Source organism: Ruegeria sp. YKSD179, assembly GCF_059612885.1.
In genome coordinates this window covers 1-45,613 of sequence record NZ_JBXWRL010000048.1, presented here as the reverse complement: position 1 = coordinate 45,613, position 45,613 = coordinate 1, and the positions used below count along the sequence as shown (strand labels likewise).

43 protein-coding genes are annotated in these 45,613 nt (G+C 53.8%); 18 read left to right on the top strand and 25 right to left on the bottom strand.

Annotated elements, in window-relative coordinates:
- Positions 1–81: 81 nt before the first annotated feature.
- Positions 82–471 carry a hypothetical protein gene (locus AC2FNE_RS19290; RefSeq protein ID WP_496806071.1) on the top strand — a complete coding sequence of 130 codons (390 nt, stop codon included), beginning with the start codon at positions 82–84 and terminating at the stop codon, positions 469–471.
- Between the two features lie 47 nt (positions 472–518).
- A complete protein-coding gene (locus AC2FNE_RS19285; RefSeq protein WP_496806070.1) occupies positions 519–1,310 on the top strand; it encodes a sulfatase-like hydrolase/transferase in 792 nt (263 codons plus the stop codon).
- A 3-nt stretch (positions 1,311–1,313) separates the two neighbouring features.
- On the opposite strand, the gene smpB is transcribed toward AC2FNE_RS19285, so the two are convergent.
- The 10 genes from smpB to AC2FNE_RS19235 form a co-directional block, all read right to left on the bottom strand.
- Entirely contained in the window at positions 1,314–1,790 is a 477-nt protein-coding gene (gene smpB / locus AC2FNE_RS19280) for an SsrA-binding protein SmpB (protein ID WP_170479598.1), read from the bottom strand.
- A gap of 59 nt (positions 1,791–1,849) precedes the next feature.
- Positions 1,850–2,392 carry an isopentenyl-diphosphate Delta-isomerase gene (idi, locus tag AC2FNE_RS19275; protein ID WP_170479600.1) on the bottom strand — a complete coding sequence of 181 codons (543 nt, stop codon included), beginning with the start codon at positions 2,390–2,392 and terminating at the stop codon, positions 1,850–1,852.
- Between the two features lie 215 nt (positions 2,393–2,607).
- Positions 2,608–3,021, bottom strand: coding sequence for a c-type cytochrome (locus tag AC2FNE_RS19270; RefSeq protein WP_170602971.1), 414 nt, complete (start codon positions 3,019–3,021; stop codon positions 2,608–2,610).
- Positions 3,022–3,131: 110 nt separating this feature from the next.
- Positions 3,132–4,148: a P1 family peptidase gene (locus AC2FNE_RS19265; RefSeq protein WP_170602970.1), complete on the bottom strand. Its 1,017-nt coding sequence runs from the start codon at positions 4,146–4,148 to the stop codon at positions 3,132–3,134.
- A gap of 13 nt (positions 4,149–4,161) precedes the next feature.
- The gene (locus tag AC2FNE_RS19260; RefSeq protein ID WP_170602969.1) at positions 4,162–4,908 is read right to left on the bottom strand and encodes an SDR family oxidoreductase; all 747 of its coding nucleotides are present in this window, start codon (positions 4,906–4,908) and stop codon (positions 4,162–4,164) included.
- Positions 4,909–4,962: 54 nt separating this feature from the next.
- Positions 4,963–5,382, bottom strand: coding sequence for an alternative ribosome rescue aminoacyl-tRNA hydrolase ArfB (gene arfB, locus AC2FNE_RS19255; RefSeq protein WP_170479608.1), 420 nt, complete (start codon positions 5,380–5,382; stop codon positions 4,963–4,965).
- A gap of 263 nt (positions 5,383–5,645) precedes the next feature.
- Positions 5,646–6,290: a queuosine precursor transporter gene (locus tag AC2FNE_RS19250; protein WP_170602967.1), complete on the bottom strand. Its 645-nt coding sequence runs from the start codon at positions 6,288–6,290 to the stop codon at positions 5,646–5,648.
- A gap of 91 nt (positions 6,291–6,381) precedes the next feature.
- Positions 6,382–7,266 (bottom strand): esterase-like activity of phytase family protein, encoded by an 885-nt coding sequence (locus AC2FNE_RS19245; RefSeq protein WP_496806069.1) that lies wholly within the window; start codon positions 7,264–7,266, stop codon positions 6,382–6,384.
- A complete protein-coding gene (mepA, locus tag AC2FNE_RS19240; RefSeq protein ID WP_170602963.1) occupies positions 7,239–8,102 on the bottom strand; it encodes a penicillin-insensitive murein endopeptidase in 864 nt (287 codons plus the stop codon). The genes AC2FNE_RS19245 and mepA overlap by 28 nt, the downstream gene beginning before the upstream one ends.
- Complete coding sequence (locus AC2FNE_RS19235; RefSeq protein WP_170602961.1) at positions 8,099–9,466, bottom strand: MFS transporter; 1,368 nt, start codon at positions 9,464–9,466, stop codon at positions 8,099–8,101. Before AC2FNE_RS19235 ends, mepA begins: the two co-directional genes overlap by 4 nt.
- 127 nt (positions 9,467–9,593) lie before the next feature.
- On the opposite strand from AC2FNE_RS19235, the gene AC2FNE_RS19230 reads away from it, so the two are divergent.
- The 3 genes from AC2FNE_RS19230 (at position 9,594) to yaaA (ending at position 12,802) form a co-directional block, all read left to right on the top strand.
- Positions 9,594–9,881 (top strand): YggT family protein, encoded by a 288-nt coding sequence (locus tag AC2FNE_RS19230; RefSeq protein WP_170479616.1) that lies wholly within the window; start codon positions 9,594–9,596, stop codon positions 9,879–9,881.
- Between the two features lie 78 nt (positions 9,882–9,959).
- Entirely contained in the window at positions 9,960–11,999 is a 2,040-nt protein-coding gene (gene recQ / locus AC2FNE_RS19225; protein ID WP_170602959.1) for a DNA helicase RecQ, read from the top strand.
- A 32-nt stretch (positions 12,000–12,031) separates the two neighbouring features.
- Positions 12,032–12,802 carry a peroxide stress protein YaaA gene (yaaA, locus tag AC2FNE_RS19220; RefSeq protein WP_496806068.1) on the top strand — a complete coding sequence of 257 codons (771 nt, stop codon included), beginning with the start codon at positions 12,032–12,034 and terminating at the stop codon, positions 12,800–12,802.
- On the opposite strand, the gene AC2FNE_RS19215 is transcribed toward yaaA, so the two are convergent.
- From AC2FNE_RS19215 to AC2FNE_RS19190, 6 genes are all read right to left on the bottom strand, one after another.
- On the bottom strand, positions 12,790–13,254 hold the full coding sequence (locus AC2FNE_RS19215) for a VOC family protein (protein WP_170479622.1): 465 nt from the start codon (positions 13,252–13,254) through the stop codon (positions 12,790–12,792). The two genes, yaaA and AC2FNE_RS19215, sit on opposite strands and share 13 nt — an antisense overlap.
- A gap of 3 nt (positions 13,255–13,257) precedes the next feature.
- Positions 13,258–15,477 carry a response regulator gene (locus AC2FNE_RS19210; RefSeq protein ID WP_496806067.1) on the bottom strand — a complete coding sequence of 740 codons (2,220 nt, stop codon included), beginning with the start codon at positions 15,475–15,477 and terminating at the stop codon, positions 13,258–13,260.
- 77 nt (positions 15,478–15,554) lie between these two features.
- Positions 15,555–17,597, bottom strand: coding sequence for a hypothetical protein (locus AC2FNE_RS19205; protein ID WP_496806066.1), 2,043 nt, complete (start codon positions 17,595–17,597; stop codon positions 15,555–15,557).
- Positions 17,594–20,356 carry a DUF4159 domain-containing protein gene (locus tag AC2FNE_RS19200; protein ID WP_496806065.1) on the bottom strand — a complete coding sequence of 921 codons (2,763 nt, stop codon included), beginning with the start codon at positions 20,354–20,356 and terminating at the stop codon, positions 17,594–17,596. Before AC2FNE_RS19200 ends, AC2FNE_RS19205 begins: the two co-directional genes overlap by 4 nt.
- Positions 20,353–21,228 carry a DUF58 domain-containing protein gene (locus tag AC2FNE_RS19195; RefSeq protein WP_170602952.1) on the bottom strand — a complete coding sequence of 292 codons (876 nt, stop codon included), beginning with the start codon at positions 21,226–21,228 and terminating at the stop codon, positions 20,353–20,355. Before AC2FNE_RS19195 ends, AC2FNE_RS19200 begins: the two co-directional genes overlap by 4 nt.
- Entirely contained in the window at positions 21,225–22,232 is a 1,008-nt protein-coding gene (locus AC2FNE_RS19190; protein ID WP_496806064.1) for an AAA family ATPase, read from the bottom strand. The genes AC2FNE_RS19195 and AC2FNE_RS19190 overlap by 4 nt, the downstream gene beginning before the upstream one ends.
- A gap of 64 nt (positions 22,233–22,296) precedes the next feature.
- Between AC2FNE_RS19190 and AC2FNE_RS19185 the strand changes: the two genes are divergently transcribed.
- A complete protein-coding gene (locus tag AC2FNE_RS19185) occupies positions 22,297–22,881 on the top strand; it encodes a DUF1285 domain-containing protein (RefSeq protein WP_254442519.1) in 585 nt (194 codons plus the stop codon).
- A gap of 8 nt (positions 22,882–22,889) precedes the next feature.
- Here AC2FNE_RS19185 and AC2FNE_RS19180 read toward each other — a convergent pair whose 3' ends face one another.
- Positions 22,890–23,822 carry a DMT family transporter gene (locus tag AC2FNE_RS19180; protein WP_496806063.1) on the bottom strand — a complete coding sequence of 311 codons (933 nt, stop codon included), beginning with the start codon at positions 23,820–23,822 and terminating at the stop codon, positions 22,890–22,892.
- Between the two features lie 172 nt (positions 23,823–23,994).
- Between AC2FNE_RS19180 and AC2FNE_RS19175 the strand changes: the two genes are divergently transcribed.
- The gene (locus AC2FNE_RS19175) at positions 23,995–24,753 is read left to right on the top strand and encodes a hydroxypyruvate isomerase family protein (RefSeq protein WP_496806062.1); all 759 of its coding nucleotides are present in this window, start codon (positions 23,995–23,997) and stop codon (positions 24,751–24,753) included.
- 16 nt (positions 24,754–24,769) lie between these two features.
- On the opposite strand, the gene polA is transcribed toward AC2FNE_RS19175, so the two are convergent.
- From polA to AC2FNE_RS19160, 3 genes are all read right to left on the bottom strand, one after another.
- The gene (gene polA / locus AC2FNE_RS19170) at positions 24,770–27,565 is read right to left on the bottom strand and encodes a DNA polymerase I (protein WP_496806061.1); all 2,796 of its coding nucleotides are present in this window, start codon (positions 27,563–27,565) and stop codon (positions 24,770–24,772) included.
- A 70-nt stretch (positions 27,566–27,635) separates the two neighbouring features.
- On the bottom strand, positions 27,636–28,118 hold the full coding sequence (locus tag AC2FNE_RS19165; protein ID WP_170602942.1) for a hypothetical protein: 483 nt from the start codon (positions 28,116–28,118) through the stop codon (positions 27,636–27,638).
- A 195-nt stretch (positions 28,119–28,313) separates the two neighbouring features.
- Positions 28,314–28,490 carry a zinc-finger domain-containing protein gene (locus AC2FNE_RS19160; protein ID WP_170603667.1) on the bottom strand — a complete coding sequence of 59 codons (177 nt, stop codon included), beginning with the start codon at positions 28,488–28,490 and terminating at the stop codon, positions 28,314–28,316.
- A gap of 87 nt (positions 28,491–28,577) precedes the next feature.
- Here AC2FNE_RS19160 and AC2FNE_RS19155 point away from each other — a divergent pair, with 87 nt between their 5' ends.
- The 4 genes from AC2FNE_RS19155 (at position 28,578) to AC2FNE_RS19140 (ending at position 34,318) form a co-directional block, all read left to right on the top strand.
- Positions 28,578–29,570 carry an ABC transporter ATP-binding protein gene (locus AC2FNE_RS19155; protein ID WP_496806072.1) on the top strand — a complete coding sequence of 331 codons (993 nt, stop codon included), beginning with the start codon at positions 28,578–28,580 and terminating at the stop codon, positions 29,568–29,570.
- 275 nt (positions 29,571–29,845) lie between these two features.
- Entirely contained in the window at positions 29,846–32,764 is a 2,919-nt protein-coding gene (locus tag AC2FNE_RS19150) for an error-prone DNA polymerase (RefSeq protein ID WP_170603663.1), read from the top strand.
- A 48-nt stretch (positions 32,765–32,812) separates the two neighbouring features.
- The gene (locus AC2FNE_RS19145; RefSeq protein ID WP_170602941.1) at positions 32,813–33,226 is read left to right on the top strand and encodes a group III truncated hemoglobin; all 414 of its coding nucleotides are present in this window, start codon (positions 32,813–32,815) and stop codon (positions 33,224–33,226) included.
- Positions 33,227–33,379: 153 nt separating this feature from the next.
- On the top strand, positions 33,380–34,318 hold the full coding sequence (locus tag AC2FNE_RS19140) for a DMT family transporter (protein WP_170602940.1): 939 nt from the start codon (positions 33,380–33,382) through the stop codon (positions 34,316–34,318).
- Positions 34,319–34,349: 31 nt separating this feature from the next.
- On the opposite strand, the gene AC2FNE_RS19135 is transcribed toward AC2FNE_RS19140, so the two are convergent.
- Both AC2FNE_RS19135 and AC2FNE_RS19130 read right to left on the bottom strand, forming a co-directional pair.
- Positions 34,350–35,075 (bottom strand): NYN domain-containing protein, encoded by a 726-nt coding sequence (locus AC2FNE_RS19135; protein WP_496806060.1) that lies wholly within the window; start codon positions 35,073–35,075, stop codon positions 34,350–34,352.
- Between the two features lie 93 nt (positions 35,076–35,168).
- Positions 35,169–36,281: an S-(hydroxymethyl)glutathione dehydrogenase/class III alcohol dehydrogenase gene (locus AC2FNE_RS19130; protein ID WP_496806059.1), complete on the bottom strand. Its 1,113-nt coding sequence runs from the start codon at positions 36,279–36,281 to the stop codon at positions 35,169–35,171.
- Positions 36,282–36,409: 128 nt separating this feature from the next.
- On the opposite strand from AC2FNE_RS19130, the gene AC2FNE_RS19125 reads away from it, so the two are divergent.
- Positions 36,410–36,697, top strand: a complete 288-nt coding sequence (locus AC2FNE_RS19125; protein ID WP_170479650.1) for an I78 family peptidase inhibitor — start codon at positions 36,410–36,412, stop codon at positions 36,695–36,697.
- Between the two features lie 60 nt (positions 36,698–36,757).
- Positions 36,758–38,410 (top strand): DUF6504 family protein, encoded by a 1,653-nt coding sequence (locus AC2FNE_RS19120; protein ID WP_170479704.1) that lies wholly within the window; start codon positions 36,758–36,760, stop codon positions 38,408–38,410.
- Positions 38,411–38,413: 3 nt separating this feature from the next.
- Here the strand turns inward: AC2FNE_RS19120 and AC2FNE_RS19115 are convergent, their stop codons facing one another.
- On the bottom strand, positions 38,414–39,139 hold the full coding sequence (locus AC2FNE_RS19115; protein ID WP_170602936.1) for an SDR family NAD(P)-dependent oxidoreductase: 726 nt from the start codon (positions 39,137–39,139) through the stop codon (positions 38,414–38,416).
- A 227-nt stretch (positions 39,140–39,366) separates the two neighbouring features.
- Between AC2FNE_RS19115 and AC2FNE_RS19110 the strand changes: the two genes are divergently transcribed.
- From AC2FNE_RS19110 to AC2FNE_RS19090, 5 genes are read left to right on the top strand one after another with little or no spacing between them, the layout of a single operon-like run.
- Positions 39,367–40,698, top strand: coding sequence for an NAD(P)/FAD-dependent oxidoreductase (locus AC2FNE_RS19110; protein WP_170602934.1), 1,332 nt, complete (start codon positions 39,367–39,369; stop codon positions 40,696–40,698).
- Positions 40,652–41,197: a hypothetical protein gene (locus AC2FNE_RS19105; protein ID WP_496806058.1), complete on the top strand. Its 546-nt coding sequence runs from the start codon at positions 40,652–40,654 to the stop codon at positions 41,195–41,197. Before AC2FNE_RS19110 ends, AC2FNE_RS19105 begins: the two co-directional genes overlap by 47 nt.
- Complete coding sequence (locus AC2FNE_RS19100) at positions 41,197–42,420, top strand: MFS transporter (protein WP_496806057.1); 1,224 nt, start codon at positions 41,197–41,199, stop codon at positions 42,418–42,420. The genes AC2FNE_RS19105 and AC2FNE_RS19100 overlap by 1 nt, the downstream gene beginning before the upstream one ends.
- On the top strand, positions 42,417–43,034 hold the full coding sequence (locus tag AC2FNE_RS19095; RefSeq protein ID WP_170610564.1) for a DUF3833 domain-containing protein: 618 nt from the start codon (positions 42,417–42,419) through the stop codon (positions 43,032–43,034). Before AC2FNE_RS19100 ends, AC2FNE_RS19095 begins: the two co-directional genes overlap by 4 nt.
- Positions 43,031–43,573, top strand: coding sequence for a DUF3833 domain-containing protein (locus AC2FNE_RS19090; RefSeq protein WP_170479663.1), 543 nt, complete (start codon positions 43,031–43,033; stop codon positions 43,571–43,573). The genes AC2FNE_RS19095 and AC2FNE_RS19090 overlap by 4 nt, the downstream gene beginning before the upstream one ends.
- 123 nt (positions 43,574–43,696) lie before the next feature.
- On the opposite strand, the gene AC2FNE_RS19085 is transcribed toward AC2FNE_RS19090, so the two are convergent.
- Both AC2FNE_RS19085 and AC2FNE_RS19080 read right to left on the bottom strand, forming a co-directional pair.
- Complete coding sequence (locus AC2FNE_RS19085) at positions 43,697–45,127, bottom strand: CAP domain-containing protein (RefSeq protein WP_170602926.1); 1,431 nt, start codon at positions 45,125–45,127, stop codon at positions 43,697–43,699.
- Positions 45,128–45,421: 294 nt separating this feature from the next.
- Positions 45,422–45,613 (bottom strand): hypothetical protein (locus tag AC2FNE_RS19080; RefSeq protein ID WP_496806056.1); only part of this gene is annotated, 192 nt, incomplete at its 5' end.

Below are 45,613 nucleotides of genomic sequence, written 5' to 3'. Positions count from 1 at the left end.
CTCCAAATCGCTCATGTCAGATCGCGCCAATTTCCCACTCCCGCCTGTTGTTTTGCGAAAGTGAATCACAAGCCTATGTGAATGAACAGAAATTTATGGGTGTGCTGCCTAAAAGACGCAGGCTACGCGACCAGCCATGTCGGAAAGTGGCATATGGGCGACATTGCCGAAAGCTGGGCGATGAACCAGGGGTTTGATTACGCTCAACATGCCATCCATCAACAAGGTCAGCTCACCATTTTTCACGACGATGCCATCCGTGAACAGGTTTCGGTCGGCATTGCGGATTTCGACCCGGTTTACACTTTGGACGATCTTTTCCGGCCCGACGCTTCGGCCATGATGACGGTAATCGAAGGCGAAAACGGTGGTCCGATAAGAGAAATCAGGATGGAACCGGGCGAACGTTGGAACGCTGAAAAGTATGACGAAATGAATCAGGCGTTTCAGGACAAAACCCGTCCGAGTTGAAGAGGCTGGCCAGCGGTAAAGACCCATTCTTTTTGCAGTATTGGCCCATGATCCCACTGGACAACACACGGGCGGGCCGTGATGGGCCAGACAGCCCTAACGGTGGGCTTTACGTTGACAAAATGCAATTGCTGGACACTTGGCTTGGCGATCTGTTTGCCGAAGTGGATACACTGGGTCTGACTGAGAACACCATAATCGTTGTGATGGGCGATAACGGCCATTTCACAAAGTATTCTCCACAATCGGGATATTCGCCGATGATCTTCAGAGGCGGCAAAGGTGATACGACCGAAGGTGGTGTACGCGTCGATGCGTTTATCCGTTGGCCCGGAATGATCGGAGCTGATTCCATGATCAACAACATCATACATGTGTCGGACCTTTATACGACACTATCTCGGTTCGCTGGCGCCGAAGGCGGCATTCCTACAGACCGCCTGGTTGATGGTGTTGATCAGTCCGCATCGATTCTGTTCGAAGATGAATCCAAAGGGCGACGCGATAGCGTGATCATCTATTCCATCGACTCTCCTAAAGCCATTGTGAAGGACAAGCTGCGCCTGAATCTTCCCGCAGCTGGTGAAAGCGCGATTCTTGCCGAGTTCTACGACATCTATCGGGATACTCACGAAAAATATCCGGTTTCAACCGAGGTCGGCGCTTGGGGAGGGCAGGAATTCGTGCGCATCCTTGGTCGCCATTTGGCCCGCAAGGAAAAGTACCCCGATACACCTCCTGCATATGGACCGCCTTATGAAGGAATCGAAAACATCCGCCCCGAAACCGCAGCAGCTGTCGAAGCCTTCAACATAAAACGCGCATCAGTTCAGAAATAGGGATCAGCTATGATCCTTCATCAGACGTTGCTTTTGGCGTGACCAGTCCCGCTTGGCTTGCGTTTCACGCTTGTCGTGAATCTTCTTACCTTTGGCGATACCGATCTTAATCTTAGCCCGGCCTTTGTGGTTAAAGTACAAAACCAGCGGCACCAAGGTCATGCCTTTACGCTGCGTCGCGTTCCAAAGACTCGCCATCTGTTTTTTTGAAACCAAAAGCTTGCGGCGACGACGCTCCTCGTGTTTGAACACTTTGGCCTGTTCGTACGGGGCAATATAGCTGTTAACCAGCCAAAGCTCTCCGTCGTCCACTGAGGCATAGCTATCTGCAATGTTTGACCCACCTGCGCGCAAGGATTTGACCTCGGAACCCTCTAGCACAATGCCGCATTCCAGATCATCCTCAATTGCATAATCGAAGCGCGCACGCCGGTTCTCAGCAATCACTTTATAATTCGGGTCTGTCTTCTGCTTGGCCATGGGGCGTTGATTTAGGCGGCTTGGGCAAACCATGCAAGGCCGGGATTTTATTCGGTATCCTAAGAATTAGCCGAAATGATCAAGTCAGGCCCAAAAATCGTATCTGCATGGTTGTGCAGATATATCTTCAACCAAGGTGTAAAACGATCCGGGTGACGTTTCACTTCCGCCAACAGATCATGATAATCAACCCAGCGTATGTCCATGACTTCGTCAGCATTAGGATCGATTTTCAACTGACCGCGCACATGGGCCAGAAACACATCAACCACTTCATGTTCCACCATGTCATTACCAACATCCGCATGATACTCCAGACGGTGTCGATATTCTGGGTACAAACCAGTGATCCCTAGCTCCTCAGCCAATCTCCGCACTGCGCAAACCGATGCGCTTTCGTTCCAATCCGGGTGGGTGCAGCAGGTGTTCGCCCAAAGACCGGGAGTATGATATTTTCCCATCGCGCGTCGCTGGATTAGAATTTCAGTACCGCGCACCAAAAAGACCGAAACCGCCTTGTGCTTAAGGCCCTTTTCATGTGCTTCCAGCTTGTCCACGGGAACCAGAACGCCATTTACCCATGCTGGAATCATGATACCCATCTATTCTCTCCTGCTGCCGAAACAATTTCGCGGCGGTAATAACGGGATAGCTACGCCCAAAGCAGCCTGACGTTCTGGATGATCTTTTTTGAAGGTGAGCGGGGGACCATCCGATGATACAAAGGTGCTTTCGATCAGTTCGAGAATCAATCGTGCGAATGGCCGCAGGGATAGCGGCCAAACTTCGGTCTATGTCTTCGAATATTCTTTTGCCACTACTCTCCGGACACACTCACGATATAGGCATAGACGTCTTCTGCACCTTTTTTTAGCTTGAAAGTCATTTTGGATTTTGCCGCCGTCTCACCCAGATAGTCCTTTAGAAAAGCCTTGGGATCCTCTGCATAGGCAACAAATGTTTCTTCATCCCAGACCAGACCGTTTTCACCGGCTTCAACGATGCTGTCGCCATATTTGTACCCTTCAACCGTGCCTGCGGTGCGGCCCGCAACACCGTAAAGGTTAGGTCCAGTCTTGCCGCCTTTAACGATGACTTCACCTGCTGGATCAGCAATCATGTGGCAGGACTTACATTTGTTAAAACCTTTTTTACCTGCCTCAGCATCGCCTTCTGCAAGGGCGGGAAAGGACAGCAGGCAGACAATCACGGTGGCTAGAATTCGTTTCATAGCTGATGCTCCGATGCGTTTTTTCTACACTGAATGGAAGGCTGGTTTTAGGCAGAGTCAACGCGCAGATTGCCGCGTGATGTCACTGTGTCACAGCGGTGTATTGACGGTCACTCGCGGTTATCATGCATCTCGGACCAGCACGGCAGCAGATCGCCTGCGCTGGACGACGCCAAAAAAACAGCACGAGCAATCGCACGGGCCAGACAAAGCGACGCGGAATGCCCAATCAAAGCCAAGGCCCCTTCTTCAACCTCTTGCGATCCGGTACTGATCCCAAAAACCAGATCGCCGTCACCCGGAGTGTGAGAAGGCATAATTGCTCGGGCGATCCCGTCGTGGGCCGCCATAGCCAAACGCTGACATTGCGGTTTGGATAAGGCGGCGTCTGTCGCAACGATGGCAATCGTTGTATTGGCTTTTTCCGGCGATGCGGGGTGCATTGCCTGTGCCTTCAGGCTTTTTGGAATTGGGCCCAGACCTGAACTCGGATCAGGGCCAACACCACCAAATTCAGATCCAATTTCGAAATGTGCGGCCCAGAAGTGGCGATTCCCCGGTGTAGTCACACTACCCAAAGGGTTAGCCGCCACAAGCGCACCAACCGTTACACCGCTTTCCAACTGCAAGGAAGCCGAGCCAAGACCACCTTTGTGCATCGCCGCCAGTGCCCCGGTACCTGCGCCAGCGGTACCAAGGCGAAAGTCCTCTGCAGCGGTCAAATACGCGGCGCGCCCTAACGCTCGATAGGGGTTTTCTGTCCAACTTTTGTCGCCACCGTTTAAAAGATCGAACAAGATCGCGCCGGGCACAATTGGAACAACCGCGTTCCCGACATTGAAGCCGCGGCCTTGGGTGTAAAGTGCATCTGACACACCTGAACAGGCGTCCAGGCCAAATGCTGATCCACCGGACAACGCAATTGCGTCGACGCGTGTCACCGACTTATCCGGAGCGAGCAAGTCTGTTTCCCGAGTCCCCGGTGCACCGCCCATGACATGTACAGAAGCGGTAAACGGCTCTGCGGCAGTTAGAACAGTGGTTCCGGACTTCAGCGCGTGGTCTTCCGCGTTTCCGACTAAAAGGCCGGGAACATCGGTGATCAGGTTTCTGGATCCCGGGGTCATATTGCGCCTATCCTCAGATACATCGACCGCCGTCGACCTCAAGTGCGGTGCCGGTGATCATACTGGCCTCGTCGGAGCAGAGGAAACATGCTGCATTTGCCATGTCTTCGGGCGTCGAAAACCGGCCCAGCGGGATGGTCGACAAAAACTTGGCGCGCATTTCAGGCGTGTCCTCTCCCATGAAGGACTTAAGCAAAGGTGTCTCCCCAGCCACAGGGCAGATTGCATTCACACGCACACCTGACGGGGCCAGTTCTACAGCCATCGTTTTAGTCGCTGTGATCATCCAGCCTTTTGAGGCGTTGTACCAGTTTAGGTTTGGGCGAGGTGACAGGCCTGCTGTCGAGGCCACGTTTAGTATCGCACCTGCCCCCCGCGCTTTCATCGCCGGCACAAAAGCACGAGCAGTCAGATAGACGGATTTCATATTCACGTTGAAGACGCGGTCAAAGTCTTCTTCGTTGACCTCTTCCAGCGGCATCGGCAGGTGAGTTACGCCGGCATTATTCACAAGTATGTCCAGGTGACCGAATCGATCCCGCGCTGTGTCTGCCATAGCATGCACCGAACCTGGGTCCGCTACATCCACCAACTGAGCTATTGCATTCGGTCCAAGTTGCCTTGCCTGAACTTCGGCCGCGTCGCGATTTATATCAGCAATCATTACCTGCGCGCCTTCGGACAGGAACTTCTGCACAATCCCAGCACCGAAACCGGACGCGCCGCCGGTAACAATTGCGGTTTTTCCCTCTAACCTCATGATCTTGCTCTCCCTTGCGCGATCAGACTAGCAAGGCACAGCGAAACTACCAGATCAATCTTCCGAGACCTTACCGCGCAACGCTTTCACATCCGATCGAGCCTTTTTTGCCGCCAGTCGACGTTTAACAGACCCGAAAGTGGGTTTGGTGGCGATGCGTCGCTTTGGTTTCACTAACGCGCGGGTGATCAACTCGGTCAGTCTCGCGCGGGCAATCTCACGGTTACGGGCCTGAGATCGGGTTTCTTCACATTGGATGATAATCGCGCCTTCTTTAGTCCAGCGCCGCCCAGCTAAACGTTTCAGCCGAGTTTTAACCGAGTCCGGCAAAGATGGTGAGCGCGCGGCTTCGAACCGCAATTCGACAGCTGTCGAGACTTTATTGACGTTTTGCCCGCCGGGACCGGATGAGCGCACAAAGCTCTCGGTTATTTCCCAATCTTGTAGTGTGATATTGTCGTTGATGCGCAACATTGGAGCGACTTTACAAGGGCCAGACATAAACAGAAAGGGCCGCCCCAACGGGACGGCCCTTCGAAAGTTCAGGAGGTCGGGTCGGTTAGATCAATCGACCAGCCGGAGCGAGCGCTCCGCCAAGGGCTGCCCTAACAGGCGATCCCCCCGGTTGTTCCGACACCTCTCTCCAATCTCTTTCTCGACACTGGATCACCTCCTTTTCTATCTGTTGCGGTTAATTGTAAGCCTGACACAAGTTGTGCCATTCTCAAAGCGTTTTTTTAAGCAGGCTGAGCCGTGAGCCGCCCAACGATAACTTTGAACGGGATCAGGGCGATCAGAGCCAGCGAGAGTTTGACTAGCCAGTCAGCGAAGGCCAGCGTCACCCACAATGGCGCTATTGGGCCGGACAGCATGAACGGCATAGGTTCCCACGCCCAGTTAATCGCGGCATCAGCGTTTGCGCCGAAGAAGGTGACCGAGGCCGAGAAGGCCAAAGTGAAGAAGATCGCGGTGTCCAGCGCCGATCCGACCAACGTCGAGACAAGCGGCGCGCGCCACCAGCGGCCGCCGCGCAGCGAATTGAACACTGTGACGTCCGTCAGTTGCGCGATCAAGAAAGCCGTACCCGAGGCAACTGCGATCCGCAGAGGTACCGCGGCGTAGGTGAAGCCATCACCCTGAAGCATGATCTGGCTGCCGATCAGCGAGCAGACGATGCCGGTGACAAAACCTGCCAACACAACCTTGCGGGCCGGACCCACGCCGTAAACGCGATTCATGATATCGGTTATCAAAAAGGCCAGCGGATAGGTGAAAGCACCCCAAGTCAAAAGCCCGTCGAAGATCAGGAATTGGACCAGAATGTTTGAGGCCACAACGATAGAGGCCATGGCAATGATGCCGGGAATGTAAGCGCGTTGCATGTTTTGGTGCCCGTTTTGACAAGGTGGCGGCGACTTGGCCCCGGACTCATCCCAAGGCAGGCCGTGCATTTAGACCCTTGTCAGGCGCCTGTCAATCCGGCAGCAGGTATTCTACCAGCTCAGTGCTCTGCAGAGCCAAAAAGTTGTCATCCGAAATCATCGTGGCCCGCAGTTGCCCATTTCTATCCTTCCAAATCGACAATCCTTCTAAATTGTCATGTGTACCATTTCCGGTTTCAAACAAAGTGTCCTCGGCTTCGGCAACATCCTCATTCAACTTCCACCGTCGAAGACGGGATCGAAAACCAAAAGGTGAAAAGCTACGCTCTAAAACATAAAGGCGCCCATCCGGCCCGAAATCAGCCGCGACCGGCTTAAATCTTCCTCGTGGCGGGAGGCCAAATGGAGTATCCCAGTTGTGCCCATCCCATCGAAAAACAAGTATTTCCCCTTGGGCCGAACGACTGGTCTCGGTCACCGCATAGACCCGCCCCAATTTGTCGATTGCCAATCCTTCAAAAGACCCGTTGCCTTCCAGATCTCCAAAAAAATTCGGTCGAGGCAAAACATGTGCCTTTTCCTGTGATGACGGATAGTGGGCAACGCGGTGGACGCCCTCGAATGAGATGAAAAAGCTACCATTTTGGGCAACCGCGATGCCCTCGGAGTCACCAGCTCGGCCCTTGAGCAATCCACCGGTGCTGGACAGCACAGGCCAATGTTCAAGAAGTTCAATGCCACTTATTATCCCCTGATCCCGATGAATTCGAGCCTTAACAAGCATTGCGCGATCGGAAAGAGCGATCAATTCGCTCCCGTCGTCCGAGATGTGCAAGGCAGAAAACCCGCCGAACCAACTCTCGTCATACTGCCAGGCCGAGCTGTTTTGATGGGTTGCTGTTTTGACGTCCACCGCGCCGACCGATCCGGCCAACACCAGAGCGGCGATCAATTGGACTGAAGTACTGAGGCGCATTGCTGTGGCAGGTCGGCCAAACGATATTCACCGCGTTTTTTTGGTGCCGGTGCATTCGGATCAGGGGGCGGGGGGTTGAGAATGTTTTGTACCCACTGCTGTGCCTCTGCGCAGCCATCACCTTTGGGTGGCGGATCTTGATTGATGCAACCGCGTGACCCGCGCGGGCATTTCAGGCGGACATGGAAATGATAGTGATGCCCCCACCAAGGCCTGATTTTGCGCAGGTAGGCACGGTTACCCGTCTCTTCTTTGCACATCTCAACTTTGGCGCCGGGAAACACAAAAATCCGTGCTACGCGTTTGTCTTTTGCTGCCTCGCGCAGAATAGCATGATGCTGTTTGGTCCAGTTCCCGTTTACATAGGCTCCGTTGGATCGTCGCAAAGAGATAGACGAAATATTTTCGCGCGCATTGCGCGACAGTCGTAGATTATCGGCCGGCAACATCCAGATATCGATGTCCAAACCCAACTGGTGACTTCGATGTCCAGATGTCATGGGTCCACCGCGTGGTTGGCTGATATCCCCAATGTAGAGTCCGCTCCACCCCGGCTGACGCGCTGCAAACTTGCTGAGATCTTGCACGTAGTCGATAGTTTGTGGGTGCCCCCAATTGCGGTTGCGTGAAAGACGCATTGCCTGCCACGTCGGACCAGTTTCGGGAAGTTGGACCGACCCGGCCGCACATCCGCGCGAATAACTGCCGAAAGCCGCCGCCTTTTGGTTGGAACCAACTTTCTGGGCACCAAACAACTGCTTTGCTAATGGCTGTGCTACCGTTGGGGCAGCCAGGCAAACCGCCGTCAGTATTACAAAAAAACGTAGTAAAATCATCTGCTCTGATCCCCTTCGGGCTTAACCCAGTGCATCAGGATTAAACCAAGAATAAACAACACAACGATGGGAGACACCCCCAGTCGTGCGCTGCCGGTAACTGTCGTAGCAATTGCGATAAGCATTGGTGCGGCAAAAGACGTGGCGCGACCCGACAAACCATAAAGGCCAAAGCTTTCAACCGGTGCTTCGGGATCTGTGTGGCGAACCATCATTGATCGACTGGCAGATTGCAGAATGCCACCCATGCCACCAATCAATACGCCACAGCCAAAAAATACCAAATCCGGCAGGCCAGAGCCTTCGGGCAGTGCGATCCCAAAAATTTGCGTCCGGTTCATCGAAACAATTGTGGTGCAGACAAGGATTAACACCCAGATGGCCACCAAGATCACCGGTTTTGGGCCATATTTCTTGTCCAACTTTCCGCCCACCCACGAAAAGGCAGCCGCCGCCAAAACGCTCACTATGCCAAACACGCCGATTTTGATCAGGTCCCACTCCAGAACCAATCGGGCATAAACTCCACCAAAGCTATAAAGCCCGTTCAACGCGTCGCGATAGAACATGGACGATCCCAGATAGCTGGCCAGACTGACCCGGTAACGCAGGTTTGACACGGATTTGACAAGCAGGCTCAGCGCCTCACCGACGCTACCTTTTTTTTCGGATTGTGAATCGTCCCGAACCCACATGAAATAAGGCACCATGAACAGAGTGAACCAACCTGCGGTGAACGGTCCGACAAATCGTGTACCCTGCCGTGACGTGGCATCCAGCCCGAACATCGGATCCATCCCGATCAATGTCTTGCCGTTGGCCTGTTCTACAAACAATGTCAGCATGATCGCTAGCGAGATCAGCCCGCCAAAATAACCGAACGCAAACCCCGAACCGGAAATCTCGCCCACTTCGCGGTCGTCGCCAAGATCAGGAAGTTGTGAGTTGATAAAGATCAGTGCGTACTCGGCGCCGACAAACCCAAACCCAAATGCCGAAAGCATCAACCACATGTTAGATCCGTCCGGCATCGTGTACCACAGCGCCGCGGATCCAACTGCGTACATGACAGAAAATGCAAAAATCCAGGGAATTCTGCGACCCGAAACATCGGCCATCGCACCCAGGAGTGGTGCGCCAAAAGCAATAATCAAACCGGTTATTGTTAGACAATTGGCCCAAACAGTTTGCGCGCGCGCGGCCGCAGCCTCAGCGTCAAGACCCGTACCTGAAAAATACCCGGCGGCAACCCCGGCAAAGTATGGACCAAATACAAAGGTCACTAGCAGGGTATGATATGGTTGGCTGGCCCAGTCGAAAAACCACCAGCCCCATATGCGCTTGCGCTTGGAAATCTCTGCCATAACCGCCCCGGGTTTCTGGGTTTCATAAGACGGGTCTTTGATGCAATTCGCAAGCGTTCTGTTGCCTCACACTTGCTCTTTGTGGTTAAGGCGCTTAGGTCTCAGCAAATGTGAAAACGGAGTACCCATGCTGTCGCTGATCCAAATCCTTCTGCTGATACTGGACATTGTCTGGTTCATCATTCTGGCCCATGTGATCATGAGCTGGTTGATCAACTTTCAGGTTCTGAATCTGAATCAACAGTTGGTCGCACAAATCTGGTATGGGCTTAACCGAATACTTGAGCCAATCTATGGCCCGATCAGACGTTTCCTGCCAAACATGGGCGGGCTTGATCTGACACCATTGGTGGTGCTGATCGCAGTCTACGCGCTTCGTATTATTTTGATAAACAACGCAGTCTATTTTTACTGACCCCTTGTTCGAAGATTCCGAGTGTGTGATTGTCCTGTCTTAAGAGCAGATAGAAGATAGAACAGGGCAAACCCGCACATGTTCGACGCCGCGCCTATGCTGCGAGATGTCTTTGGATTCGACGACTTCCGCCCCGGGCAGGAAGAAATTGTCGATGCCGTTGCCGCAGGTGAAAACGTTTTGGCGATCATGCCTACGGGTGGCGGCAAATCGCTGTGTTATCAATTGCCAGCTTTAATGCGAGACGGGGTTACCGTCGTCATCTCTCCGTTGATTGCCCTGATGAGGGATCAGGTTCGCGGTTTGCAAGAAGCAGGGGTCACCGCCGGGGCACTGACCTCTGGAAATACACCGGAGGAGACCGACGCCGTGTGGGAGGCTCTGGACGCCGGACGCCTGAAATTGCTTTATATGGCACCCGAAAGGCTTGCAGCCGGGTCCGCATTGGGAATGCTGCGTCGGATCAATGTAAATCTGATCGCGGTTGACGAAGCCCATTGTGTCAGTCAATGGGGCCACGATTTTCGACCGGATTATCTGCGTATAGGAGACTTGCGGCGGGCGTTAAAAGTTCCGCTGGCTGCTTTTACAGCCACGGCTGACACGGAGACGCAGGAAGAGATTGTTGAAAAGCTATTCGACGGCACAACGCCAAGCAAATTTCTTCGCGGCTTCGATCGACCCAACATCCATTTGGCTTTCGCAGCAAAAGACGGGCCGCGTAAGCAGATATTGGAATTCGCTGGCGCTCGCAAAGGTCAACCCGGCATCATTTATTGCGGAACCCGCAACAAGACCGAAGTTCTGGCCCAAGCGTTGCGCGCGCAAGGGCATAACAGCTGCCACTATCACGGCGGGATGGAGGCAGAAGACCGCCGCGCCGTCGAAGCTCGTTTTGCAGGCGAAGATGGGCTAATTGTGGTCGCAACCGTGGCATTTGGCATGGGGATCGACAAGCCCGATATCCGCTGGGTCGCGCATGCGGACCTGCCAAAATCCATCGAGGCATATTATCAGGAGATCGGCCGCGCTGGTCGGGACGGCGGCCCTGCGGAAACCCTGACCCTTTTTGGACCTGATGATATCCGCCTGCGACGTTCTCAAATAGATGAAGGTTTGGCTTCAACCGAGCGGCGCATGGCCGATCATGCGCGTCTGAACGCTCTGCTTGGATTGGCCGAAGCATTAAAGTGCCGACGTCAGACTCTATTGGGTTACTTCGGTGAACAGGCCAAACCTTGCGGCAAATGCGATCTGTGCGACAACCCACCTGAGATTTTCGACGGCACCACCGCAGTTCGTATGGCTTTGTCCGCGATTCTTCGTACCGAAGAATGGTTTGGTGCAGGGCACCTGATCGATATCCTGTTAGGGGTTGAAACAGATAAGATTCTGTCTCGCCGTCACGATGCACTTTCCACCTATGGCATTGGAAAGGACTGGTCACGCGCCCAGTGGCAGGCGATTTTTCGACAGATGATGGGGCATGATCTGATCCGCCCGGACCCGGACCGCCATGGCGCGCTGCGCATGACCGAGGCCGCAAAACCAATCCTGAAGGGCGAGGCGCAAATCGATCTTCGCAGAGATACTATCCGCAAAGCTGGACGGCGACCTGCGGTCAAGGCGATGGTATCGGAAGAGAACGCACCATTGCTTTCGGCTTTGAAGGCGAAACGCCGTGCGCTCGCAGAAGCCGCCAGAGCACCTGCCTATGTTATTTTCCCAGACCGCACGTTGATCGAAATGGCCGAGAAACGTCCTTTGACGTTGGACGAAATGGCGCGGATCGGCGGTGTGGGCGCCAAGAAACTCGAGCGTTACGGCAACTTCTTTCTCGAGGTTATAGCTGGGGAGGCTCAACCAGTGCATCCCGCGCGTCGCAAACTGGCGAGCAGGGGCCACGGTGAAATCTATGATCAGCTGCTTGAAGTTCAGTCGCGGCTATCGCGCGGGTCCGAGGGTATAGATAAACCACTGACTTGCTCTGCCTCGCAGCTGGCTAAGGTGGCTCAGATGCGTCCTGATGATATTCGGGGCCTGGAAAAAGTGTTGGGCGACAGACGCCATGAACGATTTGGCCCGGCATTTCTGGACGTGTTGCGACAAGCGGGCTAGATACCGCAAGACAGGCAAGAAAGAGATCGGATATGCTGATAGTGATTTCCCCGGCCAAGCGGCTGGATTGGTCGGAACGTAACGTAACGCCGACAGAACCAGCTTTTCAGGATGATGCTTTTCGCCTTTCGAAGACCGCGCGCAATCTGACGCTGGGCAACCTTAAAGGTTTGATGGATCTCAGTGACGATCTGGCTAAACTCAATCGGGAACGTTTTCGCGCATTTGCAGAAACACCAGAGATTTGCTCTACTCGGCCGGCGGCTTTGGCCTTTGCAGGCGACACTTATCAGGGACTTGAAGCTGCTTCGTTGGATAACGACGAAATGGATTGGGCGCAGGATCATCTGCGTATCTTGTCAGGCCTTTACGGTTTGTTGCGCCCATTGGATGCAATTCAACCTTATAGACTGGAAATGGGCAGCAGGCTGAAAACCCGTCGCGGCAAAAACCTTTATGAATATTGGCGCGATCATCTCAGCAAAGCTTTGAACGATCAGGCTCAGAATATTGACTCGGACGTTCTCATTAATTGCGCCAGTCAGGAATACTTTGGGGCCATCGACCGAAAGGCGCTCAAACTCGACGTGATCACGCCAGTGTTTATGGAAGATAAGACGGGCACCCCTAAAATTGTCAGCTTCTTCGCAAAAAAAGCTCGTGGTGCAATGGCGAGGTACATTGTTCAAAACCGTCTGACCGATCCTGAAGGTTTGCTGGAGTTTGACACCGGTGGATATGAATACCGCCCAGACCTGTCCGAAAAAAAACAGCCGGTTTTTGTTCGACCTTATTCGGCGTGATCCAGCATCGAAGGGTCGTACGCTACCAACTCCACTGTATTACCCTCGGGATCTTGGGTGAATATTCCGCGCCATCCGATCCAGCCGAATTGCTCGACCCGGTAGGGTATTCCGATTTTGTCATACCAACGCATAACCGCGTCTTGTTCTGAAAAGGGCAGCGACAGAGCGATATGATGCAAGGATGAACCCCGACCTGTTATCGGTTTTTCCTTACCTGAGGGATGCAATCCTGGGCGCGGTGCAGCTGAATGGTGAAATAGGGCGAGCACTTGGGTGTGCCCGCCATATCCTTTGGCTATTTCAAAGAAAGTGACAGCGCTGCTGTGGTCTCCACTGAGACGTTTTAGCCCGATTACGGTTTCGTAGAATTCGACCATTGCACCCATATCAGCACAGCGTATTGCGACCTCTCCCAGTGCACGGGTGCGAAAGCCTCGATCACTTGGCATGTGTCAGTCCCATTTCCTGCGTCTGTTTTCAACTAAAACGGGGCGAGCGTCCTTAGGGCATTTATCAACTATAATCTGCACGATCCGCTTCTTGTGCAATGGTTTGGTCAGGTAATGGTCCAAACCAGACGCCAAAATGCCGTGATCGTCGCCTGCCATGGCATGGGCGGTCAGCGCCACAATAGGCACTCTGCGTCCGGTGGCTATTTCGCGCCTGCGGATTTCTTCTGTGGCCTGCTTTCCATCCATCTTTGGCATAGAAATATCCATAAAGATCAGATCTGGCGCGAAATCGTCATAGGCTTCAATAACCTCTAACCCATTGGCAACAAAACGCATGTCGATATCCATATCTTTTGTCATCTTTTTGAGAATTAATTGATTTGTCTTGTTGTCATCTGCGGCCAGAACGCGCATGCTTCTTTGAACCGACGCGCTTTTCTTTGATAGAGTTGTGTTTTCTTCCCATTTTTGTTCTTTCCCGAAATCTCGGTCGAAGGAACTTAGGGTCATTAGGCAAGCTACAAGTTCGGATCGGGGAATGGGCTTTTGCAAAACACTCTGGATCAGATGATGAGCAGAGTCGGCGGTTAAGACGCTGGGATTTGCCGACATCACCACAATTGGCAATTCTGCCCAACCATGGCTGCGCAGCGCTTTGGCAAGCTCCAGTCCATCCATGTCTGGAAGTTCTTGATCACACAGCACCAAATCTACAGAGTCATCAAGTGTCGAGAAAACTTCTGCCCCGGATTCGCAGACAGTGACCCGCAAGCCCAATCTGCCCAGTTGCTTGGTAAGAATTGCGCGGTTGGCCTCAAGATCTTCTACAAGCATTACGTGACTAAGGTGATCATTCAGACGTGGCAGAGTAGGCTGCAAACCCTCGGCAGTGGGCAGCGTCAAACGAAAGCCGAAACACGAACCTTTACCCGGCTCGCTCTCGACCCAGACCGTACCGCCCATCATCACAATCAGTCGTTTTGTGATCGCCAGTCCAAGCCCAGTGCCTTCGTACTGACGATTACGTTCGTCCTCGACTTGGTTGAATTCGCCAAAGATATGTGGGATTTTGCCGGGTTCGATGCCGATCCCGGTGTCCTCGACTGCCACATGAACATCGCAACTTTGCGTTTCAAAGTTTGGTACACCAGTCACTCGGATTAGCACGTGACCTTCCGAGGTAAATTTGACCGCATTGCCAATGAGGTTGGTCAGAATTTGCCGCACACGCCCTAAATCTCCGACAAACAGCGTCGGCAGGAACAGGTCATAGTCTACAAGCAACGTGAGCCCTTTTTCACGAACGCTTGGCTGCAGCAACATCGACACCTCGAGAATGCAGCGCTCCAGATCGAAAGGTTCTTGATATAGTGCTAATTTTTCCGCCTCGATTTTCGAATAATCAAGTACATCGTTGATTATGGACAATAGCGCTTCACCCGAGTTTCGGATCGTGTTCACGTAAAGCTTTTGTTCCTCGTTCAGCGGCGTTTCTGTTAGCAATTCGCTCATGCCAACGATGCCGTTCATCGGTGTTCGTATTTCATGGCTCATATTGGCTAAAAACACAGATTTCGCTCGGTTTGCGGCCTCGGCCTTTTCACGGGCTGTGCGCAGTTCGGCCTCATTCCGGACTGACGAAGTGATGTTAAGTGCAAGACTGACTACGTCGCCTCCATGCCCGCGCTGATCAATGACCCGAACAAATTGTCCATTCCACAGCTGAATCACCATTGGTTCGGGATTCGGACGCGCCCATCGACGCTGCATCCTGGCCTGCCAGTCCGCTGCAACCTCCTGCCCAATATCCACGATCCCTTCATCGGTCAGAATTTCAAGAATTCGGTGATATGAAATTCCGGATCTTACTTCATCCAACCCCTGGAATACGCTCAAATACGCGGCATTGGCGCTGATCAGACGGCTGTCCCCGTCAAAAAAGGCAAAGCCGTCTTGAATGGTCTGGATTGAATGCCACAATCGACGTTCGGCGACCTCTATCTTGGCGTTTGCAACTGTCAGGTCAGATTTGACCTTTTCATTTTCACCCCGGACATTTTCCACCTCTGCCTGTGTTTCATCGATTTGCCGGGACAATGCCATAGCGCGACGACCCAGCTTGCGGTTGGCGGCCGAAAGCTCAGCCTCTTTGAGGTGCAGCAAACGTTCTGCGGCCAAACGTGCACGCCGTTCTTTTGCGAGTTTTTCAGCAAGACCCATTATTCACCTGTCCCGGAATATTCCGAACACAGCATCCGATCAGACTGTGAAAAAGTGTTTAAGCCGCTTTTTTCAACTTAACGACGACCCTCGCGCAACCATCCTGCCAACAAGAATCCACCCGTCATCAGCAAGACCAACCACGGTGGCAACAATCCAGCTTGGGTGACCTCGCGAGTTTCATAGGCATCGCGCGGGGTCAGACCGATCCATCCGCGACCCGCTGCTGGGCGGCCGAGACGGACATTGCGGATGACGGGTAGACCTTCTTCGACCCTGATTGCACCGCCGCGCAAGCTGGCCAAAATGGGACTCAAAACTTCGTCAGTCGCGATGGTTCGCTCGAACTCCTTGGGCGCGGCAGGACCAAGGCCAATCACTACCGAATGATCACCTTCCTTAAGACGGTACAGGCCAATCTCGGGGCCGAAATACAACGCTTCAAATCTTCCCGGAGACACTTCCTCCAGTTCGATCTCAAGCGTCTCGCCATTAGGGCGGGTTACAGTCACCGCGCCGACCTCTTCACTCAGTGTTTGACGAATTATGCGCATGGACTGACCATTGGCTTCGGCCCAGAGCGCTTCTTCTTCAAGTTCCGGTTCTTTCATCATCCAATGAGCCAGCCTCCGCAAAAGTTCCAGTTGCGGACCACCACCTTCGAATCCTCGACTCCATAGCCATGCATGATCAGATGCCAATAGCGCAACGCGCCCTTCGCCTACGCGATCCAGAACCAACAATGGGCGATCTTCGATACCTGTCATCAGCAGCTCGCCTGAACGGTGGCTTACATCGATCTGCCTCAACCAAGCGCCCCAGTCATCGGATTCACCCAGGTCCGACGTTACAGGATGACGATCACCCGTTTCGGTTACCATCGGGACAAACCGCTCCTCTATAACTCGTGCTGTAGGCTGCGCCGGTAAAACCGGTGCCAGAGGCGATCGGAAGATGCTGTCGGCCGTCGCAAAATCCGGTCCCGCCGCGATCAGAACCGCCCCACCGTCGTTGATGTAATTGGTCACATTATCAAGGTAAATTGCCGGTAGAATGCCGCGTCGCTTATATCTGTCGAAGATGATCAGGTCGAAATCGTTGATCTTTTCCAAAAACAGCTCACGCGTTGGGAATGCGATCAAGGACAACTCATCCACTGGCACGCCGTCCTGCTTTTCCGGAGGACGAAGGATGGTGAAATGCACAAGATCGACGGAACTGTCGGATTTCAGCAGGTTCCGCCAAGTCCGCCCGCCCGGGTGAGGTTCGCCCGACACCAGCAGCACTCGTAAACGGTCGCGTACGCCATTCATCTGGATCAGAGCAGTATTATTACGATCGGTCAGCTCACCCTCAGCTTCGGGAACAGTGAATTGAATCACGTTGCGCCCTCCGTGGGGCAACGTGACTGGCAGTTCGACATCAACACCAATTGGGATGTTGAAACGTTCCGGTTCCGATCCGTCCACCGAAATCTCAAGTGGGGCGCTACCGGCGCCAGCAGGTGCCGCTCCGCTGTCTTCGACACGCAAGGTCAGAGTTATCGGCTCGTCGATAATGGCAAAGGCAGGGGCGTTGCGCACGATAAGACGGCGATCCCAGTCTCCTGTACGTCCAGTTTGCAAAAGGTGCATCGGTGCGGGCAAATCTGGAGCTTGATCAACATCATGCACAATGCCGTCTGAGACAAGGATAATTCCGGCAATTCGGGCACGCGGCTCTTCCGCCAAAGCCGCGTTCAGCGCCGCCATAATCTGGGTACCCTCGTCTCCGTCCCCATCACCTACGCGAATGCGCCGCAGCTCAGTATTGTCGCGGATTTCGATCTCCGCTGCGAGCTCATCTGCTGTCTGTATAGTTTGATCCGCGCGGTCAGACAGGGTTTGGCTGGCGCTTTGATCTTCGATCATCAAGACGATATCGGTCAGAGGGGACCGATCTTCGACTTGATAAACCGGGCCAGACAGAGCCGCGACAAGTATTAGGGCGGCCAATCCACGCAAGGCCCATCCTGACAACCCACGCAACAGAGCCAGCGTAACACCGGTCAACGCAACTGCTGCAACGGCCAACAATGCGGGCCAGGGGATCAGAGGATCGAAAATTACGGTTCCAGTCATTGTCCCAACCTGTCCAAAAGGGCGGGCACATGCACCTGATCGGACTTATAGTTGCCAGTCAGAACATGCATCACCAGATTGACTCCAAATCTATTCGCCAGTTCACGCTGCCGTTCCCCAGCATATCCCCGACCCACTGGCAACAAGGACTGACCGTTTCGGTCCACTGCCCATGCACCGGCCCAGTCGTTGCCGCCGATAACGACCGGGGTGACATTGTCATTGAGGTTGCGAAAGGGCATTCCTTCGATTTGTTCCGCATCTGGCGGCGCAGCTTCAACCCAGACACCGTTACCCGCATATCGGCCTGGAAAATCCTGAAGCAGATAGAAAGCCCGTGTAAGCACATGGTCACTCGGTACAGGTTCTAACGACGGGATGCTCAGGGGTCCCGCAAGCTGCTGAAGCTTGCGTCCGTTGGGGCTTGAAGCTCCAAACTCCGCGATATCGGCATCTCGCGTGTCAAACAGTATCATCCCTCCTGATCTTAAATAGTTGTTGAGCTTGGCGTATGCCTCAGCTGATGGCTGCGGCTGATCCGGGGTGATCGGCCAATAAAGCAGCGGAAAAAAAGCAAGTTCGTCGCGCTCCAAGTCCACGCCGATTGGTTCTGCAGGTTCAACCGAGGTACGGAAATAGAGTGTTTGAGCCAATCCTCTCATTCCGGCCAAAGCGATGTCGTCAACTTGCCCGTTTCCGGTCAGGACATGGGCTAGAACCAATTCCTGCGTTGCGCCAAGGGCGAAATCTGTTTCTTCAGGGGTTTGCGCGTGCGCCTCTGAAACAACCAAGATTCCGCCTAAAAGGACCGCCGCGGTTCGCGCTATCCAAAGTCTGCCAGACAGGGCTAGTGAAGCGAATACATCGATTGTCAGCAAGATTAGCGCCAAGCTCATCAGCAAGCCGCCTATCGGAGTTTCAGAGCTTACCTCCTGACCTTTGATTGGAACATCAGGGGGCCATACCGCAGGACGAAGAACACTGTCTTCGGATAAAACGTTGCGGGCAACTTTTTCTTTGCCGCTCTCGTAAAGTCCCGGTCGCAAATTGGGACCAATTTCCCCCTCAACCAATTGTGCGCCGTCTACACCCGGCAGGCTTCCTGCATCATACAACGATCCGAATCCGTCCAAAACCTGAACAGGTTCCCACGTCGTGCCTTGCAATTGTTCCACCTGTCGTGACTTTGCAGCAGATGCAACCGCGAGCCGGTCCAGCATTTCGACAAATAGACCCGAAAGCGGCAGGCTTGACCATTCCGCGTCCGCCGTGACGTGGAACAGAACCACCTGACCCAAGCCCAGCGCTTTTCGCGTGACCAACGGCGTTCCATCCGTCAAGGACGCAATTACTCGATCAGCCAAATTAGGGTCTGGCTGCGCCATGACTTGAGTTGACACGTTCACGTCGCTTGGCACCTGCAATCCGTAAAATGGGGAGTTTTCGGGAAAGGGCGATAGTCCCTTGGCCTCTCCCCAGCTCATTGCACCGCCGACAGACCGGCCCCCACTTCGCAGGCGAACGGGCAGCAATATATCTTCTTCGTCGCGACCAAGATCGCTTGCTGCCATTCTGGGACCGGCAAACCGCAATAACAAACCGCCTTGTTCGACCCATTCGACCAAAGCCTCCTGCTCGGGCTCAGCCAATCGCGTAACATCGGCCAATACAATTACATCTGGATTCGCAGGCAGAACCTCAAGCAACCCGCCATCCACAAAATCCGCCGTCGGGCGCAGAACCTGGGTTAGGTAATGCAGCGGAGACAACAGCTCCAAACCTTCGCGATTAAGTGTCCCGGCAATCAGAGCGACCTCACGTCGGCGCAAGCTGTCGTCCGTTAGCGTAATCGCTCCAGCAGAGCGTTGGCCCTGAATTTCAAAGCGAGTTATTCTGGCTCGCAATTCTGACGGCAGCGCCAATTCGCTCTGCGCTTTTGTTTCACCGCTTTCGAAAACCATTTCAACCGAATGCAGCACTCTCATGGCACCAGCCGGGTCGCGGCCTTGCGCCAGAACAGTGATATTGGCAGTCGGGCCGGGTTCAGCCCGCATTGCTGTCAACTGGATCAAGCCGTCTTGATAGGTAGCAGGCAATAGCGCAGTAACCGGTGCCGCCGGCCGAAAGACGGTCACCCCTCCGCTTGCCTGCAATACCTTCAAAATCTCTTCTTGACCGGGGTAATTTAACCAATCGCTGAACCAAAAAGTATCAAAAGTGTCTTCCACCTGCTCTAAAGCCTGAATGGATTGCTCGACTTGCGTTGCGCCAGGCTGCCAGGGTTGTGGGACCAGTCCGGGGAGGCGTGTGCGCCAAGTCTCAGCGGCCTGAAATACTGGAGCCTCCGGTTCGGTTAACCGCAAGATCGATACGGGCCGACCAGCGCGGCCGGCCTCGGTAAGCTGAACATCAATTTGGTCTAAGACTGATGGCCAACGCGTTGCACCCGCCCAGCTCGCATCCAGAACCAACAAAAGAGGGCCTGATCCGGCCTGATCCCGAGACGGGTTGAGTACAGGACCCGCCAAACCAATAATTATCGCCGCCGCGGCCAGCATCCGCAGCAGTAATAACCACCACGGTGTGCGGTCGGATACGCTTTCGTCATCTTTGAGGCCCAACAACAACGTGACCGCGGGAAACAACCTGCGCACCGGTGCAGGCGGCACCGCGCGCAACACCAACCAAAGAATCGGCAGGGTTAGCAGACCCAGCAAAACCCACGGTGCTGTAAACCCGATCCCTGCCAAAACGGTCATCGCGGGCCCCCATCCAAAGCTCGGTAAAGCCATAACAGGGCCGCTTGCGCACTGTCAGAAGTGTGATGCAGACCCAGCTGCCAACCGGTGGCGCGGCATAACCGGGTCAACTCGTCTTTTCGCCGGGCGAGACGCTCCAAATAGCGGTCGCGCAGGTCTCCGGCCTTGAGTGTCTCATGCCGTGTCGTCCCACCGACGCTTTCAAAGATCGTGCGGCCACGATAGGGGAAGGACTCTTCATTTGGGTCCAGAACCTGCAGCAAAAGGCCGCGCACTCCGCGATCGGCGGCCTTTGTCAGGGCCAGCTCTACCTCGGCCATTGGCCCAAGAAAGTCGGAAACGAACACAGCGCGGGCGTGCGGGATCATAGCTTTGTGTTCCGGCGGTGAGTAATCAACGTCGGAGTCCTCGGAAAGCGCTTCTGCCAATCGGATTATTTGAGCATTGCCACGACGCGGAGGCAACGAAGTGCCCGTCAGCCCGACTCGTTCGCCGCCGCGCACTAACAAAATCGCAATGGAAAGCCCCAGCAATCGGGCACGATCAGATTTGGTTGGCAGGTTTTTGTCTGAAGCAAACCGCATGGACGCTCCCTGATCGACCCACAGCATGATCGACTGGGCGATTTGCCATTCTCTTTCCCGCACGAATTGCTGGTCACCTCTGGCTGAGCGTCGATGATCAATCATCCTGCGGCTGTCACCGATCTGAGCCGGGCGGTACTGCCAGAAATCATCACCCAGACCTGCGCGACGCCTACCGTGATCGCCCAGCAGAACCGTACCGGCCAAATGCTCGGCTCGCGCCAAAAGAGGCGGCAAGCGGGACGCTTCTGCCTCTGACCTTTCGCGAAGTGTCAAGGCCGCATTCACGCCGCTGCCTCGGTGCGTACCAATCCGGCAGCGGTTGACTCAATTAGATCGGCAAGGCTGTCACCACGTGCTCGGGCAGCGAAGTTCAGCGCCATTCTGTGGCTTAGAACCGGTCGAGCCATATCCAAGACATCCTCGGCATTGGGCGCTAACCTACCTTGCAACATTGCCCGGGCGCGAACGGTCATCATCAACGCCTGTGCAGCACGTGGGCCGGGACCCCAAGCCACTGTCTCCATCACACGCTCGGACGCGCCATCCTCTTCGGGACGAAAGGCGCGAACAAGATCAAGAATTAATTCAACCACCGATTCCCCGACAGGCATGCGCCGCAATACGACCTGCGCTGCCAATAGCTCTTCTTTGGTGAAAATCTGATGCGCTTCTTCTTCCTCCACCCCAGTGGTGGCCAAAAGGATATCTCGCTCGGTTTGCCGATCCGGATATTCAACGTCAACCTGCACTAGGAAGCGGTCCAGCTGGGCCTCGGGCAACGGATAGGTGCCTTCTTGTTCAATTGGGTTTTGAGTAGCCAGTACATGGAATGGTACTCCTAAAGACCGATCCTCGCCGGCGACTGTGACTGTGCGTTCCTGCATTGCCTGCAACAGTGCAGATTGCGTTCTTGGGCTGGCCCGGTTGATCTCGTCCGCCATTAGCAACTGACAAAAAATCGGGCCAGGAATAAACCTGAAATGTCGACTTCCGTCTTCTGTCGTATCCAGAACCTCTGACCCCAGAATATCGGCTGGCATCAGGTCTGGAGTGAACTGAATTCGGTTGCCATTCAAGCCCATCACAGTCGACAACGTTTCGACAAGTCGCGTTTTGCCAAGACCGGGCAGCCCGATTAACAACGCATGCCCCCCACACAAAAGAGCGGTCAGGGTAAGGTCCACGACCCTTTCCTGCCCGATAAAGCGCCGGGTGATCGAGGACTTGGCCTCTTGCAACTTGTTTTCCAACGCTTCGATCTCGGCTACGAGGTCGGCAGGTTCGGTCATGAGTTTCCCTTCCGTGGACGAATATGATTGAAGTGTATCGCGCTGTGAGGAAATGGCAAAAGCAATGAGCGGACAAAAACCCGTGAAACCTTCGCCTGATGGTCTTGTGGCATCAGTAAATGCGGCCAAAATCGCCGGTTTACCGCCTGTTCACCTATGGAATCCTCCGTTTTGTGGTGATCTGGACATTCGGATCGCAAAAAATGGCTCTTGGAGTTATTTAGGATCGCCCATCGAAAGGTTCGAGCTTGTTAAGCTTTTTTCTTCAATTCTTAAGAAAGAAAACAACGACTATTACCTAGTCACTCCGGTCGAGAAGGTGGGAATCACTGTTGAGGACGCGCCGTTTATCGCCGTTGATTTCGACAGAAACGGCGAAGGAGAGGCGCAGACACTGACTTTCGTAACCCAAGTTGGCGACACTGCCCGGGCAGGAAGCAATCATCCTATCCGAATTGTCATTGATCCGGAGACGGAAGAACCATCGACATATATTCTGGTTCGCGCAAATCTCGAAGCACGCATCGACCGCAAGACTTTTTACAGACTTGTCGAAGTCGGCACTCACAACGAAGGCTGGTTTGGTGTTTGGTCCGATGGTGCTTTTTTTGACTTGATCCCGTCTGATCAACTGCCGGCAGCAGACTAAACCGTTGCTCACGCACCCCGATCTTGCGCCAAAACAACAGCCAGCGCGACAATGCCGGCGCCCAAGGCACGGGTCCAGTTCCACTCATCTCCCAAAACAACCATGATCACCATCACGTAAAATGGCGCGATGTTGATATGAAACGAAGATAAGGCTACACCCAATTTTCCAACGGATGCTATAAAAAACACTTGGCTAAGGCCCATTGATATCAATGCATAAATCAACAGCATCCCGGCCTGCTGTGCGTCAAAAGCTGTCTTAGGTAAAACATCAAAACCGAAATAAGCCGAAACAAACACAAGCGCAGACGCCATCAATAACCCGCCGACAAAAGTTATTGTGGTTCGGCCGGTCTGGCTAAGCTCTGGAAAATCCCGAGCTGTCGCCATACTAGCCCAACAAAATAACGCTGTTGACACAACCGCGCAAATAGCACCCAGCCCCAATTGTGCCGGGGCTACAGCACTTGTTGCGATCAGACCGCCGAAAATCGAAACAATCACGCCCAGCGCAAAGTTCCACTTTAATCGGCGTGTGCCTGAAAAAAGTTCCAGTAAAGTCGCCGTCAAAGGCGCGCAAGATGCTATTATTGCAACGGTGACAGGGTCAGTCAGCTTTTGCGCCAGAATGATCAGATACATTCCGCATCCAAGCCCAAATCCTCCAATAGACATTGCATGGCCCCAACGGGCGGCAACAACTCGGCTAGGGCCGTCAATCAACGCCCAAATCGGGATCATAACAGTTACCGCCAGTGCCAGCCTTGCAGCCAGCAGTGCAACAGGCGGCCAAGTCTGCAACAGGATCTCTGCCGCCGGAAACCCCGCGGCCCAGGTCAACATGGATGCCACAGCTAAGCTGTTGCCTGACAAAGCAGACTTTCGTACGCCAGACCAACCAACTGGGTTCCCGCGAACGGGGTCGGGGCTCATCGCCATGAAGTCAGACCTTTTGCTAACGCGGCGCCGAAAAAATGATTCGCCGCGATAAACAGAACGTGTTCGATTTCAATCCGTTGATCTGGTCGATTTTCGACAATCTGTCGTTTTCAGGCCCTTTCAAGGAATTCGGTATGTCGCTAAGTTCGCTTCACTGTTACCGGGGCTGTCTATGCCAAGATTTGCTGCTAACATTTCGCTGCTTTTTGCTGAATTGCCCTACTTTGATAGGTTTGCGGCTGCCGCTCAATCAGGATTCGACGCAGTCGAAATCCTGTTTCCACATGAATATGCCGCCAAAGAAACACGACGCGCCCTACTTGCCAACGGGTTAGAGCTGGTGTTGATAAACGGGCCGCCACCAAATTATACCGGTGGACAGCCTGGTTTTGCAGCTGTTCCAGGCGGCGAGGCTCGGTTCCGGACAGATATTCAGCGCGTCCTGAGATACGCTGAGACTCTGCGATCTGGGATTATTCATGTCATGTCAGGCTATGCATCCGGACGCGATGCGTTCGATAGCTTTGTACGAAATTTGCGCTGGGCCGCTGATCAGGCGCCGCAACAAAAATTCACTATAGAGCCTCTGAACACCGTTTCGCAGCCCGGGTATTTTCTGAACAATTATGATCTGGCCGCCGAGGTTTTGGATCGCGTTAACCGCCCGAATGTCGGCCTGCAATATGACAGTTTTCATGCCCATATGATCCATAAGGACGCTATCGCTGTCTGGAATGCTTATAGGGACTTGATCACGCACGCCCAAATTGGCGCAGCTCCGGATCGCTCAGAGCCCGGTCACGGCGTAACAGACTTCGCAGCCTTGTTCGAATTAATGGACTCCAGTGGATACACTGGTTGGGTCAGCGCAGAATATACACCTTCAAGCCACGTAACTCAGACCACGTTAGGCTGGATGTCCAAAGGGTAAAAATAAACACAGATTTCTAGTGTGCCTCGGCCCAATTTGCGCCCTGTCCGGCATCGACAGTCAGCGTTACATCCAGTTTGACGGCAGGATCCGGTGCGCCTTCCATCACCTTTCGTGCTGCGGCAACGGTTTCTTCAACTGCGTCCTCTGCCACTTCGAACAACAATTCGTCGTGAACCTGCAAAAGCATCTTGGCCGGCAGTCCCTGAATTGCTGCCGGCATCCTTACCATTGCGCGTCGGATTACATCGGCTGCCGTTCCTTGTATCGGAGCGTTAATCGCGGCACGCCGCGCAAAGCCTGCGTGGGGGCCTTTTGCGTTGATCTCTGGTGTGTGAATTTTGCGCCCAAATAACGTCTGTACGTAACCATGTTCTTTGGCAAATGAGATGGTTTCATCCATATACCGACGAATCCCCGGGAAACGTTCGAAATAGCGGTCGATAAATCCCTGTGCCTCGGCCCGGGGTATGCGAAGATTGCGCGCAAGGCCAAATCCCGAAATACCATAGATTACGCCAAAGTTGATCGCCTTTGCCTGGCGGCGAATGTCAGGTGTCATCTCATCAAGCGGCACGTCGAACATCTCGGACGCCGTCATTGCGTGAATATCCAGCCCATCCGAAAACGCCTGCTTCAGAGCCTGAATATCGGCAATATGCGCTAAAATGCGCAATTCGATCTGGCTATAGTCGAGACTGACCAATACATTCCCCGGCTCGGCAATAAAGGCTTCGCGTATGCGGCGTCCCTCTTCCGTGCGTACGGGTATGTTTTGAAGGTTCGGGTCAGTCGATGCGAGACGCCCTGTATTTGCTCCGGTTATGGAATAAGACGTGTGAACCCGCCCAGTTTCTGGGTTGATATGGGTTTGCAGCGCGTCGGTATAGGTCGATTTCAGTTTTGACAACTGCCTCCAGTCCAGTACGCGGCGTGGTAATTCATGCTCGGTCGCCAGATCCTCAAGAATGTCTGCTCCGGTAGAGTATTTTCCAGTTTTCCCTTTTTTGCCGCCTTCAAGTCCCATCTTGTCAAACAGGATTTCACCCAGCTGTGCCGGGGATCCGACGTTAAAACTCTCGCCTGCAAGATCGTGAATTTCGGCCTCCAGCGCCGCCATCTTTTGTGCAAAGGCGTTCGACATGCGCGACAGCACTTCGCGGTCCACCTTGACGCCGGACATTTCCATTTTTGCCAGTACAGCAACCAGCGGACGCTCAAGCGTCTCATAAACGGTTGTCACCTGAGACTGGTGCAGTTGCGGTTTGAACTGCTGCCAAAGACGCAAGGTTATGTCAGCGTCCTCTGCGGCATAGGCTGTAGCCTCGTCGATCGGGACCTTGTCAAAGGTGATCGCTGACTTACCCGATCCAAGCAATGGCTTGATAGGGATCGGCGAATGGCTCAGATAGCGTTCGGACAGGGTATCCATTCCATGCCCATGTTCGCCCCCATGCATCGCGTAAGACATCAACATCGTGTCATCAATGGGCGCAACATTGACGCCATAGCGTGAAAAGATCTTGGCATCATATTTCATGTTCTGCCCGATCTTAAGGATGGATGGGTCTTCCAACATCGTTTTTACCAGCGTTAGAGCCTGATCCAGCGCAATTTGCCCGTCGGCAAGTGCATCGGAACCGAACAGGTCATCACTGGAACCGTCACGATGGGTCAGCGGGATATAGCAAGCTTCACCTGGCTCGACAGACAGCGAAATTCCGACCAGATCGGCAGTCATCTCGTTCAGGCCAGTCGTTTCAGTGTCCACGGCGACCCAGCCCCGCTCGTAAGCCTGATCGATCCACTTTTGCAAAGCGACGGTGTCCCGGACGCATTCGTATTTTGATGCGTCAAACGGAATAGCTTCTGCCTGCGCCTCCGCCTCGGCAACGGGCAACTCTGGGATTACCGGCGATTCAACACCCAGTTTGTCTGCAATACGCTTAGTTAAGGTGCGAAACTCCATCTCGGCCAGGAAGTTCATCAACGTATCCGGCTCTGGGTCCCTTACCTCTAGTTCGTCTAGCGTGAAATCCAATGGGGTATTTTCATCCAGCTGCACAAGCTTTTTTGAAAGTTCGATCTGATCGCGCTTGTCAATCAATGTCTGGCGGCGTTTGGGCTGTTTGATCTCTTCAGCGCGGTCCAACAGCGTTTCAAGGTCCCCATACTCGTTTATCAACAGAGCTGCGGTCTTTACACCAATCCCCGGTGCGCCGGGCACGTTATCGACGCTATCTCCAGCCAGAGCTTGCACATCAACCACGCGTTCGGGGCCTACTCCGAACTTCTCAATGACGCCATCGCGGTCGATGCGTTTGTTCTTCATAGCATCCAACATCTCGACGCCGCCACCGACAAGCTGCATCAAGTCTTTATCGGAACTGACAATTGTTACGCGCCCTCCGGCGTCGCGGGCTTTCACAGCCAGTGTCGCGATGATGTCGTCGGCCTCGTAGCCTTCAAGCTCTTTGCAGGCGATGTTGAATGCTCTCGTTGCTTCGCGCGTAAGTGGCATCTGAGGGCGCAGATCCTCCGGCATAGCCTCTCGGTTGGCCTTGTACTGATCATAAAGTTCGTTTCGGAATGTGTGTGACCCTTTGTCGAAAATCACTGCGACATGAGTCGGCGCGTCTGGCCCGTCATTTGCCTCGACATATTTCTGCAGCATATTGCAGAAGCCCGATACTGCACCTATGGGCAATCCGTCTGATTTCCGCGTTAATGGCGGCAGCGCGTGGTATGCCCTGAAAATAAAGGCCGATCCGTCGATCAGATGCAGGTGACATCCTTTTCCGAAACTGCTCATACACGCTCTCCCTGTTAGTCAGGGATGGTTCTGCCACAGGGTCGGGCAAGTGGCCAGTCAAGAACGCGCGTCAACCACCAAACAGGCCAGAGAAAGTGTCGGTGAAAAAGTCGGAAAAACTGTTCAGAAGTGCCATAATAACGAGCGTTCCCAGTAAAGCTAAAAAGGCCCACGCGAAAAACTGAAAGAGGATCGCACCAGTTCCGATCGCGATACCGGCGACGGCTGGGCGAATTCTTTCGTGACGCAACAGACCAATGACCGACAAGACAATCGCAGTTGCACCCAACATCGAGACGCCTGTGCGAAGATAATCATCCAGATCACGTGCTGGTGCGATAGGTTCAGGCTGTTCAATGCCTGCAGCTGCCCGTAAGGTGGATTTCCCGATCTCTGCCGCAAGCTCTCCTAGTGAAACGCCTGTGGATTGCTGGGGCGCAAATGGTCCGGCCCAGAAAACGAAAAGCGCTGCTATAAGCGAAATGGCTGCAACGCCAAAACCCAACCAGCCGAATACGGGGCTTTGATTGCCTTGGATTGAAACCTCAGTCATCATACTCTCTCACATCGATATGGGGTCGAGTTACCATTGAATCACGGCAAGACTTTGGCGTGCTCAATGTGGCGAAGACTTTGTTAAGTTGATGATATTCGGCTATTTAAAATGGCCGCCAAGCCGATCAGACCTTTAACGGTCGCGGTCAGGAAACAGTCATTATGGCGCAAAGCACCCTATCGAATTTTGCATTCAGGCTGACTCGCGGCCTTTCAACACGTACTTGCAGTCGCAATAGGGGCATTCGACCCAACCAGTGTCTTCGGGAATTTGCAACCAAACGCGCGGGTGGCCCAATGCGCCCTCGCCACCATCACAGGCAACTTGGGAAGTTTCGACGATTTTGGTTTCCGGCGCTTCGATGGTCACGGCTGGTGATCCTTCATTGGTTGTAGCCTTAACAGGCATGCTTTAGGTGCGTTTATGAGCGATGAGCAAACTGGGGGCAAGAGCCACATGAGCGATGCGGCAATCAGGATAGAAGGACTGTGCAAGTCCTATCGCGGCAGCAAAGGCGAGCCTGAGAAACAGGCGCTAAAGGGTATCGATCTTACAGTCCCCAAAGGATCTGTCTTTGGGCTGTTGGGCCCAAACGGTGCAGGTAAATCGACACTGATTAACATTCTTGCGGGATTGGTCGTAAAGTCTTCGGGTCGCGTATCGATCTGGGGCTTTGATCAGGATCAGTACCCGCGCCAGTCACGCTCAGCGATTGGCGTTATGCCGCAAGAGCTCAACCTCGATCCCTTCTTCACACCTCGCGGCGCGCTGGAGGTCCAGGCCGGTCTTTACGGCGTACCGAAATCTGAACGCCATAGTGATGAAATTCTTGAATTAGTTGGCTTAAGTGACAAGGCCGACGCTTATGCGCGTACGCTTTCCGGTGGGATGAGGCGACGATTGCTGTTGGCAAAGGCGCTGGTGCATCACCCCAAAGTACTTGTTCTTGATGAACCCACTGCTGGTGTAGACATCGAACTGCGCCAGATGTTGTGGACAAATATCCGCAAACTTAATGAACAAGGGATGACGATCATCTTAACTACGCATTATCTGGAAGAAGCCCAGGAAATGTGCGGCGAAATCGCCATTATCAATCACGGTGAAAAAATCGCGCAGGACAGCACTGCGAACTTGTTGGGACGTATGGATAGCCGCACGATGGTGATCGTCCCAGACAGTCCAGTTACAGTTCTACCTGCGGCGGAAGGCGTTAAACCGGCTCTGCGCGATGATGGCTGCCTCGTTTTGCACTACCACAGCGCCCAAACCACTGCAGAACAAGTTCTGGAGTCTGTGCGTGCCGCGAATATCCGCATCCGAGATGTCCGAACCGAGGAAGCGGATCTTGAGGATGTGTTCCTTGCGCTGACCTCCAGCCGCACTGATGATCCCCCGGCCGATGACCAGGATCGGCCGCGCCGTGGGATGCATCGAGTCAAACTTTAGGCGTGATCTACCTGCTTGGCGGTTCTTTAGGGCCGCAAATAAGGCGTCGCGGATTGTTTGTGTTTCAGTCTCTAAAAAAGGGATAGCGCGTTTGCAACTTCCGACCTGTTTAACGATATTCGTCAATTGACACTCGATTTGGACGGCTTTCATCTGACGGCCCGATACCTTTCAAAGCAGCGAATTACGTAACTGCTCGATTTGTTCGTCATTTAGCGACCAGTTTTTTTAAAGGACTCGAAAAAGAACAAAACGTGAATATAATATGGAATCGTATGTATGCCGAACTGTCGATCACATCGAACTTTACCTTCCTCACCGGAGCTTCACACCCCGAGGAGTACATGGAGCGTGCCGTCACCCTGGGCCTGCCTGCCATCGCGGTTGCTGATGACAATTCTGTAGCCGGAATCGTTCGTTCCCATACTCAAGGGCGCGAGATTGCCCGCAAAGTGCGCGAGCGGGTTGAGTGGGAGGCGCAGAATACTCCGATCGGACCACCCTGTCCCGGTCACATCCCCAAACCGCCCTCTTTCCCTATCCATGCGGTGCCGCGTCTGATTCCGGCGGCGCGGCTGATCTTCACTGACGCACCCACCGTCACTGCCCTGCCTCTTAATCGGCAGGGCTGGGCCAACCTGTGCCGGATTATTTCCAAGGGTCGTCTGCGTGCCCAAAAGGGCAACTGTACCCTGCACCTGGCAGATTTGCTGGAGTTCTCAGACGGCCTCCACCTACTGCTCTGGCCACAGGTTGCTCCATCACCGGGCGGCGCGGGTATTTGGCGGAAACGAGCGCGACAGTTGGCGCGCCACTTTTCTGGGCGGATACATCTGTTGATGCATCCCCGTTATGACGGCGCAGATGCGATGTTTTTCTCTGTGTTAGAGACTGAATCAAGGGATATTGGCATACCAACGCTCGCAAGCGCTGCACCACTGATGCATCACGGTTCCCGCCGCAAGCTGGCCGATGTGCTGACTGCCATCCGTCTGCGACGTAAAGTGGATGAGTTGGGTCGCGAGGCGCTGACCAATGGCGAACAGCGCCTGCGGTCAAAGGCCGAAATGCTGCGCATTTTCAAGGGTCATGAGGGCGCTGTCGCCCGGGCCCATGACCTCAGCGAACAGCTTACCTTTTCTCTGGATGAGCTGCGCTATGAGTATCCAAGCGAAGGTAGCGAACAAGAAACTCCGACCGAACGCCTGCGCCGTCTGGCGCATGAAGGGCTTAAATGGCGATATCCTGCGGGCGCGTCGGAAAAAGCGAGGAACATGCTGGCGCATGAGCTAACCCTGATCGCCAAGCTGAAATACGAGCCTTATTTTCTAACCGTCCGTGACATCGTCAAATTCGCAAGATCGCGCAACATCCTATGTCAGGGGCGCGGGTCAGCAGCCAATTCAGTCGTCTGTTTCTGCCTCGGCATCACCGAGGTCAGCCCCGAGATGGGAACGATGGTCTTTGAACGCTTCGTATCCGAGGCCCGTGACGAACCGCCCGATATTGACGTGGATTTCGAACACGAGCGTCGCGAAGAAGTGATCCAACACATCTATGATCGCTATGGCCGGGAACGCGCGGGCCTTTGTGCGACAGTCGTTCACTACCGTGGAAAACGCGCCATCCGCGAGGTCGGCCGCGCCATGGGCTTGACCGAAGATACAATCTCGGCGCTTTCATCACAGCTTTGGGGCTTTTTTTCAGCCTCAGGGCTTGAGGCAGAAAGGATGCGAGAGATCGGCCTTGATCCCGAAGATCGTCGTCTAAAACAGACTCTAATGCTAGTCTATGAGATCGACGGCTTTCCCCGCCACCTGTCTCAGCATGTAGGTGGTTTCATCATCACTGAGGGGCGTCTGGACGAACTTGTGCCTATAGAAAACGCCACAATGGAGGACCGCACGGTCATTTGTTGGGACAAGGATGATATCGACTCGCTGGGCATCCTGAAGGTCGATGTGCTGAGCCTTGGAATGCTGACCTGCATTCGCAAGGCCTTTGATCTGATCGGGCAACACCACCAGACCAGCTATACGCTTGCTACGCTGCCGCCCGAAGACCCCAAAGTCTATGACATGCTCTGCAAGGCAGACTCGGTTGGTGTTTTTCAGGTGGAAAGCCGGGCTCAGATGAATTTTCTACCTCGGATGCGGCCCCGCAACTTCTACGACCTGGTGATCGAGGTCGCAATAATCCGCCCTGGCCCCATTCAGGGCGACATGGTCCACCCCTACATAAGACGGCGGAACGGAGAGGAGGAGGTCAGTTTTCCATCAGATGCACTGGGCGAGGTGCTGGGAAAAACGCTGGGCGTACCACTTTTTCAGGAACAGGCGATGCAGATCGCAATTGTCGGAGCGGGTTTCACCCCGGAACAGGCCGACCGGTTGCGCCGCTCGCTGGCGACTTTCAAGAAACATGGCAATGTCAGTGAATTCCGCGCCCTGTTCCTGCGCGGCATGAAGCGCAACGGCTATGACGACGAATTCGCTGAGCGCTGTTTCTCACAGATCGAAGGTTTTGGCTCGTATGGTTTCCCCGAAAGCCATGCGGCTAGCTTTGCGCTGCTGGTCTATGCCTCGGCCTGGATCAAATGCCATCACCCCGGCATCTTCGCCTGTGCGCTGCTGAACTCTCAACCCATGGGATTCTATGCCCCGGCCCAGATCGTACGCGACGCGCGTGAACATGGGGTTCAGGTGCGCCCGGTCTGTATCAATGCCAGTTTCTGGGACAATGTGATGGAACCCGACGGCCATGGCGGGCTAGCCCTGCGGCTAGGTTTTCGCCAGATCAAGGGCCTAAGCGAAGAAGATGCCAGTTGGCTGACCGCAGCTCGCGGCAACGGTTACACCGAAGTCGACGATGTCTGGCGCCGCGCCGGGCTGGGGCCGCCGGTGATCGAACGGCTGGCCGAGGCCGATGCTTTCGCCGCATGCAACCTGACACGGCGCGAAGCTTTGTGGCAGGCCAAGGCGATAGCAACCGCCAAACCTTTGCCGTTGTTCTCGCTGGATTTGGAGGGCGAGGCGCTGGATGAGCCCGAAGCCTACCTACCCCAGATGACGCTGGGTGAACAGGTGGTCGAGGATTACGTGGCTACGCGCCTCAGCCTGCGGGCCCACCCGGTGGCCTTGCTAAGGCACCTGCTGACACCCGAGCCGCGCGACAAAACCACTCCTGTCGCCTAGCATCAAAACCAGGTATTGGCCCAGTACAGAGCCTAAATTAGTACCATTATGACCAGACCCATCCTGACTCCACGCTTCCCGGCAACGCCTGAACAGATCAACGCGCAGGTCCACGCCTTTTACGCCCGCGTACGCGAGGACACGATGCTGGGCCCCGTTTTCAACAAGCATGTTCACGAATGGCACGCGCATGAGGAAAAGATCGCCGCCTTCTGGCGCAACGCCATCCTGTTCGAACGCAGCTATGACGGTAACCCGCAACGGGTCCATATCGAACGGCCCGACGTGAAACCTGAATTGTTCGCCCATTGGCTAGACCTGTTCGAAGAGGTCGCCAACCAAATGCTACCGCCGGAAACTGCCACACCGTGGGTCGCCTTGGCCAGGCGGATCGGAGTCGGGATGAAGGCCGGCGTCCAATCCGCCCGACAACCCAAAGACGCACCACCGATACTGCGATGACACCAGATCATAGCGGGTTTGATATGTTAGCGATAAAATAGGGGCTACACGCCTCGACAAAATCGGTTTAAGCAAACGCGAAGACAGCCGAAAATCCGACGATCTGCTAGAGCAGGCGCCTGTAACGCCGATATATCGCCCGAGGCTTCGAACATGAGCACTCAAAATACAATCCTCAGGGGACTTGGATTCGCATTTTTAGGGTTCGCTGTTTTTGCTAGCCACGACGCGCTGATCAAGGTTTTGGGCGCCACATACTCAGTGCTGCAGATCATCTTCTTCGCAACGCTATTTTCATTTGTCCCCATGGCAGTATCGATCTTGACTGATCGGACAACAGGAAATTTTATGCCGCGTCACCCGTGGCTGGTTTTGCTTCGTTCGGGTCTGATGCTTACAGCCATGTCCTGCGCATTTTACGCCTTTTCCGTTTTACCGCTGGCCGAAGTCTATTCGCTGCTTTTTTCGTTTCCGCTGATCGTTACTGTCCTATCGATCCCTATTCTAGGCGAGGTGGTCCGGGCTCAGCGTTGGGCGGCCGTCGGCGTAGGCCTTATTGGAGTTTTAATTGTTCTGCGCCCTGGAGCGACCGAAATCACCATTGGCCATGTCGCTGCCCTGACCGCTGCATTTTGCAGCGCCTTTGCTTCGGTTTTGGTACGCAAGATCGGGAACGAGGAAAGATCAGCAGTTTTGATCCTCTATCCCATGTTGCTTGCCATTGGCGTAATGAGTATTGCGCAACCCGCCGTTTATCAGCCCCCTTCACTGTTGCACTTGGGGATGATGGCCATGGTTGGCGTTTTTTCAGTAATAGCACAGCACCTGATCATCCTTGCCTATCGCGCGGCGCCAGCTGGCGTTGTCGCACCCAGCCAATACAGCCAGATTATCTGGGCTACGATATTTGGTATGACATTCTTTGGGGAAAAGCCTGACGTTTGGGTCGCCGTCGGCGCCAGCGTCATCATCGCATCCGGTGTGTTTGTGGTCTGGCGAGAAAGCCGAAGTAACACCACCTCGGCCAACACCCCTGTTTTGCGAGTCCGGTCTCCGCGGTCAGACACGGGGGCAACACGGCCGGGGAACTAGCAAGGCCGGAATTTCACTCTGCAATTTCGTCTCAGCCTTCCTTGCACCTGATCTTGAAGCCGCCGTTGAGATTATTTTCCTCAAAGCGATCTATGGCTCGAACCAAATCGCTAAGTCTATTGTAGCCGTATGTACGGGAATCAAAATCCGGATACATCTTTCCCAATTGGCTTCCTACAAAGGATAAACTAACCCAACCATCGGCTTCATTGGTGTTTAGAACAATATTGCGGATTAGTTGGTATGCATGATTCAACTCTTGTTTTAACTTCACAGTTCTAGCCTCTTGGGATTTAGGGGGGCCAGATTCTGGCTTTTCAATATTTTCTATATAAATGAACCTGTTACATGCAGCTACAAACGCCTTTGGAGCCTTACGCTCACCAATTCCGTAAACATCCAACCCCTGCTCGCGAATTCGGCTGGCGAGGCGCGTAAAGTCGCTGTCCGACGACACCAGTACAAACCCACTGAACCTGTCGGTATGCAGGATGTCCATGGCGTCAATAACAAGGGCAATGTCGCTGGAATTCTTACCGGACGTATTGGAGAATTGCTGATGCGGGACAACTGCATATTCGGCCAGTGAGTTTGCCTCCCAACCCTGCGGCGCACCGCCGGAAAAGTCTCCATAAATCCGCCTTTGGCTGGCTTCGCCAAGTCGGGCGATTTCTTCAAAAATCTCAGTAGCATGTTTTGCCGATATATTGTCGGCATCTATTAATACGGCAAGTCGTTCTGCAGTCTTTGTGTTCAAGGCAATTCCTCAAATAAAAAAGGGGAAGTAAGTTCATAAACAAGCTGAAGGGGCGAAATAAATCGCCCCCCAGATTAACTTTCAACAATCTTGTCAGTAGACGACCACTGAACGGATGCTTTCGCCCTTATGCATCAGATCGAATCCATGGTTGATGTCATCCAACCCCATGGTGTGAGTGATCATCGGGTCGATCTCGATCTTGCCGTCCATGTACCAGTCGACGATCTTTGGTACATCGGTGCGACCACGTGCGCCGCCAAAGGCGGTTCCACGCCAAGAACGACCAGTTACCAATTGGAATGGGCGGGTTGAAATTTCGGCCCCGGCTGGCGCAACACCGATTATAATCGATTCACCCCAGCCTTTATGCGCCGATTCCAATGCATCGCGCATGACACCGACATTGCCCGTGGCATCGAATGTATAATCCGCACCACCTTTGGTGAGGTTCACTAGGTAGGGAACCAAATCGCCCTCAATCTCGGTTGGGTTAACGAAATCGGTCATACCGAACTTCGTGGCCATCTCAACTTTGGCAGGGTTAAGATCAACGCCAACGATTTGATCCGCACCAGCCAGACGCAGGCCTTGAATCACATTCAGGCCGATACCGCCCAGCCCAAAAACAATCGCACGGCTGCCGATTTCGACTTTGGCTGTGTTGATGACTGCGCCAATACCAGTGGTCACGCCGCAGCCGATGTAACAGATCTTGTCGAAAGGCGCGTCTTCGCGCACTTTTGCAAGCGCGATTTCAGGCAGGACAGTGTGGTTCGAGAATGTCGAGCAACCCATGTAGTGCAGGATCGGATCACCATCCAGCGTCGTGAAACGCGACGTGCCATCGGGCATCAGACCTTGTCCCTGCGTATCGCGGATCGCCTGACACAAGTTGGTTTTCGGATGCAAACAGTATTCGCATTCCCGACATTCAGGGGTGTAAAGCGGAATTACGTGATCACCCGGTTTCAGACTGGTCACGCCCGCGCCGACCTCGACCACAACGCCTGCACCCTCATGGCCCAAAATAGCCGGGAACAGGCCTTCGGGATCGGCACCAGAAAGGGTGAACTCGTCGGTATGGCAGATTCCAGTAGCCTTGATCTCTACTAAAACCTCACCGGCTTTGGGGCCTTCGAGGTTTACATCCATCACTTCCAAAGGTTTGCCAGCCTGAACGGCGACGGCGGCGCGGGTACGCATTTTGAATTTCTCCCTGTCTGTTTGCCCGACCCTGCGTCAATTGCCGGGCGTTTTCAACTGCGCTTTGATGGAAGATTGGCTAATTATTTGATATTGCAGAAACGGCATCGTCAGAATGAGGTACGCTAATGCACCGTTTTATCCCGATCTTGGCCCTTCTGGCAGCCTGCGCTGACACCAGCATTCCTGAAGATGTTTCTTCCATCTCGGAAAACGCTCCGGTGGATCTGGCCTTTTGCAAGGGCGAGCCGTTTGCTGATTCAGTCGGTCAACCCGTTTCCAGCATTCAGGCGAGTCTTCCAGAACGATCGCGTGTACTTGGCCCGGATGACATCGCAACGCAGGATTACCGGATCGACAGGTTGAACGTCTACGTGAGCGGCTCCGGTGTGATTCAACGTCTGAGCTGCGGGTAGGCATGGACTCGGGGCATGATTCTCGAATAAGAACAAAATAGGAACATTTAATGCTTGCCGATGCCCAACCGTCGAATACTTTCCCTGTGGTTCCCCCGTCTGGGGGCTGAACGGCTGGTACGCGCCGCGCGAGGCCTGCATGCCGGGCCTTTGGCCGTGGTGGCCGAACAATCGAACATGCAGGTCGTCACCTCGCTGAACGCCGACGCCCAGGCCGCTGGTCTGCGTATCGGCCAACCGGTGCGCGATGCTCACGCCATGTGTGCAGACCTTGTGACGCGCCCGCGCAATGCACCAGGCGAAGCGGCCTTTCTGACCGCGTTGCGCCGTTGGGCGGGGAAATTCAGCCCATGGGTAGCGGAAGAAGCACCCGATGGTCTGATCGTGGACCTGTCGGGTTGCGCCCATTTGTTCGGGGGCGAAAAGACGCTGTTAAGCGTCATAGAAACCGACTGCGCCGATATGGGCCTAAGTGTACAGATGGGTATTGCCGACACGCTGGGTGCGGCCTGGGCGCTGGCCCGTTATGCAGGTCAAGAGGTCATATCAGACCGCAATGGCGACGCAATCAGCCAAGAAGCCCGTGCCACCCGCGCCCGGGCGGGCAAGCGGCGACACTGGACCAAAGGCGGAGCCGCACCGCAAGTGACGGCTTTGGGTGGCGGTGCTCGGATCGCGCCACCGGGGCATGCCTATAGCTCACTCAGCCCCCTACCTATCGCAGCATTACGGTTGGAAGATCAGGTTGTGACGCAGCTGAACCGCTTGGGCCTGCGCCAGATTGGCGATCTGTTGGGGCAACCTCGCGCCTCTCTGGCGCGGCGATTTGGGCGGGGATTGGTACTGCGGTTGGATCAGGCAATGGGTAGCGCACCCGAACCAGTCTCACCCGCACGCCCACCGCATCACTTTGCAGTGCGTATGACCCTACCCAACCCAATCGGGTTAATCGAAGACGTAATGGCCGCCATTGACCGGGTCCTGCCTACACTTTGCGCAAAGTTGGAAGAGAAAAGCCGCGGCGTCCGTACCCTGCGGCTTGAGGCGCATCGCGCCGATCAGGCGGCTGAGATTATCGAGGTGGGTCTGGCCCGACCGACCTTTGATAAACACCGCATTCGTCCTTTATTAGAGATGAAAATTGACAAGATCGACGCGGGCTATGGCATTGACATGCTACGGCTTGAGGCAGTGCAAACTGAACCCATCCACGCCCGTACGATGGCAGGCCATGCCGAGGCACGCCGCGTAGCCCGCAATCGCCTTGAAGGAAATACGGCTGTTGATGATCTAATTGGTAAACTAGGCGCAAGAGTAGGGCTTGAGGTGATTACACGGCGGCATCCCGCAGCCTCTCATATCCCCGAAAAAACCGCGCAGACATTGGCCGCGGCATGGTCAGAACCCGCCCACGACTGGCCCGCCCCGCCACGTCCCAGACCCTTGCAAATGTGGCAACCCGAACCGGTGATGGCGCCAGAAACCCCAGACGTGCCGAATACCTTTCGCTGGCGCGGGCGCGAGTGGCAACTGGCGCAAGCTACCGGCCCGGAACGGATTGCGCCAGAGTGGTGGTTGGATGATCCAAACTGGCGCAGCGGAGTTCGCGATTACTGGGTGGTAGTAACCGAACAAGGTGAAAGGTTATGGCTGTTTTACGGCCATGGCGGCACTATGTCTGCGGGATGGTTCTGTCAGGGAGAGTTTGGGTAGACTCTATTTTCCGCGATAAACCAGAAAATCCGGCAGATAGTCGATCAGGCGGATCAGCCACGAGAATGGGGCCGGGAAATCCGTACGGAAGCGGCGGCGCGACATCGCCTTTACCACTCGGGCCGCTGCATCCTCGGGCGTCATCAACATGGGCATCTTGAAACTGTTCTTTTCAGTCAGGCGCGTCTTGATAAAACCCGGGTTGACGATCCGCACCGTCACGCCGCTGCTCGCCAGATCATGCCGCATAGTCTCGGCCAGGGAAATCATAGCAGCCTTGCTAGAACCATAACCAATCGCGGCAGGCAGCCCGTGATATCCCGCCAGCGAACCGATCAGGGTAATTTCACCGTGACCAGCTTTAACAAAACCCGGAACAACTTCACCAAGCACGCGCAGGGCGCCCAGATAGTTCACATCGCTCATGACCAACGCTGACTCGGTATTCCAGTCCGTCGTACGCATCGGATCGTAAGCGCCTGCATTGTAAACCAACCCATCAATTGGTCCGGCTTCGGTCAAGGCCTTCTGGACAGACTCTAAATCAGTCACATCACACGGAACCGCCTTTGCATTGGCTAAGTCGTCACAAATCTGGGTCAACCGCTCTGAATTGCGGGCCGACAAAACCAGATGCGCGCCCTGACGGCTTAACTCCTCAGCCAGAGCACGACCTAATCCTTCGCTGGCCCCGACAATCCAATATGTTTTTCCGTCAAAACTGCTCATGGTTGGGCTATCCGGAACGTCTGGATCATAAGGATCCAACGTCTCAAAAAAGTTGCTTTGGACATCTTGTGGACATTACGTCTCAATGCTTCGTGTGGATCATCCTCGATCCGGAAGATCAGGCCAGCAACTAAATATAGAACGTTTGAGAAAATAATCTAACTTGACTGATCCAATCGAGCGAACGCTGCGTATCCCTTTGTAAAATGTCGCACAAAGAGGATCATATGTTCGACGAGACACGAGGCGTACGCAAGAAAATCGCGATTGTAGGTGCAGGCATTTCAGGTCTATCCGCAGCTTACTATCTTTCAGAAGACCATGACATCACCATCTTCGAGGCAGAGCCTCGCCTTGGGGGACATGCCAGAACGGTGATGGCAGGCAAAAACGGTGATCAACCCGTTGACACCGGTTTTATAGTTTTCAATTACATCACCTACCCTTATCTCACCAAATTGTTTGAAGAGCTGAACGTTCCTGTCACAAAGAGCGAGATGAGCTTTGGTGCGACCATAGACAACGGTCGAATCGAGTATGGTCTGAATAACTTACGTACGTTGACTGCTCAAAAGCGCAATCTTGCACGTCCTGCATATTACAAGATGATTGCGGACATAGTGAGATTTGGCAAAGAGGCCCCGACTGCGGCACGGGATGACGACACCACAATTGGAGAGCTCGTGGATCAGCTGCGCCTGGGTCATTGGTTTCGTCACAACTATTTGATGCCTATGTGTGGCGCAATCTGGTCCACACCAACCGAGTTTGTTGATCAATTTCCGGCTCGATCCTTGGTTCAATTTTTCCGAAATCATGCCTTGATGGCGGGCGATCGCTCTAAGCAACACCAATGGTGGACAGTAAAAGGCGGCAGTATCGAATACGTACGTCGTCTTGAGGCAGCCTTGCGAACCCGTGGCTCAGACATTCGTTTGTCCGCTCCGGTTGACCATATCGAAAGGTGCGATCTGGGCGTCACCGTCTTCAGCCAAGGGCAGCCTGACATGTTTGATGAGATTATTTTGGCCACGCACTCGGATCAAACATTGTCGATCTTGGGCGATTCAGCGACATCGGTCGAAAGGGATGCACTCGGGTCGATACGATATCAGCCCAATAAAGCTTATTTGCATTGTGATCCAGGCCAGATGCCGCGTCGCCGGGCCTGCTGGTCAAGTTGGACCTATCGTTCAAACGGCGGCAATGTTGGCGTGACTTATTGGATGAACCGTCTTCAGAATATTCCTGACAGTGATCCACTATTCGTAACGCTGAACGCATCACCAGAAATCGCTGCGGATAAAATCTATGATGAAGTCGAATTTGCCCATCCGGTATTCGACAAAGCTGCCCTGCGAGCACAAGGGCAAATCCGCGAGATGCAGGGACAGAACCGAACGTGGTTTGCCGGAGCGTACAACCGGCACGGTTTTCACGAAGACGGGATTGCGAGCGCGATGCATGTCGTCGATCTGCTGAAACGCACCCCGCATAGAATCGGAGCTGACAATGGCATTCTTGAACCAGATACGGCTGTCTCTGTTGCGGCCGAGTAAATGCATCTGGCGCGTAGCGCTGGTAACTGTCTTGTTGTTGCCGCCAGCCTGGCTGGCGGCCTCGCCGCTGGCGGGTGCACTCAAAGACGCGCAACTTCGAGGGACTTCCACTTTTCGGTATCTGGGCCTGCCTATTTATGACGCAAAACTGTTTACACCTGGGGGTGGACCTTTCAGTTGGAATGAGGATTTCGGGCTGCAACTGACCTACCGAAAGTCCCTAAAACAGAAGGCTTTGGTTCAATCAACGCTCGATGAGATTGAACGCCAAGGTAACAAAGCTCCTTCGCAGACGCAATTGGAACAATGCTTTCAGGCAGTCAGTAAAGGCGACAGTTATCTGGCAATTTCCGAAGGTCCAAACCAAGTCGATTTCTGGCGCAACGGGAACAAGACCTGTGCGCTTTCCAGCCCCGGGATCAAACGGGCGTTCATGTCAATTTTCCTTGGGGACGACACCAGAACGGCAAACTTCACGCGACAGCTTAAGGGGCAATAATGCTGTATCCGCGTGTCAGCCTATACGCGCTTATGCTCGCTGCGGCGGGTATCCCGCTTTATATCCACCTTCCGCGATTTGCCTCGGTAAATCTTGGAATTGGGCTTGGCGTAATCGGGACTTTATTGCTGGCGATCCGGTTGGTGGACTTGGTCCAAGACCCCTTGATCGGTTGGGCGATTGATCGTTGGCCTGGCGCTCAATTGATGTTTTCCACCATGGCGGCGATTGGCTTGGCCGTCGGCTTTCCGCTGCTGTTCTCTTTACCGGAGGACGCCAGCATTCTGTCTCTTGTCGTTATCTTGATCCTGCTATTTTCCGCCTATAGCCTTGGGACGATTTTACTTTATGGTCGCAGTGCGACATTGGCCAAAAAACCGAACTCTGCTGAATTGATGAGGTTGGCCGCTTATCGCGAAGGCGGCCAATTGGCGGGAGTTATCGCCGCGGCAAGCGCCCCCGCATTGTTCGTGGCAATCGGCGCCGAAGCGCAAGGTTATCCCGCGTTCGGAATGTTTCTTGGCCTTTTATCTATCTTTACCATCCTGCTGACATTCCCCATGTGGCGCCGAACTCCGATTACAGGGCAGGGTCTTTCTTTTGCCGGGCTTGGTCAGGCAGGTGCCCTTCGTTTACTTACGCTTGCTCTCGTCAATAGCCTGCCAGTCGCAATAACCTCGACTTTGTTCTTGTTTTTTGTCGAAGACCGACTGCAATTACCGGGGAAGGCCGGGCCACTGCTGATACTTTTCTTTCTCAGCGCAGGTACCAGCGTTCCACTGTGGGCCAAGCTTGGAAACCGAATAGGCCCCAAACAGACCCTGATCATCGCCATGCCATTGTCGATTGCCGGTTTCGTCGGCGCCGCCATGTTGCCGGCTGGCGAACTTACGGGTTTTGCATTGATATGCTTTGCTTCCGGAGCGGCGTTGGGCGCGGACATGGTTGTACTACCGGCGATGTTCTCGGTCGTTCTTACACGTTCTGGCTTGAATGCCTCAGCAGCATTTGGAATTTGGTCATTTGCTGGCAAGCTGGGGCTGGCTCTGGCTGCATTTTTTACTCTTCCGCTGCTTGAACGCAGTGGCTTCAATCCCGGTCAATCCAATTCCGTTCAGGCTTTAGAAACACTCAACTTAGCCTACGCCGTATTGCCCTGCGTTCTAAAGCTGGGCGCGTTTGGAATGGTTTTGACCCTACCTACAGAGGTAACCGTCAAATGAACTTTCTGATAGTACTCTTGCTGGTGGTTATTGCGCTTGTCGTAGTTCGAGGTCGGTTCCTCAGCTTTCGTGCGCAGACTCCTTCAGATTATGCTGATACCGGACCTCAGTTTTCACTCACAAAACACCTGAACGGAGAAATTCTGTCAGAAGGCTTAATTTATGGTCCCAACGGCAAAATGTCGAACAGCTTTGTTGCCCGAATGGTCGGTGAATGGGAAGGTAACTCAGGCACGTTGGCAGAGTATTTTACCTATTCCAATGGCAAGCAAATGACCAGGAAATGGCACCTCACTTTGGGAACGGGAAACAAATTTACGGCAACCGCAGAAGACATAGTCGGCGAAGGTCGTGGGATAGTTTCTGGCTCTACGGTCAAGTTGAACTATCGCATTATTTTGCCAGAGGATGCTGGGGGGCACACGCTGGAAGTAACCGATTGGATGTACCTGACGGAAAACGGAGCGATAATGAACCGGTCAGAGATGCGAAAATTCGGAATTAAAGTCGCAGAGCTGGTCGCAACAATGCGACCAGCGCCAGAGGCCGTCTTGAAACATCTACCCGGAACAAACGGCTTTGACGCAGAAGCAGCGCCGAGGACACTGCAATGATTGCTCGACGTTATCTTCTTGGAATTCTTGCGGTAACCGGACTTTTAGTTTTAGCAGCCTGCTCAGCAAAGCCGAGGGTTCCCAAAACATTTTTGTCCGACCGGCAATTGAACCTAGAAGAGTTCTTTGAAGGAAAAACCGTAGCGTATGGTCAGTTTCAGGATGTTCTGGGCAACATCCCGCGCCGTTTTACCGTTGAAATTGACGGAACTTGGGATGGTCGGACTCTGACATTAGTAGAAGACTTTGTGTACGACGACGGGGCAACGGAACAACGCGTTTGGACGTTGAACAAAACATCTGACGACACTTGGACCGGGACAGCACCCGGTGTATTGGGTACGGCAACCGGTATTGAACGCGGTGATACATTCAACTGGAAGTACAAGATCGACCTGCCTGTGAAAGACGGCACAATGCGTGTCAATTTCGATGATTGGATGTGGCTTTTGTCAGATGACCGACTGTTGAATCGAGCCTATGTCTCGCGCTTTGGCGTTCGTCTGGGTGAAGTAGTCTTGTTCTTCGAAAAGAAATGATGGGTGTCGCGGTTGGCGATGGACACCCAATTTCAGCCATACACCAAGCTTTTAGACCTTTGCGGTCAGGTGCGGTAAGAAAAACTACCAGTGTGTCCCCACGGTAAAGAAGGTTGGCCGCTTTCACGCAATTGATAACGCGTCGGTTTCAATACGCGTGACTGAAAATACAACGTCCTCAAAATCTTGATCACCACCGCCGGTAAGGTCTTCGAAACCGATAATCATTGCATTCCCACCGTCGGCAATTCCCGAAAGTGCATGTTGTTCATCGTCGGTATTCAGTAAGGCTTTTTCCGCATGGAACGTGTTTACACTGGCTGAGTTTCCATTGACAAAAAGTATTAGATCAAAGTCGTCGTCCACATCGGCAACTGCACCATTGCCGGCTCGAAACTCCAACACGTCGCTGTTTGACACATCGGCTGCCCAATCTGCAGCATTCTGAACAACAAAGAACCCGAGTCTGCTGCCATCCGCCACGTCTGAAATGGTGACTGAGCCAGTGTCGCGGTTGGTGTTGTCGTACAACAATCGCACATTGGCGATTTCGCCATTGTCGAGGATATCGTAGACCCCCAACACGTTATTGTACCCTGCGTGCCCAATATCGAGCAGTTCGACCTGAAAATCCGTCGCACCGTCACCTGACAAAAACTCTTTGTTGACCACGCCGTTGATCTGGTCTCGGCTTACTCTGTCCCCATCCGACAGGTCAGGAAGGTACTTGGCGTAACTTATGATGGTATTCCCGTCGACTGCGATTGCGAAAATGTCTCCTTCTGACCGCCCAGAAATGAGCGATATTGTAACATCTGAATTACCATCGCCGTCTAAATCCACCTCGATCTCTGAGTCTCTGTTAAATTGAATATTGGATCGGCCTGGTTGGACTCCTTCGAGGATTAGCTGATTACCTTCGTCAAAGTTGGTTATCACATCATTGTCTAGCTCTTCCGGAGTACCCCTGAGCGCGCCGCTCTCACTCTCTAGCGTGAATTGTTCAAGGGTTGGTGTCGCTTCCACTTCAGCGTTTTCCTCGGGAGCGATTGCCTGCTCAGACGGTAGGCTGTCGTCCGTTCCGGCATTTCCACCTTCGTCCAATTGGACACCGGCTGAAGTCCGTGCAAAGTTTTGCGTCACCATCACGGCAGGCACGCCCTGAAAGGTACCGATCTCGATCCCAATGCCGATGTATGCCAGTGCCGGATTGAGAATATTCGCCCTATGTCCATCGCTGTTCATCAACGAGTCATGCAAATTAACGACATCATCGCTGAAACCTGGAACACCGCGCTGGCTCTGCCATGCGATGTTTTCGGCGGTAGACCACGACCCGGACAAGACGAAGCCAGATTCGCGAATTCGTTGAGTCGCTGAGCTATCGCCTTCCCCAGTATGCGAAAATGTACCCGTTTCGAGCATCCAATCACTGTGCTCTTCTGCCGCCGCGTTAAGTCGAAGCTCTAACTGGACTGGATCAAGCCCACGCGAAACGCGCTCCGAATTAATCAGATTGAGCATTTCTCGTTCAAGGGAACTTGCTTCCGACATCACCGATCCTCCAAACTGCGGGCATAGTCAGAGGAAAATTTGTCTATAATTGGACAATTTGAAGCCACAAATTGCCTACGCACCCAAAACGGCGACTTCCTGCTGGTTTGGCCTTACTAATAAGCGGATTGACGATTCTTTATGCGCAATGCCCGCAGGGAATCTGAAACCCAATTTTTTGCTTGGTTTGTGTTGTTTGGGCAGTTTTGCGTTTATTATTCTTTTTTGGTTTTAGTTTTGGTGTTTTTTGTTTTTTTCAGACCTTTAGGTTATGAGGCTGACGAGTTTTGATCGTTAAGCACACAGTCCAGTGGCCTGTTTGTAGGTCGAACGTGCAATTTGGAAGTTGGTTGCGGGAGTAGGATTTGAACCTACGACCTTTAGGTTTGAGGCTGACGATGTGAAGACGTTAAGCAATTGATCCGGGGGATCAATTGTAGTCTGAACGTGCTTCTTTGAGATATTCCGACGCTGGTTGCGGGAGTA

Bases quoted from the DNA above. Each gene is read 5' to 3' on its own strand.
- AC2FNE_RS19210 (WP_496806067.1), bottom strand. From the start codon at position 15,477: ATGGGTCTTGCTGAAAAACTCGCAAAAGAACGGCGTGCACGTTTGGCC.
- AC2FNE_RS19285 (WP_496806070.1), top strand. From the start codon at position 519: ATGATCCCACTGGACAACACACGGGCGGGCCGTGATGGGCCAGACAGC.
- polA (WP_496806061.1), bottom strand. From the start codon at position 27,565: ATGAGCAGTTTCGGAAAAGGATGTCACCTGCATCTGATCGACGGATCG.
- idi (WP_170479600.1), bottom strand. From the start codon at position 2,392: ATGGGTATCATGATTCCAGCATGGGTAAATGGCGTTCTGGTTCCCGTG.
- AC2FNE_RS19185 (WP_254442519.1), top strand. From the start codon at position 22,297: ATGAGCGGACAAAAACCCGTGAAACCTTCGCCTGATGGTCTTGTGGCA.
- AC2FNE_RS19270 (WP_170602971.1), bottom strand. From the start codon at position 3,021: ATGAAACGAATTCTAGCCACCGTGATTGTCTGCCTGCTGTCCTTTCCC.
- AC2FNE_RS19180 (WP_496806063.1), bottom strand. From the start codon at position 23,822: ATGGCGATGAGCCCCGACCCCGTTCGCGGGAACCCAGTTGGTTGGTCT.
- AC2FNE_RS19130 (WP_496806059.1), bottom strand. From the start codon at position 36,281: ATGCGTACCCGCGCCGCCGTCGCCGTTCAGGCTGGCAAACCTTTGGAA.
- AC2FNE_RS19085 (WP_170602926.1), bottom strand. From the start codon at position 45,127: ATGTCGGAAGCAAGTTCCCTTGAACGAGAAATGCTCAATCTGATTAAT.
- AC2FNE_RS19235 (WP_170602961.1), bottom strand. From the start codon at position 9,466: ATGGCAGAGATTTCCAAGCGCAAGCGCATATGGGGCTGGTGGTTTTTC.
- AC2FNE_RS19155 (WP_496806072.1), top strand. From the start codon at position 28,578: ATGAGCGATGCGGCAATCAGGATAGAAGGACTGTGCAAGTCCTATCGC.
- AC2FNE_RS19250 (WP_170602967.1), bottom strand. From the start codon at position 6,290: ATGCAACGCGCTTACATTCCCGGCATCATTGCCATGGCCTCTATCGTT.
- smpB (WP_170479598.1), bottom strand. From the start codon at position 1,790: ATGGCCAAGCAGAAGACAGACCCGAATTATAAAGTGATTGCTGAGAAC.
- AC2FNE_RS19090 (WP_170479663.1), top strand. From the start codon at position 43,031: ATGATTGCTCGACGTTATCTTCTTGGAATTCTTGCGGTAACCGGACTT.
- yaaA (WP_496806068.1), top strand. From the start codon at position 12,032: ATGCTGATAGTGATTTCCCCGGCCAAGCGGCTGGATTGGTCGGAACGT.
- AC2FNE_RS19205 (WP_496806066.1), bottom strand. From the start codon at position 17,597: ATGACTGGAACCGTAATTTTCGATCCTCTGATCCCCTGGCCCGCATTG.
- AC2FNE_RS19230 (WP_170479616.1), top strand. From the start codon at position 9,594: ATGCTGTCGCTGATCCAAATCCTTCTGCTGATACTGGACATTGTCTGG.
- AC2FNE_RS19140 (WP_170602940.1), top strand. From the start codon at position 33,380: ATGAGCACTCAAAATACAATCCTCAGGGGACTTGGATTCGCATTTTTA.
- AC2FNE_RS19200 (WP_496806065.1), bottom strand. From the start codon at position 20,356: ATGACCGTTTTGGCAGGGATCGGGTTTACAGCACCGTGGGTTTTGCTG.
- arfB (WP_170479608.1), bottom strand. From the start codon at position 5,382: ATGTTGCGCATCAACGACAATATCACACTACAAGATTGGGAAATAACC.
- recQ (WP_170602959.1), top strand. From the start codon at position 9,960: ATGTTCGACGCCGCGCCTATGCTGCGAGATGTCTTTGGATTCGACGAC.
- AC2FNE_RS19175 (WP_496806062.1), top strand. From the start codon at position 23,995: ATGCCAAGATTTGCTGCTAACATTTCGCTGCTTTTTGCTGAATTGCCC.
- AC2FNE_RS19145 (WP_170602941.1), top strand. From the start codon at position 32,813: ATGACCAGACCCATCCTGACTCCACGCTTCCCGGCAACGCCTGAACAG.
- AC2FNE_RS19120 (WP_170479704.1), top strand. From the start codon at position 36,758: ATGCCCAACCGTCGAATACTTTCCCTGTGGTTCCCCCGTCTGGGGGCT.
- AC2FNE_RS19215 (WP_170479622.1), bottom strand. From the start codon at position 13,254: ATGCCAAGTGATCGAGGCTTTCGCACCCGTGCACTGGGAGAGGTCGCA.
- AC2FNE_RS19165 (WP_170602942.1), bottom strand. From the start codon at position 28,118: ATGACTGAGGTTTCAATCCAAGGCAATCAAAGCCCCGTATTCGGCTGG.
- AC2FNE_RS19110 (WP_170602934.1), top strand. From the start codon at position 39,367: ATGTTCGACGAGACACGAGGCGTACGCAAGAAAATCGCGATTGTAGGT.
- AC2FNE_RS19095 (WP_170610564.1), top strand. From the start codon at position 42,417: ATGAACTTTCTGATAGTACTCTTGCTGGTGGTTATTGCGCTTGTCGTA.
- AC2FNE_RS19125 (WP_170479650.1), top strand. From the start codon at position 36,410: ATGCACCGTTTTATCCCGATCTTGGCCCTTCTGGCAGCCTGCGCTGAC.
- mepA (WP_170602963.1), bottom strand. From the start codon at position 8,102: ATGATTTTACTACGTTTTTTTGTAATACTGACGGCGGTTTGCCTGGCT.
- AC2FNE_RS19100 (WP_496806057.1), top strand. From the start codon at position 41,197: ATGCTGTATCCGCGTGTCAGCCTATACGCGCTTATGCTCGCTGCGGCG.
- AC2FNE_RS19115 (WP_170602936.1), bottom strand. From the start codon at position 39,139: ATGAGCAGTTTTGACGGAAAAACATATTGGATTGTCGGGGCCAGCGAA.
- AC2FNE_RS19265 (WP_170602970.1), bottom strand. From the start codon at position 4,148: ATGACCCCGGGATCCAGAAACCTGATCACCGATGTTCCCGGCCTTTTA.
- AC2FNE_RS19245 (WP_496806069.1), bottom strand. From the start codon at position 7,266: ATGCGCCTCAGTACTTCAGTCCAATTGATCGCCGCTCTGGTGTTGGCC.
- AC2FNE_RS19105 (WP_496806058.1), top strand. From the start codon at position 40,652: ATGGCATTCTTGAACCAGATACGGCTGTCTCTGTTGCGGCCGAGTAAA.
- AC2FNE_RS19290 (WP_496806071.1), top strand. From the start codon at position 82: ATGAACAGAAATTTATGGGTGTGCTGCCTAAAAGACGCAGGCTACGCG.
- AC2FNE_RS19150 (WP_170603663.1), top strand. From the start codon at position 29,846: ATGTATGCCGAACTGTCGATCACATCGAACTTTACCTTCCTCACCGGA.
- AC2FNE_RS19260 (WP_170602969.1), bottom strand. From the start codon at position 4,908: ATGAGGTTAGAGGGAAAAACCGCAATTGTTACCGGCGGCGCGTCCGGT.
- AC2FNE_RS19190 (WP_496806064.1), bottom strand. From the start codon at position 22,232: ATGACCGAACCTGCCGACCTCGTAGCCGAGATCGAAGCGTTGGAAAAC.